At 46.5% G+C, this 57,671-nt stretch carries 56 protein-coding genes and 2 tRNA genes (1 of these 58 running past the window's edge); 32 read left to right on the top strand and 26 right to left on the bottom strand.

Annotated features, from left to right (window positions below):
* The 7 genes from ABY044_RS04180 to ABY044_RS04150 form a co-directional block, all read left to right on the top strand.
* Nucleotides 1–777, top strand: the 3' portion of a protein-coding gene (locus ABY044_RS04180) for a Dyp-type peroxidase (protein ID WP_373018476.1). The gene continues 111 nt to the left of window position 1, outside the view; 777 of the gene's 888 nt are visible here — the last part of the coding sequence; its start codon lies beyond the left edge, outside the window; the stop codon is at nt 775–777.
* A gap of 9 nt (nt 778–786) precedes the next feature.
* Nucleotides 787–1,269 (top strand): thioredoxin family protein, encoded by a 483-nt coding sequence (locus ABY044_RS04175; protein WP_373018474.1) that lies wholly within the window; start codon nt 787–789, stop codon nt 1,267–1,269.
* A gap of 71 nt (nt 1,270–1,340) precedes the next feature.
* Nucleotides 1,341–1,745, top strand: coding sequence for a hypothetical protein (locus tag ABY044_RS04170; protein ID WP_373018472.1), 405 nt, complete (start codon nt 1,341–1,343; stop codon nt 1,743–1,745).
* 85 nt (nt 1,746–1,830) lie between these two features.
* Nucleotides 1,831–2,673, top strand: a complete 843-nt coding sequence (gene queF / locus ABY044_RS04165; protein WP_373018470.1) for an NADPH-dependent 7-cyano-7-deazaguanine reductase QueF — start codon at nt 1,831–1,833, stop codon at nt 2,671–2,673.
* 42 nt (nt 2,674–2,715) lie between these two features.
* Nucleotides 2,716–2,880, top strand: a complete 165-nt coding sequence (locus ABY044_RS04160; protein ID WP_373018468.1) for a hypothetical protein — start codon at nt 2,716–2,718, stop codon at nt 2,878–2,880.
* Nucleotides 2,881–2,926: 46 nt separating this feature from the next.
* A complete protein-coding gene (locus tag ABY044_RS04155; protein WP_373018466.1) occupies nt 2,927–3,232 on the top strand; it encodes a hypothetical protein in 306 nt (101 codons plus the stop codon).
* 28 nt (nt 3,233–3,260) lie between these two features.
* Nucleotides 3,261–3,689 carry a group II truncated hemoglobin gene (locus ABY044_RS04150; protein ID WP_373018464.1) on the top strand — a complete coding sequence of 143 codons (429 nt, stop codon included), beginning with the start codon at nt 3,261–3,263 and terminating at the stop codon, nt 3,687–3,689.
* 26 nt (nt 3,690–3,715) lie between these two features.
* Here the strand turns inward: ABY044_RS04150 and ABY044_RS04145 are convergent, their stop codons facing one another.
* Together ABY044_RS04145 and ABY044_RS04140 are read right to left on the bottom strand one after the other, a co-directional pair.
* On the bottom strand, nt 3,716–6,049 hold the full coding sequence (locus ABY044_RS04145) for a methyl-accepting chemotaxis protein (RefSeq protein ID WP_373018462.1): 2,334 nt from the start codon (nt 6,047–6,049) through the stop codon (nt 3,716–3,718).
* Between the two features lie 124 nt (nt 6,050–6,173).
* Nucleotides 6,174–6,776: a hypothetical protein gene (locus ABY044_RS04140; protein WP_373018460.1), complete on the bottom strand. Its 603-nt coding sequence runs from the start codon at nt 6,774–6,776 to the stop codon at nt 6,174–6,176.
* Nucleotides 6,777–6,920: 144 nt separating this feature from the next.
* On the opposite strand from ABY044_RS04140, the gene mnmG reads away from it, so the two are divergent.
* From mnmG to ubiA, 17 genes are all read left to right on the top strand, one after another.
* Nucleotides 6,921–8,819 carry a tRNA uridine-5-carboxymethylaminomethyl(34) synthesis enzyme MnmG gene (gene mnmG, locus ABY044_RS04135; protein WP_373018458.1) on the top strand — a complete coding sequence of 633 codons (1,899 nt, stop codon included), beginning with the start codon at nt 6,921–6,923 and terminating at the stop codon, nt 8,817–8,819.
* A gap of 7 nt (nt 8,820–8,826) precedes the next feature.
* The gene (gene rsmG, locus ABY044_RS04130; protein ID WP_373018456.1) at nt 8,827–9,468 is read left to right on the top strand and encodes a 16S rRNA (guanine(527)-N(7))-methyltransferase RsmG; all 642 of its coding nucleotides are present in this window, start codon (nt 8,827–8,829) and stop codon (nt 9,466–9,468) included.
* A gap of 49 nt (nt 9,469–9,517) precedes the next feature.
* Nucleotides 9,518–10,285, top strand: a complete 768-nt coding sequence (locus tag ABY044_RS04125; protein WP_373018454.1) for a ParA family protein — start codon at nt 9,518–9,520, stop codon at nt 10,283–10,285.
* A 37-nt stretch (nt 10,286–10,322) separates the two neighbouring features.
* Nucleotides 10,323–11,192, top strand: coding sequence for a ParB/RepB/Spo0J family partition protein (locus ABY044_RS04120; RefSeq protein WP_373018452.1), 870 nt, complete (start codon nt 10,323–10,325; stop codon nt 11,190–11,192).
* A gap of 238 nt (nt 11,193–11,430) precedes the next feature.
* Nucleotides 11,431–11,709, top strand: a complete 279-nt coding sequence (locus ABY044_RS04115) for an AtpZ/AtpI family protein (protein ID WP_373018450.1) — start codon at nt 11,431–11,433, stop codon at nt 11,707–11,709.
* Nucleotides 11,693–12,055 carry an ATP synthase subunit I gene (locus ABY044_RS04110; RefSeq protein WP_373018448.1) on the top strand — a complete coding sequence of 121 codons (363 nt, stop codon included), beginning with the start codon at nt 11,693–11,695 and terminating at the stop codon, nt 12,053–12,055. Before ABY044_RS04115 ends, ABY044_RS04110 begins: the two co-directional genes overlap by 17 nt.
* Nucleotides 12,056–12,066: 11 nt before the next feature.
* Entirely contained in the window at nt 12,067–12,882 is an 816-nt protein-coding gene (atpB, locus tag ABY044_RS04105; protein ID WP_373018446.1) for a F0F1 ATP synthase subunit A, read from the top strand.
* 163 nt (nt 12,883–13,045) lie between these two features.
* Nucleotides 13,046–13,336: a F0F1 ATP synthase subunit C gene (atpE, locus tag ABY044_RS04100; protein WP_279420403.1), complete on the top strand. Its 291-nt coding sequence runs from the start codon at nt 13,046–13,048 to the stop codon at nt 13,334–13,336.
* A 63-nt stretch (nt 13,337–13,399) separates the two neighbouring features.
* Nucleotides 13,400–13,870 (top strand): F0F1 ATP synthase subunit B, encoded by a 471-nt coding sequence (locus ABY044_RS04095; RefSeq protein WP_373018444.1) that lies wholly within the window; start codon nt 13,400–13,402, stop codon nt 13,868–13,870.
* A gap of 11 nt (nt 13,871–13,881) precedes the next feature.
* The gene (locus ABY044_RS04090) at nt 13,882–14,418 is read left to right on the top strand and encodes a F0F1 ATP synthase subunit delta (RefSeq protein ID WP_373018442.1); all 537 of its coding nucleotides are present in this window, start codon (nt 13,882–13,884) and stop codon (nt 14,416–14,418) included.
* A 15-nt stretch (nt 14,419–14,433) separates the two neighbouring features.
* A complete protein-coding gene (gene atpA / locus ABY044_RS04085; RefSeq protein ID WP_373018440.1) occupies nt 14,434–15,975 on the top strand; it encodes a F0F1 ATP synthase subunit alpha in 1,542 nt (513 codons plus the stop codon).
* Between the two features lie 15 nt (nt 15,976–15,990).
* Nucleotides 15,991–16,854 carry a F0F1 ATP synthase subunit gamma gene (atpG, locus tag ABY044_RS04080; protein WP_373018438.1) on the top strand — a complete coding sequence of 288 codons (864 nt, stop codon included), beginning with the start codon at nt 15,991–15,993 and terminating at the stop codon, nt 16,852–16,854.
* A gap of 29 nt (nt 16,855–16,883) precedes the next feature.
* Nucleotides 16,884–18,266, top strand: coding sequence for a F0F1 ATP synthase subunit beta (atpD, locus tag ABY044_RS04075; protein WP_373018658.1), 1,383 nt, complete (start codon nt 16,884–16,886; stop codon nt 18,264–18,266).
* 6 nt (nt 18,267–18,272) lie between these two features.
* Complete coding sequence (locus tag ABY044_RS04070) at nt 18,273–18,707, top strand: F0F1 ATP synthase subunit epsilon (protein WP_373018436.1); 435 nt, start codon at nt 18,273–18,275, stop codon at nt 18,705–18,707.
* A gap of 192 nt (nt 18,708–18,899) precedes the next feature.
* Complete coding sequence (gene glmU, locus ABY044_RS04065) at nt 18,900–20,264, top strand: bifunctional UDP-N-acetylglucosamine diphosphorylase/glucosamine-1-phosphate N-acetyltransferase GlmU (protein ID WP_373018434.1); 1,365 nt, start codon at nt 18,900–18,902, stop codon at nt 20,262–20,264.
* A gap of 20 nt (nt 20,265–20,284) precedes the next feature.
* Nucleotides 20,285–20,536, top strand: a complete 252-nt coding sequence (locus ABY044_RS04060) for a hypothetical protein (protein WP_373018432.1) — start codon at nt 20,285–20,287, stop codon at nt 20,534–20,536.
* Nucleotides 20,536–21,387, top strand: a complete 852-nt coding sequence (ubiA, locus tag ABY044_RS04055) for a 4-hydroxybenzoate octaprenyltransferase (RefSeq protein ID WP_373018430.1) — start codon at nt 20,536–20,538, stop codon at nt 21,385–21,387. Before ABY044_RS04060 ends, ubiA begins: the two co-directional genes overlap by 1 nt.
* A 2-nt stretch (nt 21,388–21,389) precedes the next feature.
* Here the strand turns inward: ubiA and ABY044_RS04050 are convergent, their stop codons facing one another.
* A complete protein-coding gene (locus tag ABY044_RS04050) occupies nt 21,390–21,896 on the bottom strand; it encodes a hypothetical protein (RefSeq protein WP_373018428.1) in 507 nt (168 codons plus the stop codon).
* A gap of 89 nt (nt 21,897–21,985) precedes the next feature.
* Between ABY044_RS04050 and ABY044_RS04045 the strand changes: the two genes are divergently transcribed.
* Nucleotides 21,986–23,059: a hypothetical protein gene (locus tag ABY044_RS04045; RefSeq protein ID WP_373018426.1), complete on the top strand. Its 1,074-nt coding sequence runs from the start codon at nt 21,986–21,988 to the stop codon at nt 23,057–23,059.
* Here ABY044_RS04045 and ABY044_RS04040 read toward each other — a convergent pair.
* The 3 genes from ABY044_RS04040 to ABY044_RS04030 all read right to left on the bottom strand — a co-directional run bounded on the left by ABY044_RS04040 (nt 23,024) and on the right by ABY044_RS04030 (nt 26,766).
* A complete protein-coding gene (locus ABY044_RS04040) occupies nt 23,024–23,593 on the bottom strand; it encodes a chorismate lyase (RefSeq protein WP_373018424.1) in 570 nt (189 codons plus the stop codon). The two genes, ABY044_RS04045 and ABY044_RS04040, sit on opposite strands and share 36 nt — an antisense overlap.
* Before the next feature lie 69 nt (nt 23,594–23,662).
* Nucleotides 23,663–25,774, bottom strand: a complete 2,112-nt coding sequence (recG, locus tag ABY044_RS04035) for an ATP-dependent DNA helicase RecG (protein ID WP_373018422.1) — start codon at nt 25,772–25,774, stop codon at nt 23,663–23,665.
* A gap of 95 nt (nt 25,775–25,869) precedes the next feature.
* Complete coding sequence (locus ABY044_RS04030) at nt 25,870–26,766, bottom strand: LysR family transcriptional regulator (RefSeq protein ID WP_373018420.1); 897 nt, start codon at nt 26,764–26,766, stop codon at nt 25,870–25,872.
* A 109-nt stretch (nt 26,767–26,875) separates the two neighbouring features.
* On the opposite strand from ABY044_RS04030, the gene metE reads away from it, so the two are divergent.
* On the top strand, nt 26,876–29,224 hold the full coding sequence (gene metE / locus ABY044_RS04025; protein ID WP_373018418.1) for a 5-methyltetrahydropteroyltriglutamate--homocysteine S-methyltransferase: 2,349 nt from the start codon (nt 26,876–26,878) through the stop codon (nt 29,222–29,224).
* Between the two features lie 131 nt (nt 29,225–29,355).
* On the opposite strand, the gene amt is transcribed toward metE, so the two are convergent.
* The 11 genes from amt to gmk form a co-directional block, all read right to left on the bottom strand.
* Nucleotides 29,356–31,191, bottom strand: coding sequence for an ammonium transporter (amt, locus tag ABY044_RS04020; protein WP_373018416.1), 1,836 nt, complete (start codon nt 31,189–31,191; stop codon nt 29,356–29,358).
* A 202-nt stretch (nt 31,192–31,393) separates the two neighbouring features.
* A complete protein-coding gene (locus ABY044_RS04015) occupies nt 31,394–33,841 on the bottom strand; it encodes a methyl-accepting chemotaxis protein (RefSeq protein ID WP_373018414.1) in 2,448 nt (815 codons plus the stop codon).
* Between the two features lie 10 nt (nt 33,842–33,851).
* The gene (locus ABY044_RS04010; protein ID WP_373018412.1) at nt 33,852–34,745 is read right to left on the bottom strand and encodes a hypothetical protein; all 894 of its coding nucleotides are present in this window, start codon (nt 34,743–34,745) and stop codon (nt 33,852–33,854) included.
* 469 nt (nt 34,746–35,214) lie between these two features.
* The gene (locus ABY044_RS04005; protein ID WP_373018410.1) at nt 35,215–35,601 is read right to left on the bottom strand and encodes a RidA family protein; all 387 of its coding nucleotides are present in this window, start codon (nt 35,599–35,601) and stop codon (nt 35,215–35,217) included.
* A 115-nt stretch (nt 35,602–35,716) separates the two neighbouring features.
* Entirely contained in the window at nt 35,717–37,858 is a 2,142-nt protein-coding gene (locus tag ABY044_RS04000; protein WP_373018408.1) for a bifunctional (p)ppGpp synthetase/guanosine-3',5'-bis(diphosphate) 3'-pyrophosphohydrolase, read from the bottom strand.
* Nucleotides 37,859–37,878: 20 nt separating this feature from the next.
* Nucleotides 37,879–38,103 carry a DNA-directed RNA polymerase subunit omega gene (rpoZ, locus tag ABY044_RS03995; protein ID WP_373018406.1) on the bottom strand — a complete coding sequence of 75 codons (225 nt, stop codon included), beginning with the start codon at nt 38,101–38,103 and terminating at the stop codon, nt 37,879–37,881.
* Between the two features lie 92 nt (nt 38,104–38,195).
* Nucleotides 38,196–39,428, bottom strand: a complete 1,233-nt coding sequence (locus ABY044_RS03990; protein WP_373018404.1) for a 3-deoxy-D-manno-octulosonic acid transferase — start codon at nt 39,426–39,428, stop codon at nt 38,196–38,198.
* 62 nt (nt 39,429–39,490) lie between these two features.
* Nucleotides 39,491–40,237: a 3-deoxy-manno-octulosonate cytidylyltransferase gene (gene kdsB, locus ABY044_RS03985; RefSeq protein WP_373018402.1), complete on the bottom strand. Its 747-nt coding sequence runs from the start codon at nt 40,235–40,237 to the stop codon at nt 39,491–39,493.
* 143 nt (nt 40,238–40,380) lie between these two features.
* Entirely contained in the window at nt 40,381–41,454 is a 1,074-nt protein-coding gene (locus ABY044_RS03980) for an iron-containing alcohol dehydrogenase family protein (protein WP_373018400.1), read from the bottom strand.
* Between the two features lie 9 nt (nt 41,455–41,463).
* Nucleotides 41,464–42,651, bottom strand: a complete 1,188-nt coding sequence (locus ABY044_RS03975; protein ID WP_373018398.1) for a DegT/DnrJ/EryC1/StrS family aminotransferase — start codon at nt 42,649–42,651, stop codon at nt 41,464–41,466.
* Between the two features lie 47 nt (nt 42,652–42,698).
* On the bottom strand, nt 42,699–43,316 hold the full coding sequence (gmk, locus tag ABY044_RS03970) for a guanylate kinase (RefSeq protein ID WP_373018396.1): 618 nt from the start codon (nt 43,314–43,316) through the stop codon (nt 42,699–42,701).
* Nucleotides 43,317–43,628: 312 nt separating this feature from the next.
* Here gmk and aroK point away from each other — a divergent pair, with 312 nt between their 5' ends.
* From aroK to ABY044_RS03955, 3 genes are read left to right on the top strand one after another with little or no spacing between them, the layout of a single operon-like run.
* Nucleotides 43,629–44,153 carry a shikimate kinase AroK gene (gene aroK / locus ABY044_RS03965; RefSeq protein ID WP_373018394.1) on the top strand — a complete coding sequence of 175 codons (525 nt, stop codon included), beginning with the start codon at nt 43,629–43,631 and terminating at the stop codon, nt 44,151–44,153.
* A gap of 43 nt (nt 44,154–44,196) precedes the next feature.
* The gene (aroB, locus tag ABY044_RS03960) at nt 44,197–45,282 is read left to right on the top strand and encodes a 3-dehydroquinate synthase (protein WP_373018392.1); all 1,086 of its coding nucleotides are present in this window, start codon (nt 44,197–44,199) and stop codon (nt 45,280–45,282) included.
* 59 nt (nt 45,283–45,341) lie between these two features.
* Nucleotides 45,342–46,235 (top strand): D-hexose-6-phosphate mutarotase, encoded by an 894-nt coding sequence (locus tag ABY044_RS03955; protein WP_373018390.1) that lies wholly within the window; start codon nt 45,342–45,344, stop codon nt 46,233–46,235.
* A gap of 38 nt (nt 46,236–46,273) precedes the next feature.
* On the opposite strand, the gene ABY044_RS03950 is transcribed toward ABY044_RS03955, so the two are convergent.
* The 4 genes from ABY044_RS03950 to purT all read right to left on the bottom strand — a co-directional run bounded on the left by ABY044_RS03950 (nt 46,274) and on the right by purT (nt 50,103).
* On the bottom strand, nt 46,274–46,993 hold the full coding sequence (locus tag ABY044_RS03950) for a YoaK family protein (RefSeq protein ID WP_373018388.1): 720 nt from the start codon (nt 46,991–46,993) through the stop codon (nt 46,274–46,276).
* 50 nt (nt 46,994–47,043) lie between these two features.
* Nucleotides 47,044–47,940, bottom strand: coding sequence for an RNA polymerase sigma factor RpoH (rpoH, locus tag ABY044_RS03945; protein ID WP_373018386.1), 897 nt, complete (start codon nt 47,938–47,940; stop codon nt 47,044–47,046).
* A 210-nt stretch (nt 47,941–48,150) separates the two neighbouring features.
* A complete protein-coding gene (gene fliS, locus ABY044_RS03940) occupies nt 48,151–48,582 on the bottom strand; it encodes a flagellar export chaperone FliS (RefSeq protein ID WP_373018384.1) in 432 nt (143 codons plus the stop codon).
* A gap of 339 nt (nt 48,583–48,921) precedes the next feature.
* Nucleotides 48,922–50,103 (bottom strand): formate-dependent phosphoribosylglycinamide formyltransferase, encoded by a 1,182-nt coding sequence (gene purT, locus ABY044_RS03935; protein WP_373018382.1) that lies wholly within the window; start codon nt 50,101–50,103, stop codon nt 48,922–48,924.
* A 147-nt stretch (nt 50,104–50,250) separates the two neighbouring features.
* On the opposite strand from purT, the gene ABY044_RS03930 reads away from it, so the two are divergent.
* Nucleotides 50,251–51,786, top strand: coding sequence for a putative bifunctional diguanylate cyclase/phosphodiesterase (locus ABY044_RS03930; protein WP_373018380.1), 1,536 nt, complete (start codon nt 50,251–50,253; stop codon nt 51,784–51,786).
* Between the two features lie 79 nt (nt 51,787–51,865).
* Here the strand turns inward: ABY044_RS03930 and mtnN are convergent, their stop codons facing one another.
* The 5 genes from mtnN to ABY044_RS03905 all read right to left on the bottom strand — a co-directional run bounded on the left by mtnN (nt 51,866) and on the right by ABY044_RS03905 (nt 53,936).
* Nucleotides 51,866–52,570, bottom strand: a complete 705-nt coding sequence (gene mtnN, locus ABY044_RS03925) for a 5'-methylthioadenosine/S-adenosylhomocysteine nucleosidase (RefSeq protein ID WP_373018378.1) — start codon at nt 52,568–52,570, stop codon at nt 51,866–51,868.
* Nucleotides 52,567–53,088, bottom strand: coding sequence for an S-ribosylhomocysteine lyase (gene luxS, locus ABY044_RS03920; protein ID WP_373018376.1), 522 nt, complete (start codon nt 53,086–53,088; stop codon nt 52,567–52,569). Before luxS ends, mtnN begins: the two co-directional genes overlap by 4 nt.
* Before the next feature lie 19 nt (nt 53,089–53,107).
* Entirely contained in the window at nt 53,108–53,557 is a 450-nt protein-coding gene (locus ABY044_RS03915) for a hypothetical protein (protein ID WP_373018374.1), read from the bottom strand.
* Nucleotides 53,558–53,736: 179 nt separating this feature from the next.
* Nucleotides 53,737–53,820 (bottom strand) — tRNA-Leu (locus ABY044_RS03910).
* A gap of 40 nt (nt 53,821–53,860) precedes the next feature.
* Nucleotides 53,861–53,936, bottom strand: a tRNA-Phe gene (locus ABY044_RS03905).
* Nucleotides 53,937–54,210: 274 nt separating this feature from the next.
* Here ABY044_RS03905 and ABY044_RS03900 point away from each other — a divergent pair.
* Together ABY044_RS03900 and ABY044_RS03895 are read left to right on the top strand one after the other, a co-directional pair.
* Nucleotides 54,211–55,245: a helix-turn-helix domain-containing protein gene (locus ABY044_RS03900; RefSeq protein WP_373018372.1), complete on the top strand. Its 1,035-nt coding sequence runs from the start codon at nt 54,211–54,213 to the stop codon at nt 55,243–55,245.
* 247 nt (nt 55,246–55,492) lie between these two features.
* The coding region (locus ABY044_RS03895) for an autotransporter-associated beta strand repeat-containing protein (RefSeq protein WP_373018370.1) at nt 55,493–57,671 on the top strand (2,179 nt) is incomplete at its 3' end.

Genomic DNA, 57,671 nt, shown 5'->3' with positions numbered 1-57,671 from the left:
CACTTGGCGGAACAGGTGGACGGCGATTCAATCGTTATGGGTATCGGTTTGACGCTGGCTAATGGTTTGAACGCTCAAATTGACGGTTTGAAAGTTTTTCCGGTTATGGTGAATCAGGGCATAGAGATACCGTCGACCCCCGAGGCTTTATGGTTATGGTTGAGAGGGCGAGATCGAGGCCAAATTGTTTTGAATGCCAATCGTTTGATTACGGAATTGTCTTCCGCTTTCATTTTAGAGCGCCGTATCGAGGCGTTTAAATACGGCAATGCCCAGGATTTAAGCGGCTATGAAGACGGCACCGAGAATCCGGTGGGCGACGAAGCCATTGAGGCGGCTGTGGTCACGCAAGGTTCTTTGAGCGGTTCGAGTTTTGTCGCCGTCCAGCAATGGGTGCATGACTTAACCCAGTTTCAATCTAAAACGCCGCAGCAGCGCGACGATACCTTTGGCCGCCGGATTGCCGATAATGAAGAGATGGACGACGCGCCTGAATCGGCGCATGTGAAACGTACGGCGCAAGAGTCTTTCGAGCCGGAAGCGTTTATGGTCAGGCGCTCGATGCCGTGGTCGGAAGGCGAGCGTTTAGGGTTGGTATTCACGGCATTCGGCCATTCGTTCGATGCTTATGAAGCGGTTTTGAAAAGAATGGTGGGTCAGGAGGACGGTATTACCGATGCGTTGTTCACCTTCACTCATCCGATTAGCGGCAGTTATTTCTGGTGTCCGCCGATGAAAGGTAAGCGTGTTGATTTAAACGCTTTAGGCATCGATTAGGGGAATGTGATGAGAAAATGGATTTGGGTAATTGCACTTTCGTTCTTAGCGGTTGCGGCTCAGGCCGATTGGCGTTTGCAGGAAGTTCAGGATTTTTCGGCGGTGGCAAAACAGGCTAAGGCTAAAAATGTACCATTGGTGATCTACTTTACCCGTGAACGCTGCCCGCCATGCGTGCGTTTTGAAGAGAACGCCCTGTTACCGATGGTCGAGAACGGTCTGGTTGACGGGTATATCGAGATTGTCGAACTGCAAGCGGACGCGGACGATAAGGTGATTGATTTTGACGGTTACGAAGTGTCTAGAAGCGAGATTGCCGAGTTATATAACGTCACTACGTTCCCAAGATTGGTATTTGTGAATGCTCAGGGACGGGAGCTGGGCATTCGCATGGAAAATTCCGGGGCTTACGATTATTTTCCGTATTATTTCAAGCAGCGTATCAATCAGGCGCTGGAAAAGTTGGGAAATGCCAAGCGAATTGCAGAGTGATGACCGGAAAATTTTTTAAACATCATTCGGTTTTATAAACGATTAGTTATTTTTAAGAGAAGGAAAAAATCATGGGTTCAAATGTATCGGTTTCATCTTCTGGGAGCGTTTTTTCCACTTTAGGCAGATTGCCGTGGATGCTGTTTATTGTTTTATTTCTGATTGCAACGGAGTATTTTCAGATCTCTTTGCAAGGAACCGTCGGCTATGTGTTTATTTCCATTGCCGTTCTAATTCTGTTTATCGAGATGTTCAAATCCGGAGATGTCAGCGCGATCGCATTTCTGATCGACCAGTTCTGGGCGGTATTGACCGTCATTCTGGCAACCGGTTTGTTGAGTTATCTATGGTTCGTCGAAGGTCAGCAACCTAACTTCTTTCATTGGATCGGTTATGCAATCATCATCGCCGATGCGTTGCTGAATCCGTTCAATTCGTTTAGAACCGCCTTGCGTAATTTTGATGTTGCCGGCTAAAGCCGTCTTGGTTTGAGTCTGCAGCCGCATAATGCCTAAGTGGTTATAATAGGCGTTTGTTTACCTGTGATTGGGAGAGTATAAATTGAAATCGAAGTCCGCTTCATCTACGGCCAATGAGAGCTTATTGGGGAAGTCCACGCCATATTGCGCGGCTTATGACCCGACATTGCTGTTTCCGATTCCACGTCAGGAAAAGCGTGATGAATTAGGCTTTGATTTGAATAGCATGCCCTTCCAAGGCTTGGATATATGGAGTGCGTTCGAAGTTTCATGGCTCAATGCTAAGGGCAAACCGATTGCGGTGATCGCCGAGTTTGCATTTCCGGCGGACTCGCCTAATTTGATCGAATCTAAATCTTTTAAACTCTATTTAAACTCTTTCAACGGCACCCGTTTTGAATCCATGCAGCAGGTGGTGGATCATTGGATTGAAGACCTTTCGGCCGCCTGCGGTGCAGAGGTTGCGGTGGATGTCCGAGGTCTGGATATAGAAGAGACGTTGATTGGACGTTTGCCGGGTGATAACCTGGATGAACTGGATATTGAGGTCAACGATTATCAGGTTAAGCCGGAGTTATTAACGGTGGATGACGATGCAGGAGAGGTTGAGGAGACTTTGAACAGTCACCTGTTAAAGTCGAATTGTCTGGTTACGGGGCAGCCGGATTGGGGATCGATCGTGATTCGTTATCAGGGGCCTAAAATTAACCATGAAAATCTGCTGAAATATCTGATCTCTTTTCGTGAACATAATGAATTTCATGAGCAGTGCGTGGAGAGGGTGTTTACCGATATCATGCGTCAATGCCAACCGAACGCTTTGACTGTATATGCACGTTATGTGCGCCGCGGTGGGTTGGATATTAATCCTTACCGCTCTAATTTTGAAGATGAATTTGATATTTCACGAACGCTTAGACAGTAGTCTTAATCTGTATAGGGGTCATAGGAAGCGTAAGGCAAAAGTATGGGTCTTATAAATTGGTTATTTGGATTGTTCGGTTACGAGTGGGTCAAGGATACGGCACCGGCCGAAAATATTTCGGAACAAACCCCGAATATTGTTCAAGGTGAAGATTGGGAAGATCTTTATCAAGAATCCCCGCGCTATGTACTGCGTAAAAAGTCGTGAATTTCAGACGGAATGCAGTCTGCTTGATTTTGAATAAGGAGTGCGAATGACGGAACATGAGATTATCAGTATCAAAAACACCTTGAAGTCGCGGCAATTATTGGAGTGTTTCGATAGTAACCTCAAGCGTTTGCAGGAACATGGTGCGGATGAAAACGAGAATGAGGGGGCGACGATCGATATGTTGTCCGAGTGTCTGGAAGAAGCTATAGAAAACGGTATGCAGATTGAAGAGTTGCAGTCGCGTGCCAGCCGGTTGGCGCAGTTCGCGTTTGATCGCGGTTATTCGCAACACGAGGTCGAAGAATTGTTGACGATGCGACCGAATCCGAATGGTAAACGTCCAACCTAGCGGGCGAAAAACGACAATAAGGATTCAAATGTCAGAAAACGAGCAGACGGTTGCATACGGCATGGGCGACGCTACATATCAAGCTGTCGGAGGTCACGCAGGGCTGGTAAAGTTGGTGGATGATTTTTACGATGCGATGGAGACCTTGCCCGAAGCGAAAAAAATCCGTGCGATGCACCGCGATGATTTGACCGAATCGAGGGACAAACTGGTACATTTCCTATCGGGTTGGATGAACGGCCCGCAGATCTATGCCGAAAAATACGGTTCCATTAATATTCCGATGGCGCATGCCCATATCCGTGTGGACGAATCGGATCGGGATGCGTGGTTGTTGTGTATGCAGACCGCGTTGGCGAAACAAGGCTATCCTCAAGCGCTGCAGGATTATCTGATGCAGCAGCTGTTCCGTCCGGCGGAACGGATTCGTCAAGTGAGTGAAATGCATCATCAGTAATCTAGAGAAGCGGGTTTTTTTAATCGTTAAGCTTTTTGCAGTTGTTGCTTGGTCGTAAAGCTATTGACCAATTGTTTTAAATATTCCGCATCTTGTTTGAGCTCGACCGAGTGGTGTGCCGAACTTTCCACCATGTTGGCATTTTGTTGGGCGATGGATTCCATGTTATTCATAGCTTGATTGACTTCTTGGATGCCTTTGGCTTGTTCTTCACTAGAAATCGAGATTTCCTCGACAATCGTCACAACCTTATTGATGGAATCAGAAATGATTCCGAACGCCTGTCCGGATTGTTCGGCGAGTTCCGACCCTCTTCCCACCTTTTGAGTGACTTCTTCAATCAAAAGCTTGATCTCTTGAGCGGCATCGGAAGATTTGCTGGCGAGAGAGCGCACTTCGCCGGCGACAACGGCGAATCCGCGACCCTGTTCGCCTGCTCGAGCCGCTTCAACTGCGGCATTCAGGGCCAATAGGTTGGTTTGGAAGGCGATACTGTCGATAAGAGTGACGATCTCTTCAATCTTATTGCTTGAATCTTGAATCTCGTGCATCGACAGAATGGTGGATTGCATGACCTTTTCACCTTTTTGCGCTTCCTCTTTGGTTGCATTACTCAGTTGGTTGGCTAGACGTGCGTTTTCCGATGCTTGGGTGACGCTGGAAGTCATCTCTTCGATTGCCGCTGCGGTCTGTTCCAGAGAGGATGCCTCTTGTTGGGTGCGTTTTGCCAAGCTGGTGCTGGTTGTAGAAACCCGGTTGGAGCCTTGTTCGACTTCAAGCGCCGTTTCATTCACTTTAGCAATGGTATTGGATAGATTGTTCAGTGCGTTGTTCAGGTCGTTTTGAACCTTGTTGACGGTTCCGCTGAATTTTCCTTGTATGGTGTGGGTAAGATCGTTGGAAGAGATCGCATCGGCGTATTCGCTTATTTCCGAGAACGCTCTATCAACCTCGCTGACGGAATGATTGATGACCTCTTTCAATATCTCGAGATCTCCCGGCAATTCACTTTGGATGCGATGGTCGAACAGTCCCTGCGAAACGTGGTTCATGACGGTGCGGATCTCTTCGTGTGCGGATTCGAGGAAATGCATGGAATGATCTACCTTGGCTTTAAGTGCTCCTTTGACGGTTGCACTCATGCGGACATTAAAGCGGCCGTTTTCCAAAGCGACCATAATCTCTTCAAGTGCATCCATGGTATTGTCCACACTGTCCACGGCCTGATTGAGATTGAGTCTCAGTTTTTCGAAGTCGCCGGTGTATTCTTGGTTGATGCGCTGTTTGAATTCGCCTTGTGCAATGGCAGTGATGATTTGATTGATATGGTTCATTTCATCGGAGATTTTATTGAGCAAGCCGTTGTAGGTATTGGCTATGTCTCCGAACTCGTCTTTGAGGTTGTGTTTGATTGGGTGACTGAAATTTCCGGTTTCCCGGGTGTGCTGCATACCCTTGGTTAAAATCGATACGCCTTTTAGAACTTTAAATGTCGTTTGTATCAGAATAAAGACGATTACCAGGATAGCCAAGATGGCGATGGTCCATAGGGTAAAGCCGATATTGCGGTGTTGTTGAACCAGGATGGTGTTGATGTGTTCTTGTAATTCTTGTAAGGGTTTTTCTGTTGCGTGAATAGAGGCCCTTACTTCGCCTTGCAGTCCGGAATTTTCGTCCAGACCTTTTTTCTGTTCGGCTTCAAACAGCGCTAGAAAGTCGGTTTTATATTTATTCATCGCCGCCATAACGGTATTTTTTTGGTCGGGATATAAGCTGCTGGATACTAAATTTTGTTCGAATTTAGTGAAGTTCTTAAGGAATTTATCTCGGTATTTGTCTGCAAATCTCAACATAAAATCTTTTTCGTTACGGCGAAGCATTAGCATGTCTGCCGTCAGGGCAATCTGGCCGGTCTCTTTTAAAAGCCCTTCCGCTTTGTGTACCGAATCTCTTAGGCTGCCATATAGTCCGTCCTTGGGAGTTAAGCCGATGTTTTTTTGTAATTCGGACAGTGCGATAAAGCGTTCACGGTATTGAAGCAACAGTGAGGATAGAGATTCAATCACGGCATTGGATTGGTTGATTTCCGTTAAGTTGTGAGAGAGTTGCTGGATATTTTCTTGGGTTTGGGTGTAGGTAGCGTTGAATTGGTCGATGTATTTTGTGTCCTTACGTATTAGAAAGTCTTTTTCTTGCTTGCGTAATTCCAGAAGATGGCTATGGACCTGTTGCGAGAATGTGGAGGTTTCTTCGAGTTGTTGGATTTTATCCAAGGAGGTATTGATGGCAATCATAAGCCCCCCTAAACTCAGTAGAACGATGGTAAGAACAAGAGTGAAGCGGGACTTAAGTGAATGCATATTCTCTCCTGGAATACCTGATATTTGTATGGAAATCAGTCTATTACATTTTGGAGAGAATAAGAAGTAATAATATTTATGACGTGGTATTTATTACTTATTTAATGAAATGCTTATTTAATTATCAGCGAATCATACCGATGTTTCCAAGGATTCGATTGATATCCGCTCTTTCCGGACGATAACTTCTAGGTGCGTCCTTTAAATCACCATTGCTTAAAGCCCCTGCGCAGGTCAGACGGTAAACATTGGGTTGTTTATCGGATTTTAAGTACAGGTGTACTAAATCCATGGTTTCTGGACGATCATAATTATCCATAGCCAACATGATCGGGTCTCTGGCGATGTCGGTCTGAATAGCCGCGTATTGATTGGACGCAAATTGCATGGATCGATCGGTTCGAGCTATTTGCTCTTCGCCTAGTTGGACACGGCTGATGATAAAACTCTCTGGTTGAATCGTAACGGCTTGCTTGGACATTTCGTAGAGTTCGATACGGCAATGCTGTTCGCTATGGTTAAACCCGCTGCCGGTTACTTCGCCGAACTGAATGAATTGGCGGGTTTTCTCTGCAGGAAAGGTAATGGCTTGTTTAAGCACAAAAGTTTCACCCGCTTGAACATCCATCATACTTTTAGGTGGTGTTAAAGAGCAGCTGGAAAGTAGGGAAAATCCGATGATAAAGCCGGCTGTTATCCACTTGTTTTTGTAGTAAAAAGAGTGCATTTTCACCTCCGAGGTAGGGATTGCGTTGGATGCCTAGTTGAATAGGATTAGCTTATGGTAAAATACACTACTATTTTATGAAAGTTTTATTTGATTGCCTATAGTGTCGACCCATAATCGGCCATATCCACAAAGGAAAGCAACATGGATGCGCAAATTTCAAATTATGATGTCATTGTCGTAGGTGGCGGGCATGCGGGAACGGAAGCGGCCTTAGCGTCTGCTCGCATGGGTTTGAAAACCTTGTTGCTGACTCATAATATCGATACCTTGGGGCAGATGTCATGTAACCCGGCTATTGGCGGAATCGGTAAGGGTCATCTGGTTAAGGAAGTCGACGCGTTGGGCGGTGCGATGGCATTGGCAATTGACGAAGCTGGAATTCAGTTCCGTATTTTAAACGCATCCAAAGGTCCAGCCGTGCGTGCGACTCGTGCCCAGGCCGACCGTGTTCTATACCGCCAGGCGATCCGTACCCGTTTGGAAAATCAGGTTAACCTGTCTATTTTCCAGCAGCCGGTAGAAGACCTGATTTTGGAAGGCGATCACGTTCGTGGCGTCGAAACCAAAATGGGCCTTAAGTTTTATGCGAACCAAGTCGTGTTAACGGTCGGTACATTCCTGGCCGGAAGAATTCATATCGGTCTACAGAACTATGAAGGCGGACGCGCCGGGGATGCGCCTGCGAATCGTTTGGCCGCTCGTTTACGTGAAATCAATTTGCCGGTGGGGCGTTTGAAAACCGGTACCCCTCCTCGTATCGATGCACGTACGGTTAATTTCGATGCGATGCAGATTCAACACGGCGACGATCCGGCACCGGTCTTTTCCTATATGGGCAAGCGTTCGATGCATCCGCAGCAGATTCCTTGCTACATTACTTATACTAATGCACAGACGCATGAAGCCATTATGGCTTCTTTGGATCAGTCACCCATGTATTCGGATCAAGGGGAGATCGACAGTGTCGGCCCGCGTTATTGTCCGTCGATTGAAGACAAGGTAATGCGTTTCGCCGATAAGGATCGCCATCAGGTTTTTATCGAGCCGGAAGGCTTGGCCAGTATCGAACTTTACCCGAACGGAATTTCAACCAGTTTGCCGTTCGAAACTCAGATGCAGATCGTACGCTCTATGGAAGGTTTGGAAAACGCACGCATCATGCGCCCTGGCTATGCGATTGAATACGACTATTTCGACCCGCGTGGCCTGAAACCGACCCTTGAAAGCCAACACATCCACGGATTGTTCTTTGCCGGACAGATCAACGGTACCACCGGTTATGAAGAAGCCGCCGCCCAAGGGATTTTAGCGGGTATGAACGCGGCACGCCGTGCGCAGGTAAAAGAGCAATGGTATCCGCGACGCGATGAAGCGTATCTGGGTGTTTTGGTGGATGACTTGATTACATTAGGTACCAGCGAACCTTATCGTATGTTTACATCGCGAGCGGAATACCGCCTGATGCTGCGCGAAGACAATGCCGACCAGCGTTTGACGCCGATTGCGCGTGAATTCGGCTTGATCGACGATGTCCGTTGGATGGCATTTGAAAGCAAGATGGAAGCATTGGAAAAAGAGTTGGATCGTTTGAAGCAGACTTGGATCTACCCTGCGCATGCCGAAGCGAAGAAAGCCGAAGAGTTGATGGCACTGCCTCTGAGTAAAGAGCAGAGTCTATTTGATTTGTTGAAACGTCCGAACGTTGCCTATAATGCTTTGGCGGAACTTGAGGTCTTCGGTGATGGCGTCGATTCCGAAGCGGTGGTCGATCAGATTGAAATTGAAGCGAAATATTCCGGTTATATCGAACGTCAGAAGCAGGAAATCGATAAGATGAAGCGTTCGGAATCGGTCAAGATTCCGGAAGATTTGGATTTGGATAAGATTTCCGGACTTTCAAATGAAGTGAAGCAGAAGTTGCGTGACCATAAGCCTGCAACATTGGGCATGGCCGGCCGAATTTCGGGTATTACCCCTGCGGCCATTTCCATCTTGCTGATTTCAATCAAAAAGCATCGTGCAGGTAATAAGGTTGCCTAAATTCACTATGGATCAAGAAAAATTAAGAATTCAATTGCAACAAGGGATTGGAGAGATCGGAATCGATCTGCCCGAGTCGGCGATCGATAAGTTGATGGCCTATTTGACGTTGTTGGAAAAGTGGAATAAGGTTTATAACCTTACGGCGATTAGAGATCCTCGGGAGATGCTGGTTAAGCATTTGCTGGACAGCTTGAGTATCGTGCCTCATATTAGTGGTCAAAGATTGATCGACGTGGGTACGGGCGGAGGATTGCCGGGAATTCCTTTGGCGATTTGTTACCCCGATAAGCAAGTTGATTTGTTGGACAGTAACAGCAAGAAAACCCGTTTTTTGATACAGGCTAAGGCTGAGCTGGGATTGCAAAATACCACTATATTCCATCAGCGGGTTGAAACCTATCAGCCGGAAGAATTATACGACGGCATTGTTTCGAGAGCGTTTGCTTCGCTTGAAGATATGTTGCATTGGACCTCACATCTGTTAAAGCCTGACGGATATTGGTGGGCGATGAAAGCGCAGAAAGATTTTGAAGATTATTCAGACTTACCGGGCCAGGTGAAAATCGAGGCCATGATTGATTTGCATGTTCCCGGGTTGGAGGCGCAACGTATGTTGATTAAAGCCTGTAAACCGGCGGAATTGTAATAAACTTATATAACTCAAGATTAAATACTAAAAGACTAGGTGAGAGTTCGTGGGCAGAGTGATTGCGTTGGCAAATCAGAAAGGGGGCGTGGGGAAAACCACAACCAGTGTCAATTTAGCGGCCTCTTTGGCGCGTTTGGGAAAAAAGGTTTTATTGATTGATCTTGATCCTCAAGGCAATAGTACCGTCGCTATCGGGGTGGACAAAGACAATCTTGAGAATTCGGTTTTTGAAGTGTTGGTGGGTGAATCCAAAGCCCGCTCGGCGATTCAGCATGTTGAGTTGGCAAATTTGGATTTGATGCCGGCCAATGGTGATTTGACGGCGGCCGAAGTCGCACTTTTGGAAGAGAATATGGGACCGAAACGTTTACGTAAGGCCCTTAAGAAAGTGCGGACCGAATACGATGCGGTATTGATTGATTGTCCTCCGACGTTGAATATGCTGACATTGAACGCTTTGACTGCTGCTGACGGCATCGTCGTTCCGGTACAGTGCGAATACTTTGCACTGGAAGGTCTTTCTGCCTTAATGGATACGATTGAGACGATTAAAGAAGAGCTTAACCCAAGTTTACATATCGACGGCTTGTTAAGAACGATGCATGATCGCCGTAATAATTTAGCCAATGACGTTTCAAATCAGTTGGTTGCACATTTCGGAATGAAAGTGCTGCAAACCATTATTCCAAGAAATGTGCGATTGGCGGAAGCGCCGAGTTATGGTGAATCAATTTTGGATTATGACGCCTCTTCAAATGGTGCCATTGCTTATCTTGCTTTGGCAAATGAACTGATAAGAAAAACACAAATTTAAATTAACTCTGACAATAGAAAAAGAAGGTAGGGTAACCGTGGCAAAAAAACGCTCAGGAATGGGGAATCGTGGCATTCACGCCATGATTGGTGCAAAACAGAAGTCAGAGAATAGCAATACCGATCTACGTATCGAAAAGCTTTCGGTCACACAGTTACAGGCGGGTGTGTATCAGCCTCGTCAACAGTTTGACGAGACGGCATTGAGAGAGCTGGCTGATTCCATTCGTGTACAGGGTGTCGTGCAACCCATTGTCGTCAAGGCGCTGGATGATGATCGTTATGAGATCATTGCCGGTGAACGTCGTTGGCGAGCGGCTCAGCTAGCAGGTCTTGATAAGGTTCCGGTTGTAGTCCGTCAGGCGGATAGCCAGGCAACATTGGCGATGGCATTGATTGAAAACATTCAGCGTGAAGACCTGAATCCAATTGAAACCGCCATTGGTTTACAGCGCCTGTTAAAAGAGTTCGAGTTAACCCAGCAGGAAGTGGCGGACGCGGTTGGGCGTTCACGTACGGCAGTATCGAACTTATTAAGACTGTTGAAGTTACCGCAGAGTGTACAGGATGCCTTGCATGAAGGGCTGATCAGCATGGGGCATGCCCGTGCCATTATTACGTTGCCTGAAGAAGTTCAGTTGGAGTTGACAGAAAAAGCCATTGATAAGGGATGGTCAGTCAGAGAGATGGAAGAGGCGGTACAACAGATATTGGTACCATCGAAAGTAATTAAAGAAGCTAAGAAAAAACAAATTCCCGGATTTGAAGAAATTCAACAGAAACAAAAACAACTTGCCGATAAGATTGCCGCTCCAGTGAAGATCAATCATCGTGAAAACGGTAAAGGAAAGCTGGAAATTAGCTATGACAATTTGGAAGAATTGAACCGGTTATTAAATCTTTTTTAAAAAAGAGAAAATTGATTGAAAATCTCAATCATAAAAATTTTGTTTTGATGACGAATATATCTAGTGGCCTAAACTTAATGATATACAGCATGTAGTAAGTTTAAACCAAGCCCCTAGAAAAAACACAGAAAAACAAACTTATAAGCTAGCTTTTGACGTCATAAAGCTTTATTATGTGCGGCCGTTTAGCTTGAACAATTTTCAACTAAAAAGTATCATTAATAGAGTTTGTCATCGAATGAGTGATTCAAATAAAGAGCCACAAAAATCAAAAGCAGGTGACGCGCCGAAACCAGCGGTAAATTTCCTATTGATGGGCGCCGGATCGATTTTTACATCCATGATCGTGGCGGGATTTTTAGTTGGTTATGCGTTAGATCAGCTATTTGAAACGACACCAATATTTTTACTTTTGTGTGGTCTGCTTGGTTTTATAGGCGGCACACAAAAGGTGATGAGGCTTTCGAGTAAGTTGGACCCGGTTGTAGAAGAAAAGAAAGATGATCAAAAATCTTAGTCAACCGTTGAAAATCCAAGGCATTATCGGCTTGATCGCCGTGGTTATTTTTGCTACTCAAGGTCAGTTGTGGTCAGCTGTTTACGGCTTGTTTATCGGTTTAATGAACGTGTTGATGCTAAGCATTACGTTCAAGAAAGCCAATGATAAAGCGGCAGAAGACCCTAAATTTGGAATTTTAGTTTTATATTTGAGTGCAGTCGTCAGGTTTATTCTGTTGGCTGTGTTGTTTGTTTTAGGGCTGGCGCTCTTTAAGTTCGAACCGATGGCGGTTGTACTGACATTCGTTGTCATGCAAATCGGCCAGATGTTCAATCTTAAAGGTAAGCGTCGTTTGACTGACTAAGGAGAAGACCCTTGAGTGCTGAAAAGATGGGAACTGTCGAGTATATTCAACATCACTTGACAAATAATCACATAGGCGAAGGTTTCTGGACATTTAACCTGGATACCATTGTTGTAAGTTTATTGCTTGGCGCGCTGATCGTTTTTGTAGCGGCACGTTTAGGTAAACAGATTGAGGCTGGAACGCCTGGTGGATTCCAAAACTTTGTTGAATCCATTCTTGATTTCGTATCTACCAATGTGAGAGACGCTTTTCCTGGTCACAATCCTTTAATTGCACCTTTAGCGTTAACCATTTTCTTATGGGTTTGGTTAATGAACTTCATGGACTTGATCCCTGTAGATCTTCTTCCATATTTGTATCAGTTGATTACCGGTGATGCCCATGCACACTTGAAGGTTGTACCTACTACTGATTTGAATACAACATTGGCAATGGCGTTTACGGTTTTTGCTCTGATTCTTTTCTATAACATCAAAATCAAAGGTGTGGGCGGTTTCATCAAAATGTTCCTATTCCACCCTTTCGGAAAGTTCTTTATCCCGGTTAACGTTGTAATGACCATGATCGAAGAAGTTTCTAAACCACTTTCTCTTGCTCTGCGTTTGTTCGGTAACATGTTCGCGGGTGAGCTGGTATTCCTACTGATCGCATTGATTGGTGGAACTTTAGCAGTGGGTGCCGCTGCGCTATTCTGGGCACCTTTACAAATCCTACTAGATTTAGGTTGGTTGATTTTCCACTTGTTGGTTATCACCCTACAGGCCTTCATCTTTATGGTGCTTACAATTGTTTATCTAGGTATGGCTCACGACGAAGGTCACTGAGTCTGACTTAGGAACAATAAAAAGAATAGGTGGTTCTTCGGAACCGCCAAAAAGGTTTAAGCGCACCTGCTTTGAGGTTTCATAATGAGGTCTGAAGTAAAAAGCTTTATTTTTAACTTTTATTTTTTTTAATTTTAACTTGTAAAACTTTAGGAGAAAGTCGATGGAAGTAACTGCTACTATGATTGCTGATATCTACTCTGCAACTGCTATTGGTGTAGGCGTAATTTTGGCTGCTGCTGGTCTTGGTTCAGCAATTGGTTGGGGTCTGATCTGTTCAAAAACTTTAGAAGGTATCGCACGTCAGCCTGAAATGCGTCCTGCATTGATGACTAACATGTTCATCTTCGCTGGTTTGATGGAATCTTTCCCATTCATCATCCTAGCTTTCGCTATGTGGTTCCTATTCGCTAACCCATTCATCGGTGCAATGACAGCTGCTTTGGGTGCTTAATCCAAACCGCTTAATTAAATCGAAAATTTAATTTTTTAAATAACGAATGGCGATGTAACCACTGTGAGTATTAACGCAACGCTTCTCATCCAGATTATTGCATTTGTGCTATTAGTCTGGTTTGTGAACAAAGTGCTGTGGGGGCCGCTGTCTAAGCTAATGGAAGAACGTCAGAAGAAAATCGCTGACGGTCTTTCTGCCGCTGAGAAAGGTAAGCATGAACTTGAGTTAGCCGAACAAAAAGCAAAAGAAGTGCTTAAGGAAGCTAAAGCTCAAGCTCAAAACATACTAAGTCAAGCTGAAAAGCGTAGCTCTGAAATCGTAGAAGATGCGAAAGTAAAAGCAAACGAAGAAGCTGACCGTATTAAAGCTGCCGCCCAAGCAGAAATTGAGCAAGAAGTTAGTCGTGCAAGAGAAGATCTTCGTAAAGAAGTCGCTTCTTTGGTTGTAACTGGTGCAGAAAAGATTCTTCAGAAAGAAGTTGATGCATCAGCACACAATGACATGCTTGAAACCTTAGTTAAATCAATCTAAGGAAAACTTCTATGGCAGAATTAATGACAATTGCAAGACCCTATGCTGAAGCTGCCTTTGCGGTTGCAAAGGAAAAAAATCAGCTAACAGAGTGGTCGGACGAGCTGGCAAATCTAGCGACTATTGCTTCAGATGAAGCAATGCAAGCAATGATGGCCAACCCATCTTATACGGATGAAAATATAGTTTCTGTATTTGAATCTGTAATGGGAGCGAATCTTTCCGCTGAAGGTAAAAACCTTTTAACTGTAATGGCTGAAAATAAACGTTTAGCCGCACTTCCTGCACTTTCAGAAACTTTTGAAGAGTTGAAAGCACAGGAAGAGAAACGTGTAAGAGCGACGGTTATTTCAGCGCGTAAAGCTACGGTTGAGCAGAAGAAAAAATTAAGTGCTGCTTTAAATGCTAAGTTTGATGCCGAAGTAGAGATTACTTATGAGGAAGATCCAAGCTTAATCGCTGGTATCAAAATCAAAGTCGGCGACTGGGCCATCGATGGTTCAGCAGTATCACAACTTAACAAACTTGGCGCAGCAATCGCCCAATAATGGAGAGGAACACACATGCAATTGAATGCCTCTGAAATCAGTAACCTAATTAAAGACCGCATCGCAGGTTTTGATGGTGCTGCAGAGTCTGGCAGTGAAGGGACAGTCGTTAGCATCGCTGACGGTATTGCTCTTATTCACGGCGTGTCAGATGTAATGTATGGTGAGATGGTTCAATTCGACGAAAACACTTTCGGTATGGCGCTTAACCTTGAGCGTGATTCTGTTGGTGTGGTTATTCTTGGCGAATATGAGCACATCTCAGAAGGTGACAAAGTCACTTGTACTGGTCGTATCTTAGAAGTACCAGTTGGTCCTGAACTTAACGGCCGCGTCGTTGACGCTTTGGGTCGTCCAATCGATGGTAAAGGTTCAATCGACGCTAAGATCACTTCACCAATCGAGCGTATCGCTCCTGGTGTTATCGATCGTAAGTCTGTTGATCAGCCTATGATGACCGGTATTAAGTCTATCGACTCTATGATTCCAGTTGGTCGTGGTCAGCGTGAGTTGATCATCGGTGACCGTCAGACTGGTAAAACTGCAATTGCTATCGATGCGATCATTTCCCAGAAAAACACTGGTGTTAAATGTATCTACGTTGCAATGGGTCAGAAAGCTTCAACCGTTAATAACGTTGTTCGCAAGCTAGAAGAATACGGCGCAATGGATAACACAGTTATCGTTGCTGCTAACGCTTCAGATCCTGCTGCTCTTCAGTACATGGCAGCTTATGCTGGTTGTGCGATGGGTGAGTACTATCGTGACCGTGGTGAAGATGCATTGATCATTTATGATGATTTGACCAAGCAAGCTCAGGCTTACCGTCAAATTTCATTGTTGCTACGTCGTCCTCCTGGACGTGAAGCTTTCCCTGGTGATGTTTTCTATCTACATTCACGTCTACTTGAGCGTGCTGCTCGTGTAAACGAAGATTATGTTGAAAGATTCACTAACGGTGAAGTAAAAGGTAAGACCGGTTCTTTGACTGCTCTACCTATTATTGAAACTCAAGCGGGTGACGTTTCTGCATTCGTACCGACTAACGTAATTTCGATCACTGATGGTCAGATCTTCCTTGAAACTGGATTGTTCACTCAAGGTATCCGTCCTGCTGTGAACGCTGGTCTTTCTGTATCACGTGTTGGTGGTGCTGCTCAGACTAAAGCGATCAAGAAATTGGGTGGTGGTATTCGTCTTGACTTGGCACAGTACCGTGAATTGGCTGCTTTCGCTCAGTTCGCATCAGATCTTGATGCTGCAACTAAAGCACAGCTAGAACGTGGTAAGCGTGTAACTGAGTTGATGAAGCAGAAGCAGTATTCACCTTTGACTATCGCAGAGATGGCAACGTCATTATATGCTGCAAACGAAGGTTACTTAGACGACATCGAAGTTGAAAAAGTACTAGATTTTGAAGCTGCGTTACATGCCTCCCTAAACTCTGAACATGCTGAACTAGCCGCCAAGATCAATGAGAAAGGTGGTTGGGATGATGAAATCGTAACAGGTGTTAAAGCTTGTATCGAGTCATTCAAAGCAAACGGCGTTTACTAAGATAAGGGGTAGGCCATGGCAGGCGGTAGTAAAGAAATACGAGCCAAAATTGGTTCCGTAACAAATACCAAGAAAATCACCAAAGCCATGGAAATGGTGGCGGCTTCTAAAATGCGTAGAGCGCAAGCTCGCATGGAAGCTACCAAACCATACGTCGAAAAAGTGAAGAGAGTAATCGAACACGTTTCCGGTGCACATCCTGAGTATAAGCATCCTTATACTCAGACTCGTGAAACGGTTAAACGTGTTGCATTGATTGTCATCTCTTCTGATCGAGGTTTATGTGGTGGTTTAAACTCAAACTTATTCCGTAAGGCTTTGCCACAGCTTAAGGCGTGGAAAGAACAAGGTGTTGAGGTTGAGCTTGCTCTGGTTGGTAATAAAGCTAAAACATTCTTCCGTAGTTACGGTGGTAATGTTGTAGCTGCAGTTTCTGACCTAGGTGATACGCCTCATATTGAGGACTTAGTTGGTACCATCAAAGTTGTTTTAGACAAGTTTGATGCGGGTGAGATCGATGAAGTATATTTGGCTTCAAACGAATTCGTCAACACGATGGCACAAAACCCGAATATCCAGCAGTTAGTACCTCTTCAGTCTGTTGAGTCAGATAGCGAAACGTATTGGGATTATTTGTATGAACCTGATGCTAAAACCGCATTGGATTTATTGATGCGTCGCTATGTTGAAAGCACTGTTTTTGGTGCCGTTGTTGAAAACGCTGCTTGTGAGCAGGGTGCTCGTATGATGGCAATGAAGAATGCAACAGACAACGCCGGTGAAATGATTAACGAGTTGAAATTGTCTTACAACAAAGCTCGTCAAGCTGCAATCACAGCGGAACTTTCTGAGATTGTTAGTGGTTCATCCGCTGTTTAAGTTTGAAGTATTTCAATAAAAGGTTAAAGATTATGAGTGGAAAAATAGTACAAATTATCGGCCCGGTCATCGACGTCGAATTTAAAGGTGCTGATTTACCAAAAATCTATGACGCGTTAAAGGTTGATGAACTAGATCTTACTCTTGAAGTTCAGCAACAGGTTGGTGATAACGTAGTGCGTGCAATCGCAATGGGTTCATCTGACGGTCTGAAGCGTGGCATGGCGGTTAAAAATACTGGTGCAGCGATTTCTGTACCAGTAGGTAAAGCAACACTAGGTCGTATCTTCGACGTTCTAGGGAATGCGATCGATAACGCAGGCCCTGTTGAAACAGAAGAAAAAATGACAATCCATCGTGCAGCTCCAGCTTTTGACGAGCTAGCGGCATCTCAGGAATTGTTGGAAACAGGTGTTAAAGTTATCGACTTGATCTGTCCTTTCGCTAAGGGTGGTAAAGTTGGTCTATTCGGTGGTGCCGGTGTTGGTAAAACCGTTAACATGATGGAATTAATCCGTAACATCGCGATCGAGCACTCAGGTTACTCAGTATTTGCTGGTGTAGGTGAGCGTACTCGTGAAGGTAACGATTTCTATTATGAAATGGAAGAGTCAGGAGTACTTGATAAAGTTGCTCTTGTTTACGGTCAGATGAATGAGCCACCAGGTAACCGTCTACGTGTTGCTTTGACTGGTCTTACAATGGCTGAATACTTCCGTGACGAAGGTCGTGATATCCTATTCTTCGTAGATAACATCTACCGTTATACTCTTGCCGGTACAGAAGTATCTGCATTGTTAGGTCGTATGCCGTCTGCGGTAGGTTACCAGCCAACCCTTTCATATGAAATGGGTCAGGTTCAGGAGCGTATCACTTCAACCAAGACTGGTTCTATCACGTCTATCCAGGCCGTATACGTACCTGCGGATGACTTGACTGACCCTGCTCCTGCGACTACGTTCGCTCACTTGGATGCAACAGTTGTATTGAACCGTGCGATTGCTGAAACAGGTATCTATCCTGCGATCGATCCTTTGGATTCAACTTCACGTCAGCTAGACCCACAAGTTGTTGGTCAAGAGCACTATGACGTTGCACGTGGTGTACAGCAGACTCTTCAGCGTTATAAAGAGTTGAAAGACATCATCGCAATCCTAGGTATGGACGAACTTTCTGAAGAAGATCGCTCTCTAGTTGCTCGTGCTCGTAAGATGCAGCGCTACTTCTCTCAGCCTTACTTCGTTGCTAAGGTTTTCACTGGTGAAGATGGACGTTATGTCCCATTGAAAGAAACCATCCGTGGTTTCAAAATGATTATCTCTGGTGAGCTTGACGATGTTCCTGAGCAGGCATTCATGTATGCTGGTGACATTGACGAAGTGTTAGAGAAAGCTAAAAAATATAAAGGTTAATTGATCATGGCAGTCACAATGCAAGTCGATATTGTAAGTGCAGAAGGTGAGATCTTTTCTGGTAAAGCAGAGATGCTCTTTGCACAGGCTGCCGATGGTGAGGTTGGTGTTATGCCTCACCATACCCAGTTCCTTAGCCAGTTAAAACCTGGAACAGTTCGTGTAGTTAGCGGTGACGAAGAACAACACTTCTACGTCAACAGCGGCATTATCGAAATCCAGCCAAGTGTAGTAACGGTTTTGGCCGATACTGCAGTTCGTGCAGCGGATCTTGATGAAGCTGAAGCTGAAGCGGCTAAACAGCGTGCTGAAGAAGCAATGGAAAACGCTAAATCAGAGACCGACATTGCTCGTGCTCAAGTTGAGTTAGCGGAAGCGGTTGCTCAAATTCAAGCGATTTCTAAACTAAGAGATCGTTTGCATAAAACTGGGTTGGCTTAATTGTTAATCTTTGTGAAAAAAGCGCCCTTGTGGCGCTTTTTTTTTCTCTAGAGTTTTTAAATAATTCATTGGTGCTGAAGGCAAAAGCAACTCATTAAATTATTGTTTTGGGTTGTAGATGGTTTTCGCCAAGGCATTATTTAAAAGCACTATAATTAAACAATCTAATTATTAAAATCCATAGGAACAAGTATGTCCTTAAAGGTCGTTATATTAGCTGCGGGTAAGGGTACCCGTATGCGTTCATCTTTACCAAAAGTTCTGCAACCTCTTGCTCATAAAGCTTTATTGCAACACGTGATTGATACGGCAGAACAATTGAATCCGGCTAAAGTCATTACAGTGGTTGGGCATGGTGCCGAATTGGTTCGGGAGACAGTGAAAGGTGAAGGATTGGTATTCGCTTTGCAGGAAAAGCAATTAGGCACTGGGCATGCTGTGGTACAGGCGAATGAATTTTATAATGACGACGATGTCGTCTTGATTCTTTATGGCGACGTTCCGTTAACTTCATTATCGACGTTACAGGATTTGCTCACCCAGGTAGATAGCAATCATCCATTGTCCTTATTGACGATTAGTCTTGAAAATCCAAGTGGATATGGCCGTATTGTTCGAGATCAGCACTTTCAGGTTCAGGCAATCGTCGAAGAGAAGGATGCAAGTGTCGAGCAAAAAGCGATTAATGAAGTTAATACCGGAATTATGGCGGTAAACGGAACGTATCTAAAAAAATGGTTGTCTAATTTATCATCCGATAATGCACAGGGTGAATATTATTTAACCGATATTATCGCCATGTGTGTCGCTGACGGCTTTTCGGTACATACCACTCAACCGCAACGACAATTGGAAGTATTGGGCGTCAATGATAAAAGCCAATTGCATGGTTTAGAGCGCCAATATCAGCGGGTTTTAGCGGAAGAGCTAATGCAGCGGGGAACGACGTTGATCGATGCAGCTCGCCTGGATATTCGCGGGAAAGTTGACGTCGGTATGGATGTGACGATCGATGCGAATGTCATTTTTGAAGGAGACAATCGAATCGGTGATAACGTTTCTATCGGGGCGAATTGTTTTATTAAAAATGTGAGTATCGCCTCAGGAACGGTCATTCATCCATTCAGCCATCTTGAAGATTGTTTAATCGGCCAGAATTGTGCGATCGGGCCTTATGCTCGATTAAGGCCGGGTACCGAATTAGCTGATTCAGCCCGAATTGGAAATTTCGTCGAAATCAAAAAGGCTAAGATCGGCCAAGGTTCCAAAGTGAATCATTTAAGTTATATCGGCGACACTTTGATGGGTTCAGAGGTGAATATAGGGGCAGGCACCATTACCTGTAACTACGACGGTGTTAATAAACATTTGACCGAAATCGGCGATCGGGTTTTTGTCGGTTCAGATAGCCAATTAGTCGCACCGGTTAAAATCAACGACGGTGCAACCATCGGTGCCGGTTCGACGATCACTAAAGAAGTACCGGCCGAGGAGTTGACGTTAAGTCGTTCTAAACAGCTGACCATCAAGGGTTGGGCAAAACCCAGCAAGAAATAGACGGCAATGGAGATTGTATTGTGCGTTTCATGAGTCTCAACCCTGCTCTAGCCGAGCCTTTGAAACAAGTTTTACCAAGTCATGATTGGGAATTGCAAGGGCAGGATGCCGGTCAAGCACATTTGGTTGGTTGGGGTTATGTCATGCGTTGGAGCAAATTGAGCCATTCGGTTTGGCTTCACTATAAAGAAATCCAAGGCAAAGCGGAGGCGCAGCTGGAAATGACGCCGGGTGCTTTTACTGAAATTCAGACAATCGTAACAGACCTTTAATGAATAAAATAAAAGCCTATATCGCGTTAACACGCCTAGACCGCCCTATCGGTATCTATTTGGTATTATGGCCTGCTCTATGGGCCTTATGGCTCGCTTCAGACGGTTTTCCGAACTTATGGTTGTTGATTGTGTTTATTGCCGGTGCCGTGCTGATGCGTTCGGCCGGTTGCGTCATTAACGATTACGCCGATCGAAATTTTGACGGTCATGTACAGCGTACATGTCGGCGCCCGTTGGCTACCGGTGAAATTTCTGCAAAACAAGCGCTTCTGTTCTTTGCCGTGCTGTGTTTGATTGCGTTCGGTTTGGTTTTAACGTTGAATGTATTGACGATCGTTTTGTCTTTTGTTGCGGTTGCTTTAGCGGCGCTTTACCCGTTTATGAAACGTCATACTTATTGGCCACAAGCTTTTCTGGGAGCCGCCTTTGCGTGGGCGATTCCGATGGCTTTTGCCGCCGTTCAAAATGAATTACCTTGGCAGGTCTGGCCGGTTTTTGCTGCCACCATGATTTGGTCGCTGATCTACGATACTGCTTACGCGGTGGGCGACAAAGAGGATGATCTTAAGATTGGCGTTAAGTCCACGGCCATTTTATTCGGACGTTATACCCCGGAGATCATCGCGTTATTTCAGTTATTGATGTGGTTGTTGTTGCTGTGGATGGCCGAATTATTTACGTTAGGCTGGCCTTATTATGTCAGTTTAGGCGTGGTGGCCGTTGCGTTTATCACTCATTTTTTCCAGTTGAAGAAAAACGATTCCGATATTGCATTCCGGGTCTTCCTGCAAAATCATTGGATAGGATTGGCAGTGTTGATTGGGATTGTAATCGATAAAGCGTTGTAGTTTTATTGCAGACGGCTGTCTTTAGGCAGCTGTAGAATCGGTTCCAAATCCAATTGCCAATTTGCCGAATTCAGCGCCTGGCTGAAAATTTTCAACAAAATGCCCAGCACGTCCGGTTGAAACGGCAACCCGATTCCCGGGCCGCTTTCAGGCTCTAGATTCAGTTCCGGATGATCGCTTCCCAACTCTTTAAAGGTGATTCTAGTAAGTAGAATCGGCTCCTGTCCTAACGGAAACTCGGGTGCTTCCGGTTCTTGGTAGCCGGTATCGAAATCACCTTCAACTTGTGCGGCTTCCGAGCGCATTTGATTTGCAATGGACTGTTCCGAAGAAAACAGGGCTTCACCGGTTTGCGGATGTTGGCCTTGAAGTGCGGGAATCAATAGGCGCATATAGCGTCTCGTAATCCAAGCGGAATACACTTGTTGATTGAGTGTCTTTATCTTTAAGAGTATTCTATCTTCTAGAGGATTATAAGAAGCTTGGATTTGAGAAATTGCATCTGACATAAATGGGGTTCGGGAGTGTTATTTTGTTAGGTTGGACAAAAAATATCATTATAAACTGCCTAAGAATATTTGGTGGAATAATCGTCTCCATGGCTGTTCATGCCAGTCCTTCCGAACCTAACTCAATCGATCTACAGACGACCTTTTCTGAGTCTGCCCCTCAGCTTTTGGCTATCGTCGATTCTAGCGATTTACAGCAGAACGCTTCTAGCGACAATGAACAGCCGGAGGAAGTGCCAAAAAGGGACAAATTCTACCTGTTAGACGGCATTGACAATACTTGGCTAAATCAAGGCCTGGAATCTTTGGAACAGTTTCAAGTCTGGCTCGGTTCGCACGTTCAGAGCACCACGGAAGGTATCGACGACTATTTCGGGACGGAAGAAGCCTTTGAGCGTTCCAGAGGAAGTCGTTTGGATATCATGACTCCGATGACATTTCATGATTCCGGGCAGGTTGAAATGTCGATGCGTCTGCGTGCGAAATTTGCCTTACCTAAAATCGAACGTCGCTGGCATCTTTTGATTACAACCGAGGACACCAGTGTTAAAGGTCAGGTTAATAACGACCTGGCGAGAGAAGTGATTGAGGAAGAGGGAACGGCTTCCTTCGGATTTCAGGTCGCTTTGGAGGATTTCAACAAGTTGGCGACCTTGTTGGATTTCGGGATGAATTTTAAAAATACGGTTGAACCGGATCCTTACATTCGGCTTAAAAAACGTTATGAGTGGAATTTGAGATCAAACTGGGTTGGACGAATGGGGCAGGATGTTTTCTGGGAGCGTTTCGCCGGACCGGGTTTGAATTCCAAGCTTGTATTCGACAAACGGCTTGATAAGGAGTTTCTGTTCCGTACCCAGAGCAACGGAACTTGGTGGCAGCAAGATGGTTATTACGAATTGACCGAACAACTTTTGCTTTATCAGCAATTGAATTCTTACCGTCTGCTTACTTATCAAACTTGGCTCAGTTGGGACACGCAAGGTGTCGGTGTCCATAATACCGGTTACGGTGCCAGTGTTAACTGGCGGGAACGGGCGTATAAGAACTGGCTTTATTTCGAGGTACAGCCCGGTGTGACCTATTCCGAGGATAATGATTTTAAACAAGCCGACTGGACGTTAATGTTAATGCTTGAGATGCGATTTTTCCAATCGCCTTAATCCGTTTTCGCTATCGAAGATTTCCGGTAAAAAGACTTCGGTTAACAGCAGCGGAGCGTGATGTTGTCTAAATAACGAACGTCGAGCAAAGCAGTGATTTTGTGACGAAATTGTCGTTCTTTCTGCAAGCAAAGGCCAAGCTTCAATGGGTTGTTTATTCAATTCAAATTCAGTTCGTTCCAAATTTTTCAATTCAAACAAGACCTCACCGAGGGGCTTATCGCCAAGCGTCTGCAACGAATGCCAGGGATTTTCGGTGGTCATTTGGGGAATCACGGTGCGTGCATAGACCCAATCCTGCTGTCCGCACTTTAACATTACGCAACGAATCCACGCCTTTTCTTGAATGGGCAGGTTTAGCGCCAGGGCTTCGCTGCGAAGCGGAATCTGCCAAGCCTCGGACAGTACTTCAACTTGCATTTCCGGACAGACTTGACGAATTCTTTGCGTTAAAGAACCCGGTGTCAGTAACCATGAGCGAATTGACGGCGAAGGGGACAAGCGTTTAATGAGTTGCTGTGGTTTCCAGTGCATAGGATAATCAGTTGCCGGTCAGTTTGTAAGGTGTTTGTTAATGGCTATTTTAATCGTATCTTAGCGTGCTTAAGCGTGCTGATATTCAATTTTTTCGCCAATCCAGCGGGATTGGAGTTTATCGACGGTTTGCGGATACGATTCGACCAACTGTTCCGACCAGCGTTGCGCCAAAGGAATCCATTCCGCATCGCGTCTCAAGTCGGCAATCCGGAATTGTAATCCGCCGGTTTGTCGTGTGCCTAGAATTTCGCCCGGACCGCGGATTTTCAGATCCTCTTCGGCGATTCTAAAGCCGTCGTCGGTGTCGCGCATGATCTGTAAGCGTGCTTTGCCGGTTTCCGATAAGGGCGGTTGGTAGAGCAATACACAGTGGCTTTTAAGGCTGCCTCGGCCGACGCGTCCTCGTAACTGATGCAGCTGTGCCAAGCCCAATCGTTCAGCATTTTCAATGATCATCAAACTGGCGTTCGGAACATTGACGCCAACTTCGATAACTGTAGTTGCCACCAGCAGGTCAAGTTCGTGGGTTTTAAATGCGTTCATCACGGCGGCTTTTTCGTCGCTTTTCATACGCCCGTGAATGAGCCCTGTGCGCAGGTCGGGCCAGTAACTGCGAAATTGCTCCGCCGTTACTTCCGCCGCTTGGGCATGCAACAGTTCCGACTCCTCGATCAGCGGGCAGACCCAGTATGCCTGTACGCCTTGATGGCAGCGTTCGGCCAGATGCGTCATCACTTCCATGCGTTTTTCATTGCTGAGCACGGCGGTATCGATGGCTTGGCGTCCCGGAGGACGTTCGTCGATGATCGAGAGGTCCAGATCGCCATAAGCGGTCATCGCCAAGGTTCTTGGAATCGGCGTGGCGGTCATGATCAGCTGGTGAGGGTGGACTTCCACCGCTTCATTTGCCCTTTCGGTTTCGCCTTCGAGTACGATCTGGTGGCCTTTTTGTTGCAGGGAGAGGCGTTGATGCACTCCGAAACGGTGTTGTTCGTCGATGATAACTAATCCGAGTTGGTTAAAATTGACCGCTTCCTGAAACAGGGCATGGGTACCAATCACTACTTTGGCTTCACCCGATTCGATTTTGCCGAGCATATAGCGTTTTTCTGCGGCTTTCATTTTGCCGCTGAGCCAGGCGGTTTCGACTCCCAGAGGTTCCAGCCATTCCGAAAAAGCATTGCGGTGCTGTTCGGCCAGAATTTCCGTAGGAGCCATAATGGCGACTTGATATCCGGCTTCGGCTGCCTGAATCGCCGCGAGCGCCGCGACAATGGTTTTACCGGAACCGACGTCCCCTTGAACCAAGCGTTGCATCGGGTGGGTCTGGGACAGATCATGATGAATTTCCCGTAGAACCCGTTGCTGCGCCGAGGTTAATGTGAACGGTAAAGAAGCGATTAATTCATTGGCCATTTGGCTTGGTGGAAGCTTGGGGGCAAGGCGTTGCTTTTCCATCTGCCTAAGTTGCTGCAGACCGACCTGATGGCTGATCAGTTCTTCAATGATCAGACGTTGCTGCGCCGGATGTTCGAAACGTTTGATCGCACTTAAGTCGTCCGTCGGCTGTGGGCGGTGTAACGTCATGATTGCCTGATTAAGGTTAGGCAGGTGTTCCGCAGTCAATAATTCATCGGGTAACAACTCTTCAAGCGGATACTGTTTCACTAAAGCCAATGCTTGCTGAATCAGCTTTAGTAGACTGGCCTGCCCGAATCCTTCGGTGGTGGGATAAGTCGGCGTTAAAGTATCATCCAGTTCCGGCGGGTTCATCGGGTCAATGAATTGATAACTCGGATGCACCATTTCATAACCGTTAGGACCGCTGCGCACCTCGCCGAATACACGCAAGGTCTTGCCGCGCGTGAATTGCTGAGCCTGTCTATAATGAAAGTGAAAAAATCTCAACGTCAGAAAGTCGCCGGACGGCGATTGAATTTTAACCAACAGACTGCTGCGTCGACTGCGAGTGAGGTGTTGGGAAGCAATGGCGCCTTCGACTAACGCTTCCTGGCCGATAAAGATGTTTTCCATCGGGGTGATGCGGGTTTTATCCTGATAGCGCAGAGGCAAGTGGAACAGCAGATCCTGAACCGTGGACAGCCCGAGACGTTGGAGTTTTTCCAGCTGTTTCGGGCCGACGCCTTTTAAATTTTCAATTGGATAGCTGGCTAACATTTAAGTCGTCAAATTAATGGATGTAAAGATTCTATCAAAAACCACCGGGCCCGTTGCTATTTGCAGCGTTAACGCCGGCTCCGAACTTCCCCGGATTAAGGCGACAGCGCCATTTTATCAGCCACTTGCCGAATAAAGTCCTGTATATAGGGTTGATCATGCAGGTCAATGTGGGTGGCGGCATAGAGGATCGACCATAAGCCCTCTTTTCCTAAGCTTCGTGTCGGCAGGTGGTTGAATTCGGGCTGGGTTTCGATCAGCCATTTGGGCAGAACGCACAATCCTCTGCCGGAATCGACCAGTTGCAGCATCATTAACGTCAGTTCCGAATGACGAATTTGTTTAGGATTGATGCCTTTCGGTTCCAAAAAACGTCGGAATACATCCAGTTTCTTTTGTTCTACCGGATAAGCGATAAGCGTTTCGTCGCTGAAATCTTCGGGTTCCAACCACTCTTTTCCGGTAAGCGAATGGCTTTGCGGCAGGACACACACTAATTCATAACTGAACAGGGGATCAAACTTAAGGTTCGACATCGATTCGGGATCCGAGGTAATAACCAGGTCCAATTGCTGTCGTTGGAGTTTCTTAAGGGGGCGGTCGCTTAATGAGTTAAGAATGTCCAGGTCTACGCCACGCCATTTTTGTTGATATTGGCGCAACATCGGTAGTAACCATTCAAAACAGGTATGACAGTCTACGCCGATGAATAGCCGGCCTTGTTCCCCTTGTTCAAGGGCTTGGAGGATCGTTTCGGTCTGTTGCAGTTTGGGCAGGACGTCTTGAGCGGTTTTCAACAAGGTTTGACCGGCAGGCGTGAACTGAATTGGGGTTGTTTTGCGTTCGAACAGTTTAAGCCCTAGCTGGCTTTCCAGTTGTTTAATCTGGTGTGAAAGCGCCGATTGCGTCATGTATAGAAGATCGGCGGCTTTATTGACGCTGCCTTGTTCCGCTAAGGCGAGAATGGTTTTAAGGTGTTTTAGCTCTATCATGAAGTAATTTCATATTAATGTGAAAATTAATCGTTTGTTTTCATATTAATCGAATTCTATCATCCCTCTTCAATAAACACGACTAGTTTAAATATAGAGAGAAAACGACATGACAACGCATAATCTGGGATACCCCCGAATAGGACAAAAACGAGAATTGAAATTCGCCGTTGAATCTTACTGGAAAGGTGAAAAAACCGAACAGGAGTTGGCGCAAATCGCGGCACAAATTCGCCGACAGAATTGGCAGACGCAATTGAACGCCGGTATTGATTTATTGCCGGTGAACGATTTTGCTTATTACGACCAGATGTTGAATATGAGCACGTTGTTGGGGGCGATTCCTTCGCGCTTCAGGCAGGAAAAGTACGATTTGGAAGTGGCCTTTCGCATGGCTCGCGGGCGAGCCCCGAGCGACGATGTTCAAAGTTGCTGTGGTGGCAATTGTCACGGCTCTAAAGCCGATTATGCGTGCGATATGAAAAAATGGTTCGACACCAACTATCACTACATCGTGCCGGAACTGGAGATTGATACCGAGTTCAAATTGACCGACACGCGCTTATTCGACGAGTTGCGGGAAGCAAAAGACCTGGTTGGGGATGCCGCTATTTTAAAACCGGTTTTGATCGGGCCTTTAACTTATTTGTATCTGGCAAAGGAAAGCGGCTTAGAGGGCGGACGTTTGCAAAAATTACCTCAGTTGCTTGAGGTGTATGAGCAAGTATTTCGATTGCTTGCGGAATCCGGAGTGAAATGGATTCAGATTGATGAACCTATACTGGTTATGGAACTGGAGCAAAGTTGGAAAGAAGCCTTTAATCAAGTCTATGGAACGGGTCAAGGTTTGAAAAAATCGGGCTTGAAATTATTGTTGGCGGCCTATTTCGATAACTTGGGTGATAATTTAGCTTTAGTCAGCGGTTTGGATATTGACGGTTTGCATGTCGATGCCGTTCGTGGTGCAGATCAAGTGGAAGAGGTGGTCGAAAACTTATCTGCGGAAAAGGTATTGTCTTTAGGCTTGGTCGAAGGTCGTAATATTTGGAAAACCGATTTCGAGTTTGCTTTGCAAAAAGCTCGATCCGCAAAAGAAAAATTCAAACAGCGTTTATGGATAGCGCCGTCGTGTTCGCTTTTACACTCCCCGGTCGATTTAGAGTTGGAAGATGCTCTGGATTCCGAATTAAGAAATTATTTGAGTTTCGCCAAACAGAAATTGGCCGAAGTGAATGTATTGTCCAAGGCGTTGCAGAATGGCTTGAATGACGAAACGATCGCACAGGCGTTGGCAGCGAACAAATCGGCGTTAGAGGCGCGCCGGAATTCTTCTAAGGTTCATGATCAAAAGGTCCGGGAGCGTTATGCCGGGCTTGATAAAATCGCATTAAACCGGGCAAAACCTTATGTGGAAAGAGTGGTTATACAGAAAGAAAAATTCAATCTGCCGCTGTTTCCGACCACAACCATCGGTTCTTTTCCGCAAACCCAAGAAATTCGACACGCTCGCAAGTTGTTTAAGTCCGGCGAACTGGACGAAACGCAGTATGTTGAAAAAATGCAGGCGGAAATCCGCGATGCAGTGGAGCGTCAACAGCGTATCGGTCTGGATGTCTTCGTGCACGGAGAACCGGAACGCAATGATATGGTGGAGTATTTTGGCGAACAGTTGAACGGCTATGCCTTTACCCGCTTCGGATGGGTGCAGTCCTACGGTTCGCGCTGTGTGAAACCGCCGATCATTTTCGGAGATGTTTCACGTGAAAACTCTATGACCGTCAGTTGGTCGCAATATGCGCAAAGCCTCACCGATAAAACCATGAAAGGTATGTTGACGGGGGCGGTGACCATGCTGCAGTGGTCGTTTGTGCGTGACGACCAACCCAGAGATGAGACATGCAATCAGATCGCTTTGGCGTTGAGGGACGAGGTTTTGGATCTTGAAGCAGCCGGTATCGAGATGATTCAGATTGATGAGGCGGCGTTACGAGAGGGATTGCCGCTGAAAAAATCCGAGTGGCGGAATTATCTCGATTGGGCGGTAAACTCTTTCCGGCTGACAACCTCGGGGGTGAAGGATTCGACTCAGATTCATACTCACATGTGTTACTCGGAATTTAACGATATCATCGAAGCGGTGGCCGACATGGATGCCGACGTGATTACGATCGAAACGTCGAAATCACATATGGGATTATTGCAGGCGTTTGTGGATTTTGAATATCCAAATGAAATCGGTCCGGGCGTATATGACATCCACTCTCCGAATGTGCCCGAAGTGGATCAAATGGTCGGTTTGATTGAAAAGGCCGCCGAGAATATTCCCGAAGAGCGCTTATGGGTCAACCCGGATTGCGGTTTAAAAACCCGTGGTTGGCAAGAGACGGAAGCGGCTTTGGTTAATATGGTCAAAGCGGCTAAAGTGTTGCGACAGCAATATTGCCTTAAAGGCGTTTGAGGTTGAATATCCCCTATACCGTGCTTCAATTCTGATTCGGTATAGCCTCTCACCATCTTGAGGCCGGTTTCAACAACCGGCCTTTCTCAATACGGCTTGTTCGAAAGAGACGCATTTAATTTTATTTTCGATTAAGCCAGTACCCATTGTCCTTTGCCTCGTCGTTTAGCGACATACATCGCCTTATCCGCCTGGTTGAGGATATCATCCACCGATAGCCTGATTTCCTGGTCAAAGATTTTCAGGCCGATGGATGCATTGACGAAACCTTCTTCATTATTCGGTAAAGAGATAGGCTGTTTGACGGCATTGATGATCTTGTCGGTGACTTCGGCGGCAAAACTTTCGTTTTGAATGTTGTCTAGCAAGACTACAAATTCATCCCCGCCAAATCGCGCCGCAAGGTCGGTTTTGCGAATAACGGACTGAATTCGAAGCGCCGCCTCTTTCAAAAGAATATCACCGGCGTCATGGCCGTATTCGTCGTTAATCAGTTTAAACCCGTCCAAATCGATAAACAGCAGGGCATTCATTTGCGGCTGCCTGTTTAAACGTTCGAGCGAGCGAGACAGTTCGTTCACCAAGAGCCTTCGCTTGGCTAATCCGGTGAGTTGATCGTAGTTCGCCATGTGGAAGGTCTCTTCGATCAACGCTTCTTTTTCGGCATTGAGCTGATTGAAAGCCTGGGTAACATGGTTGTAGTAGGTTGCTATCAAAGAAGCGTCGGAATGTGGTTCAACCATGATCTTCTTTGAGAAGTCCTGCTCCTGCGCTTGGGTATTCATCGCTCTGGCCAGATCGAACATCGAGGTTGATGCCTGGTGTTCGCTCATATTCAATCCGAGTATTTCGCCTGCTTCGGAAACGCGCAGTTTGTAGAAATGGTTGACCAGTTTCAAGAGAATGTAAGTCGTGCAGAAAGAGAGCGCGCCAACAACGACGATACCGAGGACCTGTACTTTAAGTTGTTCGTAAAAGTCGACATCCGTTACCAACCATGGAATCGCCAAAGTTCCGGCAATCCCGGCGAATAGGTGCACCGGAACGGCTTCGATGGCATCGTCAATGCGCCACTTTACCAGTAGGTGCTTCCCGATATGGTAGGCGGCATATCCTATGAATCCGATCAGGATAGCCGAAAGCGGAGAAGCCAGGTGTGCCGAAGCGGTAATAGCGACTAAGCCTGCAAGTACGCCGTTGATGATGTCGACGACTTGATAGTAACCGGTAAACATTCTGCTGAAGATTAAGCCAGCCAGACCGCCAATCGAACCTGCAATTAGAGTGTTTAAAATGACGAGACCGGTTGTCTGGTTAAGCGCTAAAACACTTCCGCCGTTAAAACCGATCCAGCCAAGCCAGATTAAGAATACGCCGAGTGCACTGTAGGCGAGATTGGACTGTTCAAAATTGATAACACCTTCATCGAAACGCCCAAGTCGGGGGCCGATAATTAAGATTGCGGCCAGTGCCGCCCAGCCGCCGACCGAATGAACGACGGTGGAACCGGCAAAGTCGATAAAGCCCATTTGCGCCAGCCAGCCGTCATTGTTCCAGATCCAGTGTGCTTGTACTGGGTAAATAAACAGCGAGACGATGACGGCGATAAGCAGATAGGATGCGTATTTGGTCCGTTCGGCGATCGCGCCGGAAATAATCGTGACCGCAGTTGATGCGAACATGGCATGGAATAGGGTGAGTACCAAGTCGGATAAGGAGTATTGATAGAAGAATACCGGGCTCCAGCCGATGACTCCGTTGTAACTGCTGCCCAGCATGATGCTGACACCGACGATGACAAAAATCATGAAAGCAATCAAGAAATCGCTGACGTTTTTAATAGCAGTCGAGATCGAGTTTTTGGTGCGTGTGGCCCCAGCTTCTAGAGCCGTAAACCCAGGTTGCATCATGGCCACGAGCACGGCACTGATTAAAACCCACAGAATATCAATTGGTTGATCACTCATAGCGGCACAACTTTTGACGATAAATAATGCTATATAAGCAAAAATTAAGCCTTAAGTAATTTTTATTTATTTATCAGATTGATATTTAGATTATGGTTTTATATACAATTATAAATTGTAATTAGGTGGTGAGTTGTGCACTAAATACTGGCAAAACCGTTCTGTTAAGGTGTTTTGCCAGGTAGGTTTATAAAATTTAACCTTAGGTCAGTCGCCTTTGATCGGTTACTTTGAAAAAGGCCATGGTTTGTTTCATCGTTTCCGACTCATCCTGCATTTGCGTGGAGGCCGAGGAAGTTTCCTCCGCTAGGGCGGCGTTTTGCTGGGTAATGTGGTCGATGCTGGTAATGGCCGCGTTGACCTGCTCTATCCCTTGTTGTTGCTCTAGAGAGCCTTTGGCAATCAACTCAATCATGTTGGCGACTTCGATAATGGCTTGATTGATGTCGTTTAAGGTATTGCCGGTTTCTGCAACCTGTTTTTCACCCAATTGAACTTGGTTTACGCTGTTTTCTATCAAGCTCTTAATCGTGTTTGCGGCTTCTGCCGATTTTTGCGCCAAATTTCGAACCTCGCTTGCCACGACGGCAAAACCTCGACCGTGTTCTCCGGCACGTGCCGCTTCAACGGCTGCGTTCAAAGCCAGTAGATTGGTTTGGAACGCAATGCTGTCGATTAAGCCGATGATTTCCGCAATCTTATGACTGGACTCGGTGATTTGCGACATGGACTCCTGTGCGCGTTGAACCACTTCCATGCTGGCCTGAGATTTATCGCGTGCATTGTGAGCCATTTGGTTGGCGTCTTGCGCCGATTCGGTATTTGAGCGAATCGTTGCGGTAATTTCTTCGAGCGCACTGGCGGTTTCTTCCAGACTGGCCGCTTGTTCTTGAGTGCGTCCGGAAAGGCTGTTGCTGCCTTCGTATACTTGACCGACGATGAGCGAGACGCTTTCGGCGGATTGCTGGACGTCTTGCACGATGGTGGAGAGCCCGATAATCGATTGGTTGACTGCATTGGTCAAGTCGCCAAAGCGCCCGGAATACTCGGTGGTAATGACACTAGTCAGATCACCTTCCGATTGCGCCTGGGTGACACGGCTGATGTCGTCGATCGCATGAGCAATGGTATCAATGGTTTCATTGATGGCTTGTTTCATGGTATCAAGCTGTCCAGGTAAATCGATGCTGATACGGTTGTGCAGTTCACCCTGGCTGACGGCCTGCATGACCAGATTGGTTTCGGTGACGAATCCGTTTAAGAGGTCGACCGTACGGTTCACGGAGTTGGCGGCACGTTCGAATTCGCCGTTAAGCTCCAATTCAATTTGGTTGGAGAAATCCCCGGCCGACAAAGCCTGGTTGACGTTGTTGAGTTCACTGAAGATCGATTGGATCTGAATGACCGAACGGTTGATGTTTTGTTTCATTTCGTCGAAGTCACCGACCAAATCCGTTTGGATTTGATTATCGAATACCCCTTCGGCCATGTCGTGCATAACCGTTTTAATCTCTTCAATTGCGTCATGCTGCACTTTCAACATTTCGTCGAATGCCATTGCCATTTGCCCGATTTCGTCATTCGAACGGATGTTCGTGAGTTTAGAGAAGTCGCCGCTATGGTGAACTTCGACAATGGTGTTTTTAAGTTGTTCGATCGGTGCATTCACTTTGCGTGAGATATAAAACACGATTAGCAGGGATAGGAACAGGCTGACCAGCGTGGCAATCAGGGTTGTCTGAATCAACGTATCGGCACTGGTTTGAATCTGCTGAGTGTCGTTTCGAGTCATGCCCCAAATCTCTTCCTGCAGACGTTGCGAGCTATCGATCAGATTCGTTGTGATTTCGACCAGGCTCTTATCAACCATCGTGTCGAGGGTCTCAAGATCCATTTTGAATCTAAACAAAGCGCGGTTGATCTTGTTGACGTTGATGTAAGCTTTTTTGACCCAGCCTTTTTGCTGCCGATCCAATGGAAAAGCTTCGATAATACCGAGCACCTCTTTAAGCGCCATGATTTCCAGATCGATACGGCGGAAGTCGGAGATGTTGTGCGAAGTGTAGTAACGCAAGGTGTATTGCTGGGCAATATTGAAGTGCTTGATTGCCAGGTTCGCTTCCTTACTGATCTCTTCATTAGAGTAGCGGCTAAGGTTGGTCAGTTGCAATACCGCTTCCGGTGCAAGTTCGTTGGTGACCTCATTCAATTTGTCTAGCGAATTGATCGCCTTGGGCATGATCTTATTGATGGAAAGTCCGAAATACGCCTTGTTGGCTTCTTCTATATTGGCGAGCAGTGCAAGTTCCTCTTCCCGTAGAGGATAGGTTTTTAGCTCTTCCTGTAACCACTCCGCACGCTCTTTCAATAGGCGTAGTTCTTTGCCGTATTTTTCATCGTGGCTCAATAGGTAATTGGTAATTAAAATCTGCGCCTGCTGAGTGTTCTTAAGCAAGTCGGTAGACAGATTGACTACCGGAATCGCGGTCTGTTTTACCCCGGTTGCCGCATCATATATTTTGTTGGAGTTCAGGTAAGTGATTGCACCAATCAAGACCATGAGTGTAATAACGAAAACCGGCGCAATGGCCAGTTTTGATGACATCTTGAGATTGGATATAAAGCCCGAATGATTGTTGGTTTTCGACATGACGAGCTCCTTACTGTGCTAAAGCATCGATTTTTCGACCAACTTTAACCATGAGTTGATGCACTTCGTAAGGTTTTTTGCCTTCAAGCAGTTTTGGCGTCGAAGCCGGGTCGGTGATGCCCAATTTTGCTTTGATGCGCACGAGTTCGGCCAGAATGTTATTCGTCATGTCGTACACCTCGGTCGGTGTGATTTTGCCGACAGGAAAGTCCGATACGCGTACTGCGGGAATGCCCAGTTTGCGTTCGAGTTTGGCGATTTTGTACAGATTCATGAAGCCTTCAATCGTTGAATCGTAGGGAGAGGCTGTTTTATCTAGAGGAACTTTGCGATCCGGAAATTTAACGCCCATCTTATTGGCGATAAGATCGAATTCGGCATCGATTATTTCACTGTTACGGAATACCTGGTTCGGGTCGATAGGCCCGATTAAATCATCCATTTCCAGAGAGACTTCCATCATTTTTTCATAGGTGCTCGAAGGGGTCTTATTATCGACAAATGCGGCGTGTTCGAATTGCAATCCTTTCGCTTCCATGACCTTTCCGAGTTCTTCGTTAAGGAACTGTACGATTTGGAATACGTCGGTTGGCGTGATGTCGCGCACGGGAATGGTTTTTTGTTCTGCAGTAGGGAGATTAAACTTTTGCTGTAAACGAATGATCTTTTCATTCAGTTCAATCGCTTTGGAATAAACGTGTACCGGAAGTTTGTTTGTTTGTACCGGCGGCTTACTGACTTTAGAACGGATTTTAGCGTCCTTGCGAATGGCCATGATTTGGTTTTCCAAGTCAGATGCGAGTTGAAACACATGACTAGGGGTTTCGTCCGCGGCGGATACCTGCAATGGAATGAAGCAGCCAACGATAAACAGTAACAGGTATAAACGGTTTGAAATCTTCATTGATATTCCTTTTTATACGATTCAGTTTTGAATGATTCCGGACAAAAAGCAGTTTAAATGCCAGTTTTTTTACTAAAAATGCAAAGGTGAAAATTTATTGGAAGAAGGGTAAGTAGTTGTATGAATGCAGCGGAATTTATCACGTACTAATTTGCCGGTTTTGTACCGATTTAGTGCTGAAGAAGGGGTTTTGTGAGAGAAATTTAAGTCGTAAATAAAATAAAAAAATTAGAAAGTTTTTATAGATTTCAGTCAATTTTGATAATTGAACTTAAATAAGTGTGAATTGCACCATTTTGTACGTCGATATACGACGTTTCCAAATGTGAATGTGTGTTTGAGTTGGGGGAGAGTTTGTACGGCTTCGGTTGCAGGAGGATATTCAAAGGTTCAGCTGTATGTAGCTGTCGTGAATATAAAAAGCCCTCGAAATGAGGGCTTTTTGGATAAGGTTAGTCGCGGTCTCGGTTTAATAAGAAGAGAGCGCCATAACACCGTCCATTTCAACGTCGGTTGCTTTAGGTAGCTCTTTCACGGCTACCGCAGCGCGTGCCGGATAAGGCTGTTGGAAGTATTCCGCCATGATTTCATTTACTTTCGCGAAGTGAGACATATCGGTCAGGAAAATATTCAGTTTGACGATGTCCTGTAAGGAACCGCCCGCTGCTTCACATACCGCAGACAGGTTTTTAAAGACCTGATGGATACGTTCGGAAATGTCGCCTTCAGCCAGCTCCATGGTTTCCGGAATCAGGGCGATTTGTCCGGAAAGATAAACCGTGTTGCCGACGCGTACTGCTTGAGAGTATGTGCCGATTGCTTGAGGGGCATTAGGAGTGGAAATCACTTCGCGCATGATGGGGTTCCTTTATCAATTAAATGGTTAAGCCGAACTATTGTAGCAAAATTAACAGGTCGGCCGGTTTTGAACATTTTAGGATATTTGAGTGCGGAATACCGTAAAAAAACGGTTAGATTCGTTGGATTTTATCTACGATAGGAACACGCTTAAGGAAGCGCATGACTTGGGCTAAATGCGTTCGGTCGCGCACCGCGATGACAAAGTTCATGAGACTGTAAGTTTCGTCTTTATCTTCCGAACGTACTCGCTCGATATCGGTTTTGTTTTTAGCGATTTCATTGGCGATGGTCGCCAGGGCGCCGCGCTGGTTTTTAACTTCCAGTTGAATTTCGGCCAGATAGGTTGCTTCGTGATCGGTTTCCCAGTTTACGTCGAGCAACTTTTCCGGTTGGTTTTTGATCTTCTTGACGTTATGGCAGTCGTCGCGGTGAATGACCAACCCTTTTTCGGTACTGATAAAACCGACGATCTTATCACCGGGGATCGGATGGCAGCAGTTTGCAAAATTGATGACCATACCCTCGGTACCGGAGATCGCTAAAGGGGTATCCGGATTGGGTTCTTTTGCAGGTACTTTGTCTTCCGTTCCTAGAAGCAGATCGTGAATCTGTTTGGCGACCAGTCCGGCCATGCGGTTGCCTAAACCGATTTCGCTGAGAAGATCTTCCCAGTGATCCAGTTTTAAAGCACCGGCAATTTCCCGTCGAATCAACTCGGTCAACCCGTCGTAAGCCATATTGTGTGTACGCAACGCTTTGGTCAGGAGTTTTTCGCCCAGGCTGATTGCGGCACCTGCCTTTTGATTCTTTAGGTAGTGGCGAATTTGCGATCGCGCTTTAGCGGTGGTGGCGAAATTCAGCCATGACGGATTCGGTTGGGCATCCTTACCTTTGATGATATGGATGGTCTTACCGCTTTCTAGCGGCGTACGCAACGGGACCAACTTTTTGTCTATTCGGCAGGCCACGGTTGAATGGCCGATATTGGTGTGAACCGCATAGGCGAAATCAACCGGAGTCGCGCCCTTAGGCAGGGTGATGATGTCACCTTTCGGAGTGAAAACGTAAATTACGTCCGGGAATAGGTCGATTTTGACGTTTTCCAGGAAGTCTAATGAGTTACCGGCACTCTGTTGAATTTCCAGTAAGTTTTTCACCCATTCCTGAGCAAGTACTTCCACTGAGCTGAGCGAGTTTTCGTTATTCTGATGCCCGTCCTTGTAGTGCCAGTGTGCGGCGATTCCATGTTCGGAAACGTCATGCATGGTTTCGGTACGAATCTGCACCTCAAGGTGAATGCCGTAAGGGCCGAATAAGGCAGTGTGTAGAGACTGGTAGCCGTTGGGTTTAGGAATGGCGATGTAGTCCTTGAAACGGTTCGGTAACGGTTTATAGAGCGAATGAACCGTTCCCAGCGTACGGTAACATTCGTCGGCTGTGTTGACGATGATGCGGAAAGCGAAAATATCCAGAATATCGCGGAAGCTTTGGCGCTTGTTACGCATCTTTTTATAGAGGCTGTAAAGGTGCTTCTCACGCCCGATGACGCGTGCCGGAATGTTTTCCTGTGCCAAACGGTTCTGCAATGTTTCGGTGACATGCTCAATCACTTCATGACGATTTCCGCGTGCCTTTTTAACCGCATTTTCCAACACTGCAAAACGTAAAGGATGCATCGCTTTAAAGCCGAGGTCTTCAAGTTCGATACGGATCGCGTTGATGCCCAATCGTGCGGCTATCGGTGCGTAGATGTCCAAGGTTTCGTGCGCGATTCGGCGCTGTTTGTCCGGACGCATGACGCCAAGTGTGCGCATGTTATGCAGTCGGTCGGCCAATTTGATCAGGATGACGCGAATGTCGCGTGCCATTGCCAGAATCATTTTACGGAAGTTTTCGGCTTGGGCTTCCTGGGGAGTCTCGAACTGCAGTTTACCGAGTTTGGTGACGCCGTCGACAATCTCGGCAACGTTTTCACCGAATTGACTGATGATATCGTCTTTGGTGTAGGGAGTGTCTTCGACAACGTCGTGCAGGATTGCGGCGATAATGCTCTCTTGATCGAGTTGCATTTCAGCCAGAATTTCAGCGACTGCAACCGGATGCCAGATGTAGTCGCCTCCCGCTTTGCGGGTTTGGCCTTCATGTGCCTTGGCACCAAATTCAAAGGCGGCTTTTATCTTGTCGACGCTCTCGTCGTTTAGATAAAGCGACGCCTTTTCAATTAAGCCTTGAAGAGAATTTGGTGTGGGCATAGATTGGATAGGGACGCTTCTTAGCTGAAATACGGAGGGGTATCAGGATCCGCCATGACCACATCACGGTCAATTGAGTTTTCTGCTAATTCGCGTAATGCCATTACGGTTGGCTTATCATTATCCCAACTTAAAGTCGGTTCAGCACCATTGGCAAGCTGACGTGCACGTTTTGCACTGACAAGCACTAATTCAAAACGGTTTTCAACCTGGGTTAAACAATCTTCTACGGTAACTCGAGCCATAATTCCAATCCATCTTAAATTTCAAAGTTAAGGAGTTATTTTACCTTAAATTTAATGATACCGAAGATGAAAATTTAGCGAAACCCTTATTTTTAGTGTCCGCTAATAAAAATGTCGAGAGCAATGAGGTATTTTTCCAAGGTATCTTGTTGAACTTCAAGCGCTTTCTTGGCGCCTTTGCCTAGATTTTCAGCGGCTTGAGGGTGGTTCAGCAAGGTTTCAAGACTTTCCTTGAGATCGGAGTAACTGTGGCATTGAATAATCCCTTGGTGGGATTTCAGTAAGGCCAGTTCGTCTTCAAAATCGGACATGTCCGGACCGGTCATGATCGGTTTGGCGAAAGCGGCCGGTTCAAGGATGTTATGACCGCCTTTGGGAACGAAGCTACCGCCCATGATGACCAGCTCGGCATGGGCGAATAATGCGATCAGTTTTCCCATGCGGTCGTCCAAAAACAGTTTTGTTTGCGGCTCGGGCATTTTGTTTTTACTCGCCACTTTTAATTTCGGGTCGAGCGTATTCAACTGTTTTTGAATCTGAATGCTGCGCTGCGGATGGCGCGGTACGATCACCAACAGTTCGGGACGCTGTAATTCCAGCCACAGTTGGCTTATCTTGAATTCTTCGTCTTCATGGGTTGAAGCGGCCAGTACGTAAGGGCGCTCGATCGGGCGAGGCGGATTATGCATTTCCGTCAGCGCCGCGTATTTCAAGTTATTAAGCACCTGGATGTTTTCAGGATTGGCTCCCAGTGCTTGAAAACGTTGGGCTTCTTCTTCCGAACGGGCGATGATTTTATTCACTTTTTGAAGGCTTTCCCGGTAGGCTTTTTGTAGCCAGGCCGGAGCGCCTAAGGTTTTTTTGGACAGGCGGCCGTTGAGAATGCAAAGTTCGATCTGTTTTGAGGCGACAATGCGATAAAGATTAGGCCAGATTTCGGTTTCCATTACCCAGAGTCGAGCGGGTTGATAACGCTTGAGAAAGTGACGGATTGCAAACGGCCAATCCAACGGCAGGTATCGATGGACGACTTGATCGCCGAAACTCGACAGTACTAAATCTTTACCGGTTGGGGTGCTCGTGGTGATTAACAGCGGGTAGTGCGATAAAAGTGCACGAATCAGGGGTTCCGCAGCTTTGACTTCGCCGACGGACGCACAGTGAAACCAAATTGGCTTTTGTTGAGTGTCTGTGGATTTTGGCGCAGGGTAGTAAAGCCCCAGGCGTTGAACGACAAACGACCAGCCGCCTTTGCGTTTAAAGGCATCGATTAGAATTAGAACCCAGATCAAAGGGCTTAATAGACGAATGAGCAGCTGGTACATGGTCGTAAATTTCAGCTCGAAGAGAGTTAAAAATCAGCTATTGAAGACGCAATGAGCGAATTTCAATGTCCTGCCATCAATAAGGCTTCCATAATGGCGATGTCGCCTGGAAGATCGACTTCCGGTGAATCCCATTTACTTTCCACCACTTTGATTTTGTGTCCGAACTCCAGTGCGCGCAGTTGCTCAAGCTTTTCAATATCTTCCAAGCGCCCCATCGGCAAGGTGTTGAACAGGTCGACAAAGCGTTTGGTGTAAGCGTAAACGCCCAAGTGTTTAAAGCTGTCGTGATCCCAGTAGTCGCGGCCGTGTGGAATCGTGGCGCGCGAAAAATACAGCGCAAAACCGTTGACGTCAGTTACCAGTTTAACGTCTTTGGGATTGGTGATTTCCGCTTCGTTAACGATTTTGAACGACAGGGTGCTCATCTCGAAACTGCCGTCGTAATCGGCGGCCATAAAAGGCGCGATTACGTCCTCGATCGATTCGTGATGAACCAGCGGTTGATCGCCTTGAACATTAACGATCAGATCGTCGTCCTTTAAACCGACGGCACTCGCCGCAGCGGCGATACGGTCTGTTCCCGAAGCCGCTTCCGCCGGTGTCATGACGACCTGGCCGCCGAACTCTTCGACGACGGATTTGATACGGTCGTCGTCGGTGGCGACATAAACGCCTTTTAATCCTTGCGCTTGCGCGATGCGTTCGTAAACGTGCTGAATCATCGGTTTGCCGTTGATCAGTTTCAAAGGTTTTCCGGGTAAGCGGGAAGAACCGTAACGCGCAGGGATAAAGACATAGGTGTTCATATTGGAATCTTCGATTTTAAGTTTGGGTAAGTAAAAACGATTCAGTTTTCAGGGCTTGATTCTTGAGGTTTGGCTGGGCGTTGAGTGCGACTTTATGTCCCAGTCAACAATACCGCCAAAACCGAAAAAACAACGTCTGAAAATTACATCTTCTCGTATAGGGAGCGCAACATTTCAGGTGTGACATGCGTCTGCCAGTCCGGACCGTAAACGTTTTCCCACAAAGGCGCCAAACCGGAAGCGACTTTGATCATTTTATCCATGTCGGCTTCGCTCATGTCTTTGGTGATGCCTTTAGGCAGAGTGATGTTGTGTTTTTTCATCATCTCGCGGAAGATTTTGACCCCTTCAGGGTAGAAGTCGTCCAGCACGTCGAACGCAATGCAGTTACCGATACCGTGGTGGTAACCTAAAACGTACGACAATCCGTAAGATAGAGCATGACAAGCACCGACCTGGCTGTAAGCGATACTTTGTCCGCCCAGGTAGGAAGCCATCATCAGTTTCTCGTCTGCATCCGGATGGTCTTCCAGGAAGATTTCGTAACAAAGATCCAGTGACTTTTCACCGAAAGAACGTGCGAATTCGTTGATATAAGTACCGTTCAACGCTTCGATATTGTGGATATAACAATCCATACCGGTATAGAACCACTGGTCTTTCGGTACGCCTTTGATTAGATCCGGATCAAGGATGATCTGGTCGAATACGGTGTAATCCGAGTTCATGCCCAGTTTCTTGTCCGGTCCGGTTAATACGGTGGTGCGAGAGGCTTCGGCTCCGGTGCCCGAAAGGGTCGGGATACCGATGTGGTGAACCGCCGGATTTTTGATCAAATCCCAACCTTGGTAGGCAGCCGAGCCGCCCGGGTTGGTCAGCATCAAGGAGACCGCTTTGGCCATATCCAAAGTCGAACCGCCGCCCAGACCGACAACGCTGACCGGATTTTTGCCGTTGGCGAACGCCTGGACTTCTTCGGTTAATTGGTCGACATAGCTGGTTTTCGGTTCATCCGTCGTATCGATCCAGATGATCATGTCTTGAGGTTGTGCCGGAATCTGGTCTTTCAGAGGGCGGTCACGGTGAATGTGATCAACCGCAAATACGACAAAGTCGTCTGCCTGTTGGCGTTCTACGGCTAGAACGTCGTCTAATTGTTCGAAAGATCCGCGTCCGAAGATGATTTTAGGAACGGTTTTAAAGTTACGAAATTTCATTGGATAAACCTATTTTTTGAATACGTTTGCAAAAGCATCGATGCGTTTTTGAATATCTTCTTCCGTCCATGCCAATTGAATCAGCATCGACAAGGTACGGCTCATGATTGCGTCGGATTTCGGTGTTTTAACCTGAGTGTAATCCGGACGGTCGGCAACCAATTCGATCGGTAATTTAGCCGGCCCTTTCATTTGGTGGATGTGCGTCCAGTTTTTCCAGTAATGCCAGTTGTTCGCATACCAGTAGAATACGGCCGGTACGCCTTCAGCGGCTAACGCGCTGACAACTTCCTGAGTACGTTCTTCCGATGGTAGGAAGAAACTCAGGAAGCCGGCATTGTCTCCCTCTTCGTCGGGGATTTCGCGGAACGTGACTTCCGGGTATTGCGACAACGCTTCTTTCAAGGCTTTTTTATTGCGACGCTGAATTTCCAGGATACGATCCAGTTTTTTCCATTGGGCGACGCCCACCGCTGCATTCATTTCCGAAATGCGGTAGTTGGTTCCCATAATCGGGTGGCCTTCCGCGCCACGATCCATACCGATATGGTCGTGACCGTGATCCGAATACATATGGGCGTGGGCATAAATCAATTCATCGTTGGTCAAAACCGCCCCGCCTTCACCGCAGGAGATGGTTTTAACCGAATCGAAAGAGAGCGTTCCCACTTGGCCGATAGTTCCCAACGCTTGACCTTTGTAGGTCGCACCGGTTGCTTGGCAGGCATCTTCAAGAAGGATCAAACCGTGTTTGTCGCAGATCGCCTTGATTTCGTCCATTTTCCCCATCGAACCGCACATGTGCACAAAGTTGACGGCCTTAGTGCGCGGCGTAATAGCCGCTTCGATGCCTTCCGGCGACAAGGTCAGGGTTTCGTCGATTTCGGCAAAGACCGGAATCGCTCCGGCTAAAACGATCGCTTCTACGCTGGCAACGAAGGTGAACGGCGGAACGATCACTTCATCGCCGGCACCGATACCGGCCGATGCCAAAGCGGTTGAAAGCGCAGCGGTCCCGCTTGAGACCAAGTGGGCATGTTTAACCTTAAGGGTGTCGCAAATCAAACCTTCGAGTTCGCGCGCCTTCCAAACCTCGTTGCGCATGCCATCAAAGTTATAACGGAAGGTAAAGCCCTGTTCCATCACTTCATTAATTTGTTGTTTTTCAGATTCGTCAAAAATCTCAAAGCCTGGCATTGCGTGACTCCTTGGTCGCTGTGGTTCGGTTAGCGGTTGATAGCCGATTATTTAGAAGAAATAAGTGCATCAATCAAATTGGCATGCTGCATCACTTGTTTGTTTTTGGTGAGGCGGCCTGCACTGAAAATACTGTGTAGTTGTTTGAGAGCAATCTCAAAGTTGTTGTTGATGACGATGTAATCGAATTCATCATAGTGCGACATTTCGTTGACGGCGTCTTGCATGCGGCGGGCGATCACTTCTTCACTGTCGGTGCCTCGACCATTGAGGCGACGATGCAGCTCTTCCAGTGAAGGAGGAAGAATAAAAATCGAAATCGCTTCGGGAATCAGCTTGCGGACTTGCTGGGCGCCCTGCCAATCAATCTCCAGGATGACGTCTTTTCCGGCTTTCAATTGCGCTTCAACCGTACTTTTTGACGTACCGTAAAAATTATCGAAAACCTTGGCATGTTCCAAAAAATCGTTTTGGTCGATTTTTTCCTGGAACTGCTCAATGCTCAAGAAATGATAATTGACGCCGTTTTCTTCGCCCGGTCTCATCGGGCGGGTGGTAGACGAGACTGAAACTTTGATGTGGCTGTCCAATTCAATTAATTTGCTGACCAGCGACGTTTTACCCGCGCCGGAAGGGGCAGAAATAATATAAAGTGAACCGCTCATTGCCTGTCTCCAATCCAGAAATATCTTTTATTATGAGGTTATAGCTATTTTTAGTAATGCGCTATTTTAACAGAGAAATTCGAGTAGTTGGAATCTAAGCGAAGCATACATTTGAAAACTCAATTCAGTTTATAGAAAGAGTGTGTTTTTTGTTGTAGCGAGATGGCCGATTAATCATCGGGCTCGTTTATAAATCGTCGATGCGTTGTTTTGCTTAAATGCTTGAATTTAAGGACGTAGCCTTAGGATTTTTTTGAGAATTTTTAAAAATCTTAAATGGAGGCAAAACCGTAAATCCATTACAATGCCTGTATGCATAAAGAAAGTATATTTTTAATAGGTCCGATGGGTGCGGGGAAATCAACCGTAGGGCGTGCATTGGCCGAGCGTTTGCAGTACGAGTTTATCGACAGCGATCATGAAATCGAAGCGCGTACCGGGGCGACGATTCCGATGATTTTCGATATCGAGGGCGAATCCGGTTTTCGCGATCGTGAAGAGAGCGTAATCGACGAGTTATCGCAGCGCCCACGAATTATCCTGGCAACCGGCGGAGGCGTGGTCGAGCGCGAGGAAAACCGCAAACATTTGCGTACCCGTGGGTTCGTAGTTTATTTGAAGTCACCGGTGGAAGCTTTGATTCAAAGAACCAAACACGACCGCAACCGTCCGTTGCTGCAGCAGGCCAATCCGCAAAAGGTACTTAAGGATTTGATGGTAAAACGCGAACCTTGGTATTTGGAAATGGCGGATCTGGTGATTGAAACCCAGCAAGTGCCGGTGCATCGGGTCGTGAAGTTGATTGCCGATCAGTTGCAGGCCGATCAGATTGTATAAAAAACACAGTTGAACAAAATTAGAAACATTAAGAGAGTGGCGAGTGAAAACGTTAACGGTTGAATTAGGGGATAGAAGTTATCCGATTTTTATTGGTGAAGATTTGTTGGGCAATGCCGAGCTGGCGAAGCCTTATGTAAAAGGCACGCAGGTGTTGATTGTCACTAATACAACCGTGGCTCCTTTGTACTTGGAACAGTGCAAAAAAGCGTTTGCCGACTTTGAAGTGGAGTCGGTCATTCTACCCGACGGCGAGCAGTATAAAAATTTAGAAGTGTTGAATCAGGTGTTTGACGCTCTGATCGGCAAGCGTTTCGACCGCCGTTGCACGTTGGTCGCCTTGGGCGGCGGTGTAATCGGTGACATGACCGGATTCGCAGCGGCGGCGTTCCAGCGCGGCGTGAATTTCATTCAGGTGCCGACGACATTGTTATCGCAGGTAGATTCTTCTGTGGGCGGTAAGACCGGTGTTAACCATCCGTTAGGTAAGAACATGATCGGAGCGTTTCACCAGCCGCAGTGCGTCATCATCGACACTAAGACTTTGAATACGTTGGAAGATCGCGAGTTGTCAGCCGGATTGGCGGAAGTAATCAAATACGGTTTGATCGGGGATTATCCGTTTTTCGAATGGCTGGAAGCGAACTTGGAAGCCTTGTTGGCTCGTGAGCCGGTGGCTTTGGCGGAAGCGATTCAACGTTCTTGCCAGAATAAAGCCGACATTGTCGCCAAGGACGAGAAAGAGGCCGATATGCGTGCGCTGTTCAACTTGGGACACACCTTCGGTCACGCGATCGAAGCCGGTATGGGTTACGGTGCTTGGTTGCACGGCGAAGGCGTCAGTGTCGGAACCATGCAGGCGGCGTACATGTCAAAATTGATGGGCAACATCGATCAAGCGGATTTCGAACGTATTCAAGCGATTTTCGAGCGTGCTAAATTGCCGGTTTGTCCGCCTTCGGTGGAAGAAATGCCAAATCAGAAATATATGGATTTGATGGCGGGCGATAAGAAAGTGCAAGCGGGTACGATTCGTTTGGTCTTGCTTAAAACCATTGGTGAAGCTTACGTTACCGGCGATTATCCTGCGGAATTATTGCAAAAAACCCTGACGGAATGGCGTTGTTAATCTAGGCGTTGTGGTCGGGCGGAAATTTTTTTAGTGACCTTTTGATTAAGGAGTCCGTTATGCCGGAGCGTTTCGTCAGTCAATTCAATGTCCAAGGTGTGACTTTTTCGATGCGCGATCATTTGATGATGATCGACGTGGAGAACGAATACGCCAAAGCGACCATTACGACCCACGGCGCTTGCGTACTCAGTTATGTGCCGCAAGGCGGGCAAGATCTTTTATGGGTTAGTCCTACGGCTGTATATAACGGTCAGAAAGCGGTGCGCGGCGGTATTCCCGTCTGTTGGCCGTGGTTCGGGAAGGCAAAGTCGGCAGGTTTGCCTGCTCATGGCTTTGTTCGCAATATGGTATGGCATCTTGACCGTGTTGCAAATTTGCCTTCCGGTGTGACCGAAGTGATATTGGTTTGCGATGATACCGCTGAAACCCGATCGGTCTGGCCGCACGCTTTTCATTTGGAGCTTAAGATCGAAGTCGGCGACAAGTTGGCTCTTTCGCTCACGACAACCAATCTTAACGATCATGACATCGAAATTACCGAAGCCTTACACACCTACTTCAAAGTAGCCGATCCGAGAGGGTTGACGGTCGCCGGATTGGGAAACACCATTCATCTGGACAAACTTAACGAAGAAGCACCACCGGAAATTCAGACGGAACCGGTCGTGATTCATCCGCCGAAAGATTCGGTTTATTTAAACCATCAAGGTGAAGCCGTTATTGAGGATCTGGGAAATCAGCGTCGTATCGTGATCGAGAAACGGAATTCGGATTCCAGTGTGGTATGGAATCCGGGGCCGGAAATCGTCAAGGGATTTGACGATATTCCCGAACAAGGTTGGCTGGAGTTTGCCTGTGTAGAAAGCGGCAATGTGCTGGATAATCAGGTGGTGATTCCAAGTGAAGAGAAGCATTGCATGGTGATGATTCTCTGTGCCGAGACGCTATAAGTTCTAAATCCTTGTCTTTTCCCAAGTCGTGTCGAACTTCAATTTGTGGCTTGATTTGCTTTATGAAAGTAAATCTTGAGATAAATTAATCCTAAGCAACCGGTAATCAAGCTCGGCACGATCAACGACCAGTTAGGGAATTTCCAATAGGCGAAAATTCCCAATACCCCACCAATTAAAAAGCTGAATAACAGTACCAGTAGCAAGTTCGCCTGCCACGGCCAAGGCTGTTTGTTTTTGACCTTATTCGCCAGGTGTACGCCGATATCGGTCACCGTTCCCGTCATGTGGGTGGTTCTGAGTTGCAAGCCGCGATAACTGGCCACCAGTGCATTCTGTAAACCGCAGGCTATCGCACTGAGGAACAGGGATATCTCCGATTGGATGAAGCTGAACAGAGTCGCCGTCGCCAAGATGGCACAGTTTAATAGTAAGGCGTGACCGTAATTTGCCGTGGTTTTAAATTGCGCTCTTCCGATTAACAATCCGGAGAGAAAGGCTCCGCATAAAAAACCGATTAGAATCGTGAAGCTGTTTATGAAATCGTTGAGTTCAAGATGGACGATGGCATCGCTTAAGCGCGAGGCAACGCCGGTCATCTGGCTAACGGGAATCCCGAATTCAATCAGCATGGCACTGTTGATGTAACCGGCCATAGACGCCATGATCATCGCGATGATAAATATTTTTCGTATCGAGAATTGCAGTTCCGGAGCAATTTCCGGATTTTCGGGGATTTCTTTAGGCGGATAGGGCATGTGTAGAAGGCAAAATAAAAGGCCTGTTAGAAAACAGGCCTTAAGGTTAATTAAGCAATCAGTTGGTTTTTAAGTTTGTTTAGTGCTTGCTTTTCCACTTGGCGAATTCGCTCCATGGAAACACCAAACTCTTCGGAAAGTTCTTTCAAACCGACTTTGTCGTCCGATAACCAACGTTTTTGGACGATGGCACGACTGCGTTCGTCCAGGGTCGCAAGTGCCGCCTGCATTCTGGACAGTTCATACTCGGCTTGGTTTTCTTGAACTAAAGCCATCTCCGGATCGGCGTCGTGGCTAATCAAAATTGGGAATGTGGTGTTTTCGTCCTCTTCCGCAGTTTGATCAACCGACAAATCTTTACCGTATAAACGGCTTTCCATTTCCAAAACGTCTTTACGGGTTACACCCAATTCTTCGGCAACCGTATCGGCGTCTTTATCGCTGAACCATTCCAGGTTTTGTTTGGTACTACGCAACTTAAAGAACAGTTTGCGCTGCGCTTTAGTGGTTGCGGTTTTAACGATACGCCAGTTTTTGATTACGTATTCGTTAATTTCGGCACGAATCCAGTGGACCGCAAACGTCATAAGACGTACGTTCTCTTCTGGATTAAAGCGTTTGACCGCTTTCATCAAGCCGATGTTACCTTCCTGAATAATGTCGCCTAACGGCAGGCCGTATCCGTTGTACGAACGTGCTACCGGTACTACGTAACGTAAAGAAGATAAGATCAGCTGACGAGCCGCCGATAAGTCTTTATCGTAGTAAAGTTTTTCGGCAAGCGCTTTTTCCTGTTCGGCCGTTAGCTGTTCAATGCTTTGAACCGTACGTAGATAAGTATCCAGGTTTTGTCCCGGCGTTAATTCGTGCGCCAATACACGCGTGGCAGGTAGCCCGGCGTGCGTGGTAGGTTGTTTAGTTTTTGGGTGTTTTACAAGAGATTTCATACTCGGTCTCCCTCCTAAACTTAATTGAATAGCCTAATACTAGCAGATTATTAGCACTCATTGCAAGAGAGTGCTAATAAAATTCACACTTTGTTAATGGTGTTGTTAAGTGTTTGAAAAACATTGCTTTTTGAGAATAAAAAAGCCGGAATAAGCACTGCTCATTCCGGCTTGAAGATCGATCAAGTCGATTTTTTAAGGCCGATGAAATTAATCGTTTTCCGATAGCTGTCCGGTTTGCTGCATCATTTCCAACCAAGCGTCGCGTAGTTCGGTCAGGATCTCAACGGCGCTATCCAGATAGAACGTTTCTTTTTCAAATACCGACTCTTGAATGCATTGGTCGGCATAACGGTAAAGTTCTTCCAGATCGAAAGCCAAAGGCGTGTCTTGACTGAACTGTAGACGGTCACGCAGAGCGTCCAAAATGGTAGTCATACGGCCTAGATGAAAGCCCTTTTCAACCAAAGCGTTACTTTGGTGACAGACCTTAGCCAGATTTCCTTTGTCTACCGCGCCTTGAAGCAATAATAAAACGGTTTTACGCGGGTTTTCAGCTAAGTGCTGTTCCGTTTCCTGACTGCGTTGATACTCTTTTAAAAGAGGTGCTTGTGCTTTTGAAATTGGATTGTTTGTTGTCATGGCAAATTCCCTACAGTGTGTTATATGGCAAAAAATGCCTCTAAAAAATTAAAGTAATGCTGTTAGTTGCCGTACAGCAGGGAGCATGCCAAAAATCAAATAGTTAGCGGGATTGAGGTGGAGGAATTGCGTGACAGAACAGGCAGTGTTTCTTTATAAGTATTTGATTTTAAATGATTAATTTTTATTAAAATATTTTTATAAAAAGAGCGGTTAGAAGCAAGAACGGGGTGAAACAGAAGCTGAAAATCGATTGAGTGTCAAAGATTTGGAGTGGCCGTTCAGTAAGCCGACGTAGTTAATCTTCGTCGGCTTAACGTTGAGCGGCAAAATGGAGTGTTAGAAGGTGACTTTAACGGCAGCCGCTACGTTCTTGGCTTTTTCTATCGCCGCTTCGATGGTTTCAGCGCGGGCGATTGCAACTCCCATGCGACGTCGGCCATTGATATCCGGCTTCCCGAACAGGCGGATCTGGGTATCCGGTTCCGCCAATGCGTTTTCCAAGTTCGAGAACGAAGTCTGGGTCGAACTTCCGGTCGGTAATATGACGCTTGAAGCAGACGGTCCATGCTGTGTAATGTTCGGAATCGGCAATCCAAGGATCGCTCTGGCATGTAGAGCGAATTCGGAAAGATCCTGCGACATTAACGTCACCAAACCGGTGTCGTGGGGGCGTGGCGAGACTTCGCTGAAATAAACCTCGTCGCCTTTTACGAACAGCTCCACACCGAAAAGACCGAAACCGCCTAATGCATCCGTCACTTTTTTGGCGATCTCTTGCGATTTTTCCAACGCTGCCGTGCTCATCGGATGTGGCTGCCAGGACTGACGGTAGTCGCCGTCTTCTTGGTAATGGCCGATCGGTTCGCAATAGCTGGTACCGTGAATATGGCGTACGGTTAGTAGCGTGATCTCGTAATCGAAATCGACAAACCCTTCAATGATGACGCGGCCTTTCCCTGCGCGTCCGCCTTCCTGGGCATAGGCCCAAGCGGATTCGATCTGGTCCGCCGATTTTATGACACTTTGGCCTTTCCCGGAGGAACTCATGATCGGTTTAACCACGCAAGGCATTCCAATGCCTTCGATGGCTGCCGTAAAGTCTTCCAGTGTATCTGCAAATTCGTAAGGAGAGGTCGGCAGTCCAAGTTCTTCTGCGGCCAAGCGACGAATGCCTTCACGGTTCATTGTCAATTGAGTGGCACGTGCTGTCGGAATAATGGTGACGCCTTCGGTTTCCATCGCTGCAAGCGTGTCGGTGGCGATCGCTTCGATTTCCGGTACGACATAATGTGGCTTTTCCTGTTCGATGACTTGTCTCAAGGCATCGCCATCCAACATCTCGATTACGTGAGAGCGGTCTGCAACCTGCATGGCAGGGGCGTTTGCGTAACGGTCGACGGCAATCACTTCTACGCCTAAACGTTGTAATTCAATGGCAACTTCCTTGCCTAACTCCCCAGCTCCGCAGAGTAGAACGCGGGTGGCTGTTGCAGAAAATGGTGTACCAATGCTAGACATGGCATCTCCTTTGCTTAATACAAGTTAAGAATGATAAAAGACAGCAATCACAGTCCGTTATTTTCATCGAATAGATTGCGACATTATACGGCAAACCACTTCACAGATTCAGTTCAAGAAGTGGATTTGTTTGCACAAGGATTCAGCATGTTAGAGCTTCGAAAATCAGACAAACAGCGGCACGCCGACTCGATCGGCATGTTACTTGAGGATGAGAGTGTCCGAACCACCAGAATGCTTAAACGCAGCGAAGTGGAAAAGCGTTCGAACATCAAGAAAGTAATCGGTGATTTGCAAAAGCAGTTTTCGCATACGGTTGATATGCCTGCAGAAATTGCCGATATGGTTGAAGCTCAAGTGCAGTTGCGTACCCGTGATCTTTTCCGTCAAGCGAATTACGATTCATTGACGCACCTTCCGAATCGTACTTACTTTGGCGAAACTTTGGAAAAGGTATTGGAAAGTGCCAAGGCCGATAAAACCGAATTCAGCTTGTTGTTTTTGGATTTGGACGGGTTTAAGGCCGTGAATGACGTGTTGGGCCATCATGCAGGTGACGAGTTGTTGCAAAACGTTGGCGCCCGTTTGATTTCCTCGGTACGCGAGGGTGATATCGTCAGTCGACGCGGTGGAGATGAATTTGTCATTTTATTGGCGGATCTGTCCAGTCGTGAAGATATCGTCAATATCTGTAAGCGCATTATCACCGAGGTGAGTCGTCCATACTGGTTAGGTCAAAAAGAGGCCGAGATTTCTACCAGTATCGGTGTAGCTCGCTATCCTATGGACGGCGCGACCCCTTCCGAATTGATGGAAAATTCCGATGCCGCTTTATATGTTTCCAAATCGAAAGGCCGTCGTACTTACCGTTTCTATAACGAGATATTGGAAGAAGTGCCGGCAAGATGTCACGAATTGCAGGACGAGTTTGCGACGGCAATCGACAATGGCGAAGTTGAAACTTGTTTCGAACCTCAGGTCGAATTGAAGTCGGGTCGAGTGGTTGGAACCAGTGTGACAGCACGTTGGAACAACGAGCATTTTGACAGCCCGTATATGAATAGCTGGATGGAATTGCTGGTTAAAAGCGGCAAGTCTCAATCCGTTGCCACCTGGTTGGTGGATACGTCTTTATATTATCTACAGCAATGGCGCGAGCTGGAAAGCGAGTTGGTGGTTTCCGTCCCAGTACTGGACAGTCTTTGGCTGCATCAGGATTTGGTGGCGTTTATGGATGAACGTATTCAAAACTATCAAGTCAGCCGAGAGCAGTTGCAGTTGGAGTTTTCGTTAGGTGTTTTACAAAATATCGACGGTAAACTTAAAAAGACCTTAAAAGAGTTGGGTGACGCCGGTTATCAGATCACGTTGACCGAAGTGGGCGCTTATCCTTTGGATTTGGCATTGTTGTCCGAATTACAGCTAAACGAGATTAAGCTGGATAAGGATTGGTTGCAAAAATCGATGGAAACCAAAAGCGGACAGGCCTGGTTGCAAGGTTTGATTCAGATGGCGAAGAGTTTGGATATCTGTGTGATCGCTACGGGTGTGGAATCGCACGAGCAGGTTCGCAAGCTACGTCAATGGGGATGTTTGATGGGTCAAGGTAAGGTTTGGGCTACGCCGATCGAAGCCGGCCGTTTCAACAGCCATTTGATGGCTCGCCATCGAGTCGGAGCCTAAAGAGATCGTTACGATCGTTTCTGAATGACGCCATACAGATCAAGTCGGTATGGCGTTAAGCATTTACTCTATGTATTTGCTATTTAACTTTCTTTAGCTGTTTCAGCATTTCAAGAATGACTTTGGCGGAGTGGGTTGCAGCTTGCTCCAAGTACTTTTCAAAGGTCACCGCATTTTCTTTACCGGCAATATCCGAAAGCGAACGGATAATCACAAACGGCGTGTCAAACGTATGACATACCTGCGCGATCGCCGCCGCTTCCATTTCACAGGCAATCATCTCGGGAAAATTATTGCGTGTGTTTGTTACGTCTTCCGGCTGATGCATGAAACGGTCACCGGTGGCGATCAAACCGTGCATGTGCACCACTTCCTTTAATGCGTCAATGCTGTTCTGAGCGGCTTTCACCAGCTTTTCGCTCGGTAGGAAGCAGGACGGCATACCCGGAACCTGTCCCAGATCATAGCCGAAGGGGGTGACGTCGACATCATGATGGCAGACCGAGCTGCTGATGACGATGTCGCCCACGTTCAGATCGGTATGGAAACCGCCGGCAGAACCCGTATTGATGACGTAATCCGGATCGTAAAGTTGCAGTAATAGCGTGCTGCTGATGGCGGCATTGACCTTACCGATTCCGGAACGCAGCAATACCACTTCGATATCGCCGATCTGTCCCAGGTAATATTCGAAGCCCGCGTGTTTTTGAGTTTGTAGGTAGGTCATCTGACTGCGCAGAAGGGCGATCTCTTCCTCCATAGCGCCGATAATGGCTACTTTCATAGTTCGTTACCTAAGGATTTCAAGGTTTCAGGCGATAAGGCGATCTCTTCATTCTTGTTGACGCCGATGCCGTGATCGATGATCTCTTGTGCGATCTGTTTAGCTTCTTCAAGCGAGTGCATGACGTAGGTTCCGCACTGATATTCATTCAGTTCGGGAATGTCTTCCATGCGCTCGACATTTAATACGTCTTTCATGGAATCCAGCCAGGCCTGGCTAACGCGTTCTTCACTTGGAGAACCCAATAAACTCATATAGAAACCGGTGCGGCATCCCATTGGCGAAATATCGATGATTTCAACGCCGTTACCGTTTAAGTGGTTGCGCATAAAGCCGGCAAATAAGTGTTCCAGAGTATGAATGCCTTTTTCGCCCATCATCGATTCGTTCGGTTTGTTGAAACGCAAGTCGAATACCGTGATAGTGTCTCCGGACGGCGACTGCATGGTTTTGGCTACACGAACCGCAGGTGCATTCATAATGGTATGGTCAACGGTGAAACTGTCTAATAAAGGCATAGCAAAGTCCTGTTAAAAATTAAATGGATTCTGATTGATTGTCCGGGATCAGTTGTTTTTTTAACAACCAACCGTTATCGGTTTTGATAAAGAGATAGTCACGTTTAAATTCAAGTTTGTCTCCGGGCACAAAGTCCGGAACGGTCATTTTAAGTAAACCGAGATTGACGGTGCGCGAGATCTTTTCCAAAGCGGATAGGGACTGATCCATCATGATGAGTTCAGTGTATTCCTGTAAGGTTCGATCCGCTTTTACTCTCATGGTCATTTCGGCAACGTAGTGCGTATCGTTCTGTTTGTAACCATTGTCCTTGCGTGCTTCTATTACGCTAAACAGCCCCGGGTACTCCTGGTTAAAGTATTGGGTTGCCATGTCCTTGATGTCTTCATCTTCAGGTTGAGTTATTCCGAGGCAACCGGCCAACAATAAAAAGCCTAGAAAAAGAGTACTTAACAATGGGTGGCGCATATTAACACTCCGGGTTTAGGCAAGGATCAAGTAGGATTGAAAAGGATACCATAATCTAAGTAGACGAGTGAATCGACAAGCGCGCTTAAGTTGTTGTAAATGCAAAGTTCAGACATAAAAAAAGCCAGCATAAGCTGGCTTTTGGGGGCTATGTGAGGGGGGTGGACCTCACATAAAGATGGTGCGGAAGGAGAGACTCGAACTCTCACACCAAAGGCACCAGAACCTAAATCTGGCGTGTCTACCAATTCCACCACTCCCGCGTATCTTTTGTTGTAGTTTTTAGAAAACTACATAAAGAAATGGTGGCCTGACCTGGAATCGAACCAGGGACACAGGGATTTTCAATCCCTTGCTCTACCGACTGAGCTATCAGGCCTAAATTAGATTTGGCGTATTATAGGGATGGGCTTGGCGGCTGTCAAATTTAATTTGAAAAAAAATATCTAAAATTTACATTGGAGATTGAATTTGAACCAATCGGTGTAAAAAGCAAGTTTTGGGCTACTGGATCTACATAAGAAAACAGTCTTTTCCATGGTTGTTTTACAAGTGAGAACTTTGCGTTGAATTTAAAGGCGTTAATGTTCGATGTTGTCGTCAGGGTTGGAGTACAATCCATTAATAAATCTTTTAAAAACAATGAGTAGGGCATGAAAGAAAATCCAGCCGATATTCACGAATCGCTAGAAGATTTTCAGATTCAGGATGGGCCGAAAGCGGTGGTTCCTATGGCTGGAAGAAACGGCTTTTATTCGGCGGTTATTGAAGATTCATCTGTTCAGGCTTCGATGCAGTCATGGATTGAAATGGATTGTTACCAGCTCAGTCGGGGTAGTCGGATTGCTCAGATGGACTGTCTTGATCTAGGCAACCAACAGATCGTTCGTGAAAGCCAGCAGGCGGCCGTTCAAAAACAGGGGGTCACTCCCCCAAATCTTTGCACGATTTCTTATTGCACGACAGATCCCAGATGTCGATTTTCGGAACTCGACATGGCTAAGGATGAGACGGTATTTTTTCTGCCTGAAAATACCGAATTTGATATTTTTGTGCCTGCAGGCATTCAAACCGCTTACATCAGTCTCGACCAAGAAGAATTTTTGAATAGTGTCAGAGTGCTTAATCCAACGGCTTGGGAACGCACGCCGCAGCAATTGCTCGCTATCGATACGGCTCAGCAAGGTGTATTAAAAGAGACGGTAAATAGATGGTTAAAAATGGCCGAAATGGATGTTGTGTCGAGTTCGCACATGCTAACAGAGCAAATTCATAGCATGTTGCTACAAAATGTTCTTCAGGTAGCGGCCTCGACAGGGCTTGATGATTTGCGGCCTTCCATCGAAAAAAGAAAGCGCGCGCTTTCTATTTGTCGAAAGACCTGTGATTTTATAGAAGATAGCCTCGCATCGGATATCGTCCCCACCGTCGTTGATATTTGTAAGTTAATCGGTGTCTCCGAAAGAACGCTGCAATATGCATTTCGGAGTTATGTCGATATGCCCCCGAATGTATACCTTCGTTTCCGTCGACTAAACCGTGTGCGTGCAATCTTGCGCGCCTCTGACCCACAGTCAACTACTGTCACGACGGTGGCGATGCGATTCGGCTTCTTGCATCTAGGTCGGTTTGCCCACGAGTACCGCCAGTTATTTAACGAAAGCCCTTCGAAAACACTTGCTTCCTGAATTATTAATATTTTCCTTTTCTATATACAAGCGACTGTTCTTTCTAATGTAAAGAATGGAATTGATCTTATTGCCAAACTTGGCTGTCCGGTTATTAACGGATTTTTCGTTTCAAACAACGATTCCTTTGGCTATAAATCTTAGAAAAACCTCCCGTTTAATAGTGAATTTGCGGAAATCGGATAGTCGTGTACATTTTTCACGCCTAAAGTTTCTGATATCAAATCAATATCAGGGGAATGGACAAATGTTAGGCATCGTAAGAACGCATAAAGAAGCGGACTCTCGTATTTTTCGCACAAAATTAAAGCCACTGGTTGTCGCCATGTTGCCGTTGCTGGCATTCGGCAATATGAATTATGCAAATGCCGGTAGTTGTGCGGCGGGTGCGGTCACCATCGCGAGTGGTTCAGGCGGCTGTACGGTCGATGGTGTAAATCCGGTTACTACCGTTGAATTCTTACCTGGTGTTACTAATTCTGACCCTTTAAAACTGACGGGGGGCAATGCACCTTCCGGGGCGGTGACCACTCAAGCTGATGGACGAGGCATGGTTTCAGTGGAGGCCTCAACGACCAGTCAGAATAGTTTTGGCATCGCCGGTACGGGGGACCTTAACTTGGTAACTTTAAGGAATGGCAGCACATTTAATTTAGGGCATGATCTTGCCGCTAATTTTTTGAATATTAACGGTACGCTCAATCAAACTGCAGGAACGGTCACTCTTAACTCTGACATGGATTTAACGTTGCCTAATGCTGTTTATAACCAGTCCGGCACCGGTGTGTTGCATGGTACTCGTATCATTTTGGGCTCTACAGGTACTTTGATTTTACAAAATCAAGGGTCGGGCGTTATTCAAGGCTCCACTCCTAATCACGGGGCTCTAATCTTTGCAGGAAACTATGATACGGATTCCGTCTTAGGTATTAACACAGGAGGTAGCTCTGGAAGCTTGGCTTCTATCACGGTTAATGATGGTGTCACTTTAACTCTGGATAAAAATGCCAGTGCCACGACTGTTAATGTCGGTCAGGGAGCCAGTGGTATCCTGAACCAATCTGCCGCTACGTTAAGGGCGACCAACTTGAATGTTAATAACGGCGCCACCTATAACTTGAGTGGTACAGGCGTTGTCAATGCGACCAATATTTCAATTGGATCTGGTGCATCGTTGAATGTGAATCAAGCTGGAAATACGAGCATTGCATCCACTGTTTCCGGATCTGGTGCCATCACCCAAAATGGTTCAGGAACCTTGACCTTGTCCGGCAGCAACACCTACAGCGGCGGAACCACCATAAATGACGGTACGCTCTCGATCAGTAGCGACAGCAACTTGGGTGATCCCAGTGGAGATATTGTTTTTAACGGCGGTACCTTGCAAGCCACGTCTGATCTGACGCTCAACAGCGGACGCAGTATTACACTGAATAGTGGTGGCGGAACCATTGATACAGGTGCGAATAATGTGATTTACAATGGTCGTTTTGAACTTGCCGATGGCGGCCTAATCAAAAAAGGCAGCGGTACGTTAACGCATACAGAATATGCAAATTATAGTGGCAATACCGTTATTGAGGATGGCACGCTCAAAATATCAAATTTCTCAAAGGGGAGTTACATCAATAATGGAGCGCTTATTGTTGATGTTCATTCAGGCAACAGGAATATGATCCACGGCATTGGCGGTACAGGCTCTTTTACAAAAGAAGGAGCTGGAAGTGTAGGTCTTTGGGGTGACAAAACGTACACTGGTAACACCTATATCAATAACGGTATTTTATACGCACACGGTAATTACGCATTGGGAAGTAATGGTGCAGTTACCGTAAATTCAACAGGAACGCTTGTACTTGCTGGTAATCTAACCGTTGGCTCTTTAGCTGGGGCTGGTAATGTTGATTTGAGCTATTCTGGTGCTAACACTTTGACTACGGGTGGAAATAATACCTCGACCACCTTTAGCGGTGTACTGTCCGGTGGTGGAGGTTCTTTGGTCAAGACGGGGACGGGCACATTAACCCTTATCGGTCTTAATACCTACAGTGGCGGCACCACCGTCAATGGCGGTAGTTTGCAAGGCACGACCGATTCATTACAGGGTGACGTCGTGAACAATGCGAATGTCGCATTTGACCAAAGTGCATCGGGCACTTATGCCGGCGCGATGAGCGGCACAGGTCATCTGATCAAGTCGAATACGGGCGTATTGACCCTAACGGGAACGAATACCTACAGCGGCGGAACTACAGTGAGTGGCGGAACCTTGCAAGGCACGACCGACTCATTGCAGGGCGACATCGTGAACAATGCGAATGTTGTGTTTGACCAAAGTGCATCCGGTACTTATGCCGGAGCCATGGGTGGCACAGGTCATCTGATCAAGTCGAATACGGGCGTAGTGACCCTAACGGGAACGAATA

Source organism: Thiomicrorhabdus sp., from assembly GCF_041583835.1.
Taxonomy (GTDB): Bacteria; Pseudomonadota; Gammaproteobacteria; order Thiomicrospirales; family Thiomicrospiraceae; genus Thiomicrorhabdus.
Note: the sequence above shows the minus strand (reverse complement) of the source record. Positions and strands in the feature narration are given on the sequence as shown.

Excerpts from the sequence above, each read along its gene's own strand:
- ABY044_RS04000 (WP_373018408.1), bottom strand. The coding sequence starts at position 37,858 with ATGCCCACACCAAATTCTCTTCAAGGCTTAATTGAAAAGGCGTCGCTT.
- gmk (WP_373018396.1), bottom strand. The coding sequence starts at position 43,316 with ATGAGCGGTTCACTTTATATTATTTCTGCCCCTTCCGGCGCGGGTAAA.
- ubiA (WP_373018430.1), top strand. The coding sequence starts at position 20,536 with ATGAATAAAATAAAAGCCTATATCGCGTTAACACGCCTAGACCGCCCT.
- ABY044_RS03915 (WP_373018374.1), bottom strand. The coding sequence starts at position 53,557 with ATGCGCCACCCATTGTTAAGTACTCTTTTTCTAGGCTTTTTATTGTTG.
- metE (WP_373018418.1), top strand. The coding sequence starts at position 26,876 with ATGACAACGCATAATCTGGGATACCCCCGAATAGGACAAAAACGAGAA.
- aroK (WP_373018394.1), top strand. The coding sequence starts at position 43,629 with ATGCATAAAGAAAGTATATTTTTAATAGGTCCGATGGGTGCGGGGAAA.
- ABY044_RS04115 (WP_373018450.1), top strand. The coding sequence starts at position 11,431 with ATGAGTGATTCAAATAAAGAGCCACAAAAATCAAAAGCAGGTGACGCG.
- ABY044_RS04070 (WP_373018436.1), top strand. The coding sequence starts at position 18,273 with ATGGCAGTCACAATGCAAGTCGATATTGTAAGTGCAGAAGGTGAGATC.
- ABY044_RS04030 (WP_373018420.1), bottom strand. The coding sequence starts at position 26,766 with ATGATAGAGCTAAAACACCTTAAAACCATTCTCGCCTTAGCGGAACAA.
- ABY044_RS03900 (WP_373018372.1), top strand. The coding sequence starts at position 54,211 with ATGAAAGAAAATCCAGCCGATATTCACGAATCGCTAGAAGATTTTCAG.
- rpoZ (WP_373018406.1), bottom strand. The coding sequence starts at position 38,103 with ATGGCTCGAGTTACCGTAGAAGATTGTTTAACCCAGGTTGAAAACCGT.
- ABY044_RS04150 (WP_373018464.1), top strand. The coding sequence starts at position 3,261 with ATGTCAGAAAACGAGCAGACGGTTGCATACGGCATGGGCGACGCTACA.
- purT (WP_373018382.1), bottom strand. The coding sequence starts at position 50,103 with ATGTCTAGCATTGGTACACCATTTTCTGCAACAGCCACCCGCGTTCTA.
- ABY044_RS03930 (WP_373018380.1), top strand. The coding sequence starts at position 50,251 with ATGTTAGAGCTTCGAAAATCAGACAAACAGCGGCACGCCGACTCGATC.
- atpA (WP_373018440.1), top strand. The coding sequence starts at position 14,434 with ATGCAATTGAATGCCTCTGAAATCAGTAACCTAATTAAAGACCGCATC.
- luxS (WP_373018376.1), bottom strand. The coding sequence starts at position 53,088 with ATGCCTTTATTAGACAGTTTCACCGTTGACCATACCATTATGAATGCA.
- ABY044_RS04170 (WP_373018472.1), top strand. The coding sequence starts at position 1,341 with ATGGGTTCAAATGTATCGGTTTCATCTTCTGGGAGCGTTTTTTCCACT.
- ABY044_RS04175 (WP_373018474.1), top strand. The coding sequence starts at position 787 with ATGAGAAAATGGATTTGGGTAATTGCACTTTCGTTCTTAGCGGTTGCG.
- ABY044_RS04015 (WP_373018414.1), bottom strand. The coding sequence starts at position 33,841 with ATGTCGAAAACCAACAATCATTCGGGCTTTATATCCAATCTCAAGATG.
- ABY044_RS04145 (WP_373018462.1), bottom strand. The coding sequence starts at position 6,049 with ATGCATTCACTTAAGTCCCGCTTCACTCTTGTTCTTACCATCGTTCTA.
- amt (WP_373018416.1), bottom strand. The coding sequence starts at position 31,191 with ATGAGTGATCAACCAATTGATATTCTGTGGGTTTTAATCAGTGCCGTG.
- ABY044_RS03990 (WP_373018404.1), bottom strand. The coding sequence starts at position 39,428 with ATGTACCAGCTGCTCATTCGTCTATTAAGCCCTTTGATCTGGGTTCTA.
- ABY044_RS03955 (WP_373018390.1), top strand. The coding sequence starts at position 45,342 with ATGCCGGAGCGTTTCGTCAGTCAATTCAATGTCCAAGGTGTGACTTTT.
- ABY044_RS03950 (WP_373018388.1), bottom strand. The coding sequence starts at position 46,993 with ATGCCCTATCCGCCTAAAGAAATCCCCGAAAATCCGGAAATTGCTCCG.
- mtnN (WP_373018378.1), bottom strand. The coding sequence starts at position 52,570 with ATGAAAGTAGCCATTATCGGCGCTATGGAGGAAGAGATCGCCCTTCTG.
- ABY044_RS04045 (WP_373018426.1), top strand. The coding sequence starts at position 21,986 with ATGGCTGTTCATGCCAGTCCTTCCGAACCTAACTCAATCGATCTACAG.
- fliS (WP_373018384.1), bottom strand. The coding sequence starts at position 48,582 with ATGACAACAAACAATCCAATTTCAAAAGCACAAGCACCTCTTTTAAAA.
- ABY044_RS04140 (WP_373018460.1), bottom strand. The coding sequence starts at position 6,776 with ATGCACTCTTTTTACTACAAAAACAAGTGGATAACAGCCGGCTTTATC.
- ABY044_RS04005 (WP_373018410.1), bottom strand. The coding sequence starts at position 35,601 with ATGCGCGAAGTGATTTCCACTCCTAATGCCCCTCAAGCAATCGGCACA.
- ABY044_RS04160 (WP_373018468.1), top strand. The coding sequence starts at position 2,716 with ATGGGTCTTATAAATTGGTTATTTGGATTGTTCGGTTACGAGTGGGTC.
- atpG (WP_373018438.1), top strand. The coding sequence starts at position 15,991 with ATGGCAGGCGGTAGTAAAGAAATACGAGCCAAAATTGGTTCCGTAACA.
- recG (WP_373018422.1), bottom strand. The coding sequence starts at position 25,774 with ATGTTAGCCAGCTATCCAATTGAAAATTTAAAAGGCGTCGGCCCGAAA.
- ABY044_RS04110 (WP_373018448.1), top strand. The coding sequence starts at position 11,693 with ATGATCAAAAATCTTAGTCAACCGTTGAAAATCCAAGGCATTATCGGC.
- ABY044_RS04050 (WP_373018428.1), bottom strand. The coding sequence starts at position 21,896 with ATGTCAGATGCAATTTCTCAAATCCAAGCTTCTTATAATCCTCTAGAA.
- ABY044_RS04010 (WP_373018412.1), bottom strand. The coding sequence starts at position 34,745 with ATGAAGATTTCAAACCGTTTATACCTGTTACTGTTTATCGTTGGCTGC.
- atpE (WP_279420403.1), top strand. The coding sequence starts at position 13,046 with ATGGAAGTAACTGCTACTATGATTGCTGATATCTACTCTGCAACTGCT.
- ABY044_RS04040 (WP_373018424.1), bottom strand. The coding sequence starts at position 23,593 with ATGCACTGGAAACCACAGCAACTCATTAAACGCTTGTCCCCTTCGCCG.
- ABY044_RS04090 (WP_373018442.1), top strand. The coding sequence starts at position 13,882 with ATGGCAGAATTAATGACAATTGCAAGACCCTATGCTGAAGCTGCCTTT.
- ABY044_RS03980 (WP_373018400.1), bottom strand. The coding sequence starts at position 41,454 with ATGAAATTTCGTAACTTTAAAACCGTTCCTAAAATCATCTTCGGACGC.
- mnmG (WP_373018458.1), top strand. The coding sequence starts at position 6,921 with ATGGATGCGCAAATTTCAAATTATGATGTCATTGTCGTAGGTGGCGGG.
- rpoH (WP_373018386.1), bottom strand. The coding sequence starts at position 47,940 with ATGAAATCTCTTGTAAAACACCCAAAAACTAAACAACCTACCACGCAC.
- glmU (WP_373018434.1), top strand. The coding sequence starts at position 18,900 with ATGTCCTTAAAGGTCGTTATATTAGCTGCGGGTAAGGGTACCCGTATG.
- ABY044_RS03975 (WP_373018398.1), bottom strand. The coding sequence starts at position 42,651 with ATGCCAGGCTTTGAGATTTTTGACGAATCTGAAAAACAACAAATTAAT.
- ABY044_RS04155 (WP_373018466.1), top strand. The coding sequence starts at position 2,927 with ATGACGGAACATGAGATTATCAGTATCAAAAACACCTTGAAGTCGCGG.
- kdsB (WP_373018402.1), bottom strand. The coding sequence starts at position 40,237 with ATGAACACCTATGTCTTTATCCCTGCGCGTTACGGTTCTTCCCGCTTA.
- rsmG (WP_373018456.1), top strand. The coding sequence starts at position 8,827 with ATGGATCAAGAAAAATTAAGAATTCAATTGCAACAAGGGATTGGAGAG.